Annotated in this window: 40 protein-coding genes; 29 read left to right on the top strand and 11 right to left on the bottom strand. The window is 74.4% G+C overall.

From position 1 onward, the window contains the following. Positions 1-123: 123 nt before the first annotated feature. On the top strand, positions 124-492 hold the full coding sequence (locus tag B5D80_RS25545; RefSeq protein WP_088646492.1) for an STAS domain-containing protein: 369 nt from the start codon (positions 124-126) through the stop codon (positions 490-492). 98 nt (positions 493-590) lie between these two features. On the opposite strand, the gene B5D80_RS25540 is transcribed toward B5D80_RS25545, so the two are convergent. Both B5D80_RS25540 and B5D80_RS25535 read right to left on the bottom strand, forming a co-directional pair. Beyond that, complete coding sequence (locus B5D80_RS25540; protein ID WP_088646491.1) at positions 591-974, bottom strand: FKBP-type peptidyl-prolyl cis-trans isomerase; 384 nt, start codon at positions 972-974, stop codon at positions 591-593. 236 nt (positions 975-1,210) lie between these two features. Then, a complete protein-coding gene (locus B5D80_RS25535; protein ID WP_211291646.1) occupies positions 1,211-1,777 on the bottom strand; it encodes a DoxX family membrane protein in 567 nt (188 codons plus the stop codon). A 226-nt stretch (positions 1,778-2,003) separates the two neighbouring features. On the opposite strand from B5D80_RS25535, the gene B5D80_RS25530 reads away from it, so the two are divergent. After that, positions 2,004-2,693: a CBS domain-containing protein gene (locus B5D80_RS25530; RefSeq protein WP_088646489.1), complete on the top strand. Its 690-nt coding sequence runs from the start codon at positions 2,004-2,006 to the stop codon at positions 2,691-2,693. 33 nt (positions 2,694-2,726) lie between these two features. Here the strand turns inward: B5D80_RS25530 and B5D80_RS25525 are convergent, their stop codons facing one another. Further along, positions 2,727-3,443: a helical backbone metal receptor gene (locus B5D80_RS25525; RefSeq protein WP_088646488.1), complete on the bottom strand. Its 717-nt coding sequence runs from the start codon at positions 3,441-3,443 to the stop codon at positions 2,727-2,729. A 19-nt stretch (positions 3,444-3,462) separates the two neighbouring features. Further along, positions 3,463-4,572: a DICT sensory domain-containing protein gene (locus tag B5D80_RS34910; protein ID WP_281253499.1), complete on the bottom strand. Its 1,110-nt coding sequence runs from the start codon at positions 4,570-4,572 to the stop codon at positions 3,463-3,465. Between the two features lie 142 nt (positions 4,573-4,714). On the opposite strand from B5D80_RS34910, the gene B5D80_RS25515 reads away from it, so the two are divergent. Next, positions 4,715-5,587 carry a hypothetical protein gene (locus B5D80_RS25515; protein ID WP_088646487.1) on the top strand — a complete coding sequence of 291 codons (873 nt, stop codon included), beginning with the start codon at positions 4,715-4,717 and terminating at the stop codon, positions 5,585-5,587. Between the two features lie 305 nt (positions 5,588-5,892). After that, on the top strand, positions 5,893-7,185 hold the full coding sequence (locus tag B5D80_RS25505) for a hypothetical protein (RefSeq protein WP_169733105.1): 1,293 nt from the start codon (positions 5,893-5,895) through the stop codon (positions 7,183-7,185). A gap of 199 nt (positions 7,186-7,384) precedes the next feature. Here the strand turns inward: B5D80_RS25505 and B5D80_RS25500 are convergent, their stop codons facing one another. Continuing rightward, entirely contained in the window at positions 7,385-7,732 is a 348-nt protein-coding gene (locus B5D80_RS25500; protein ID WP_088646496.1) for a histone-like nucleoid-structuring protein Lsr2, read from the bottom strand. Positions 7,733-7,975: 243 nt separating this feature from the next. Here B5D80_RS25500 and lon point away from each other — a divergent pair, with 243 nt between their 5' ends. Together lon and B5D80_RS25490 are read left to right on the top strand one after the other, a co-directional pair. Continuing rightward, positions 7,976-10,312, top strand: a complete 2,337-nt coding sequence (gene lon / locus B5D80_RS25495; RefSeq protein WP_088646485.1) for an endopeptidase La — start codon at positions 7,976-7,978, stop codon at positions 10,310-10,312. Between the two features lie 127 nt (positions 10,313-10,439). Then, entirely contained in the window at positions 10,440-10,811 is a 372-nt protein-coding gene (locus tag B5D80_RS25490) for a DoxX family protein (RefSeq protein ID WP_088646484.1), read from the top strand. A 56-nt stretch (positions 10,812-10,867) separates the two neighbouring features. Here the strand turns inward: B5D80_RS25490 and B5D80_RS25485 are convergent, their stop codons facing one another. Continuing rightward, positions 10,868-12,586: a DEAD/DEAH box helicase gene (locus tag B5D80_RS25485; protein ID WP_088646483.1), complete on the bottom strand. Its 1,719-nt coding sequence runs from the start codon at positions 12,584-12,586 to the stop codon at positions 10,868-10,870. Between the two features lie 99 nt (positions 12,587-12,685). Here B5D80_RS25485 and B5D80_RS25480 point away from each other — a divergent pair, with 99 nt between their 5' ends. From B5D80_RS25480 to B5D80_RS25470, 3 genes are all read left to right on the top strand, one after another. Then, positions 12,686-13,213, top strand: a complete 528-nt coding sequence (locus B5D80_RS25480) for a 2'-5' RNA ligase family protein (protein WP_088646482.1) — start codon at positions 12,686-12,688, stop codon at positions 13,211-13,213. 114 nt (positions 13,214-13,327) lie between these two features. Continuing rightward, positions 13,328-15,586, top strand: a complete 2,259-nt coding sequence (locus B5D80_RS25475; protein ID WP_088646481.1) for a glycoside hydrolase family 9 protein — start codon at positions 13,328-13,330, stop codon at positions 15,584-15,586. Positions 15,587-15,794: 208 nt separating this feature from the next. Next, positions 15,795-16,751: a hypothetical protein gene (locus tag B5D80_RS25470; RefSeq protein WP_088646480.1), complete on the top strand. Its 957-nt coding sequence runs from the start codon at positions 15,795-15,797 to the stop codon at positions 16,749-16,751. 41 nt (positions 16,752-16,792) lie between these two features. Here B5D80_RS25470 and B5D80_RS25465 read toward each other — a convergent pair whose 3' ends face one another. Next, positions 16,793-18,019, bottom strand: coding sequence for an SLC13 family permease (locus B5D80_RS25465; protein ID WP_245854976.1), 1,227 nt, complete (start codon positions 18,017-18,019; stop codon positions 16,793-16,795). A 151-nt stretch (positions 18,020-18,170) separates the two neighbouring features. On the opposite strand from B5D80_RS25465, the gene B5D80_RS25460 reads away from it, so the two are divergent. Further along, positions 18,171-19,205, top strand: a complete 1,035-nt coding sequence (locus tag B5D80_RS25460) for a linear amide C-N hydrolase (RefSeq protein WP_088646478.1) — start codon at positions 18,171-18,173, stop codon at positions 19,203-19,205. Positions 19,206-19,271: 66 nt separating this feature from the next. Here B5D80_RS25460 and B5D80_RS25455 read toward each other — a convergent pair whose 3' ends face one another. Next, entirely contained in the window at positions 19,272-20,726 is a 1,455-nt protein-coding gene (locus B5D80_RS25455) for an LVIVD repeat-containing protein (protein WP_088646477.1), read from the bottom strand. A gap of 139 nt (positions 20,727-20,865) precedes the next feature. Between B5D80_RS25455 and B5D80_RS25450 the strand changes: the two genes are divergently transcribed. From B5D80_RS25450 to B5D80_RS25435, 4 genes are all read left to right on the top strand, one after another. Next, the gene (locus B5D80_RS25450) at positions 20,866-21,546 is read left to right on the top strand and encodes a DUF305 domain-containing protein (protein WP_088646476.1); all 681 of its coding nucleotides are present in this window, start codon (positions 20,866-20,868) and stop codon (positions 21,544-21,546) included. A 57-nt stretch (positions 21,547-21,603) separates the two neighbouring features. Further along, positions 21,604-22,836 (top strand): sensor histidine kinase, encoded by a 1,233-nt coding sequence (locus tag B5D80_RS25445; RefSeq protein WP_088646475.1) that lies wholly within the window; start codon positions 21,604-21,606, stop codon positions 22,834-22,836. Then, positions 22,833-23,498 (top strand): response regulator, encoded by a 666-nt coding sequence (locus tag B5D80_RS25440; RefSeq protein ID WP_088646474.1) that lies wholly within the window; start codon positions 22,833-22,835, stop codon positions 23,496-23,498. The genes B5D80_RS25445 and B5D80_RS25440 overlap by 4 nt, the downstream gene beginning before the upstream one ends. A 254-nt stretch (positions 23,499-23,752) precedes the next feature. After that, positions 23,753-26,230, top strand: coding sequence for an ABC transporter permease (locus B5D80_RS25435; protein ID WP_088646495.1), 2,478 nt, complete (start codon positions 23,753-23,755; stop codon positions 26,228-26,230). Positions 26,231-26,267: 37 nt separating this feature from the next. Here the strand turns inward: B5D80_RS25435 and B5D80_RS25430 are convergent, their stop codons facing one another. Both B5D80_RS25430 and B5D80_RS25425 read right to left on the bottom strand, forming a co-directional pair. After that, positions 26,268-27,530 (bottom strand): nucleotide sugar dehydrogenase, encoded by a 1,263-nt coding sequence (locus B5D80_RS25430; RefSeq protein ID WP_088646473.1) that lies wholly within the window; start codon positions 27,528-27,530, stop codon positions 26,268-26,270. Positions 27,531-27,644: 114 nt separating this feature from the next. Further along, entirely contained in the window at positions 27,645-29,036 is a 1,392-nt protein-coding gene (locus tag B5D80_RS25425; RefSeq protein WP_169733104.1) for a serine/threonine-protein kinase, read from the bottom strand. Between the two features lie 505 nt (positions 29,037-29,541). Here B5D80_RS25425 and B5D80_RS25420 point away from each other — a divergent pair. The 10 genes from B5D80_RS25420 to B5D80_RS25375 all read left to right on the top strand — a co-directional run bounded on the left by B5D80_RS25420 (position 29,542) and on the right by B5D80_RS25375 (position 37,364). Next, positions 29,542-30,165 carry an RNA polymerase sigma factor gene (locus B5D80_RS25420; RefSeq protein ID WP_088646471.1) on the top strand — a complete coding sequence of 208 codons (624 nt, stop codon included), beginning with the start codon at positions 29,542-29,544 and terminating at the stop codon, positions 30,163-30,165. A gap of 16 nt (positions 30,166-30,181) precedes the next feature. Next, entirely contained in the window at positions 30,182-30,964 is a 783-nt protein-coding gene (locus B5D80_RS33480) for a hypothetical protein (protein WP_088646470.1), read from the top strand. A 141-nt stretch (positions 30,965-31,105) separates the two neighbouring features. Beyond that, positions 31,106-32,341 carry an ergothioneine biosynthesis glutamate--cysteine ligase EgtA gene (egtA, locus tag B5D80_RS25410; RefSeq protein WP_088646469.1) on the top strand — a complete coding sequence of 412 codons (1,236 nt, stop codon included), beginning with the start codon at positions 31,106-31,108 and terminating at the stop codon, positions 32,339-32,341. Next, entirely contained in the window at positions 32,338-33,675 is a 1,338-nt protein-coding gene (gene egtB, locus B5D80_RS25405) for an ergothioneine biosynthesis protein EgtB (protein ID WP_211291645.1), read from the top strand. Before egtA ends, egtB begins: the two co-directional genes overlap by 4 nt. A 16-nt stretch (positions 33,676-33,691) precedes the next feature. Beyond that, positions 33,692-34,453 carry an ergothioneine biosynthesis protein EgtC gene (gene egtC / locus B5D80_RS25400; RefSeq protein WP_088646468.1) on the top strand — a complete coding sequence of 254 codons (762 nt, stop codon included), beginning with the start codon at positions 33,692-33,694 and terminating at the stop codon, positions 34,451-34,453. Between the two features lie 40 nt (positions 34,454-34,493). Next, positions 34,494-35,465, top strand: coding sequence for an L-histidine N(alpha)-methyltransferase (gene egtD / locus B5D80_RS25395; RefSeq protein WP_088646467.1), 972 nt, complete (start codon positions 34,494-34,496; stop codon positions 35,463-35,465). A gap of 326 nt (positions 35,466-35,791) precedes the next feature. Further along, the gene (locus tag B5D80_RS25390; protein WP_088646466.1) at positions 35,792-36,379 is read left to right on the top strand and encodes a TMEM165/GDT1 family protein; all 588 of its coding nucleotides are present in this window, start codon (positions 35,792-35,794) and stop codon (positions 36,377-36,379) included. A 38-nt stretch (positions 36,380-36,417) separates the two neighbouring features. Further along, on the top strand, positions 36,418-36,825 hold the full coding sequence (locus tag B5D80_RS25385) for a DUF1622 domain-containing protein (protein ID WP_088646465.1): 408 nt from the start codon (positions 36,418-36,420) through the stop codon (positions 36,823-36,825). Then, positions 36,822-37,145 carry a hypothetical protein gene (locus B5D80_RS25380; protein ID WP_088646464.1) on the top strand — a complete coding sequence of 108 codons (324 nt, stop codon included), beginning with the start codon at positions 36,822-36,824 and terminating at the stop codon, positions 37,143-37,145. The genes B5D80_RS25385 and B5D80_RS25380 overlap by 4 nt, the downstream gene beginning before the upstream one ends. Before the next feature lie 15 nt (positions 37,146-37,160). Next, positions 37,161-37,364: a hypothetical protein gene (locus tag B5D80_RS25375; protein ID WP_088646463.1), complete on the top strand. Its 204-nt coding sequence runs from the start codon at positions 37,161-37,163 to the stop codon at positions 37,362-37,364. 49 nt (positions 37,365-37,413) lie between these two features. Here the strand turns inward: B5D80_RS25375 and B5D80_RS25370 are convergent, their stop codons facing one another. Continuing rightward, the gene (locus B5D80_RS25370) at positions 37,414-39,291 is read right to left on the bottom strand and encodes a nucleoside-diphosphate sugar epimerase/dehydratase (protein ID WP_088646462.1); all 1,878 of its coding nucleotides are present in this window, start codon (positions 39,289-39,291) and stop codon (positions 37,414-37,416) included. 188 nt (positions 39,292-39,479) lie between these two features. Between B5D80_RS25370 and B5D80_RS25365 the strand changes: the two genes are divergently transcribed. The 5 genes from B5D80_RS25365 to B5D80_RS25345 all read left to right on the top strand — a co-directional run bounded on the left by B5D80_RS25365 (position 39,480) and on the right by B5D80_RS25345 (position 45,298). Further along, positions 39,480-40,937, top strand: coding sequence for a tyrosine-protein kinase domain-containing protein (locus B5D80_RS25365; RefSeq protein ID WP_088646461.1), 1,458 nt, complete (start codon positions 39,480-39,482; stop codon positions 40,935-40,937). Between the two features lie 166 nt (positions 40,938-41,103). Next, positions 41,104-42,333: a glycosyltransferase family 4 protein gene (locus tag B5D80_RS25360; protein WP_088646460.1), complete on the top strand. Its 1,230-nt coding sequence runs from the start codon at positions 41,104-41,106 to the stop codon at positions 42,331-42,333. 81 nt (positions 42,334-42,414) lie between these two features. Continuing rightward, complete coding sequence (locus B5D80_RS25355) at positions 42,415-44,217, top strand: DUF4012 domain-containing protein (RefSeq protein ID WP_245854975.1); 1,803 nt, start codon at positions 42,415-42,417, stop codon at positions 44,215-44,217. A 12-nt stretch (positions 44,218-44,229) separates the two neighbouring features. After that, the gene (locus tag B5D80_RS25350; protein WP_088646458.1) at positions 44,230-44,862 is read left to right on the top strand and encodes a hypothetical protein; all 633 of its coding nucleotides are present in this window, start codon (positions 44,230-44,232) and stop codon (positions 44,860-44,862) included. 124 nt (positions 44,863-44,986) lie between these two features. Then, a complete protein-coding gene (locus B5D80_RS25345; RefSeq protein WP_088646493.1) occupies positions 44,987-45,298 on the top strand; it encodes a MazG-like family protein in 312 nt (103 codons plus the stop codon). Positions 45,299-45,490 lie beyond the last annotated feature (192 nt).

Below are 45,490 nucleotides of genomic sequence, written 5' to 3'. Positions count from 1 at the left end.
TCGTCGCCGGTGCGACTCCACCCTGAGAAGGACTCGGGGTCGGCTCCGGGGCGACCCTGGGACTACCCCGAAACCCGCCCTGGGCAGGGCGGAAACGTCAGAGGTGGGGGCTAGATTCGGGGCATGACGCAGGCAGAGGACCGGTTCCACGTGCGGCTGCGGGTGGCCGACGACGTGGTCGAGGTGCGCGCGGTCGGTGAGATCGACATCGCCACCGTGGGCGCGTTCCGGGCCGCCCTCTGGGCCGCACCGGCCCGCCCGCTGCTCCGGCTCGACCTCTCCGGGGTCCAGGTGCTCTCCGCCGCCGGGGTGCGGGCGCTGGTCGCCGCCCACCTGAGGGTCCGGGCCCGGGGCGGTGAGCTGGTGGTGGTCGACCCCGATCCGGTGGTCGCCCGGGTGCTGCGGGTCGGCGGCCTGCACCGCGTCATCGCCGTCCGGCACGGCGACGCCCCGGTCGGGGCCGCGTCGCGCCCGCTGGCCGCCTGCGCCTGACCGCCGGCCGACGACGACGGGGACAGAAGCACCGGCGGCCCGGCGACCGGGGCCGGGCGGTGGGGCCGCCGACGCGGTGCCGGCGACCCCGACCGACGTCAGCGCACGCCGAGCAGGTCGACGACGAAGACCAGGGTCTCGTTCGGCTTGATCACGCCGCCCGCGCCCCGGCTGCCGTAGCCCAGGTGCGGCGGGATGGTGAGCCGACGGCGACCGCCGACCTTCATCCCCACCACGCCCTGGTCCCAGCCGGCGATGACCTGACCGCCGCCGAGCGGGAACTCGAACGCCTCGCCCCGGTTCCAGGACGCGTCGAACTCACGGCCGGTGGAGTGGGACACCCCCACGTAGTGCACGTTGGCGAGCTGGCCGGGACGCGCCTCCGGGCCCTCCCCGACGGTGATGTCCTCGATCACCAGGTCGGCCGGGGCCGCACCCTCGATCGGGCCGATCTCCGGCTTGCCTGCCTGGGGCGTGTTCATCTGCTGTTCTCCTCTGTCGTCACCCGATCGTCCGGACGGTGTCGATCCTGCCCGATCGCGGCACCCCGGCCGCCGCGGGCCCCGCCGACCGGGCCCCGCGCGTCGCGGGACCCGATCCGCCGGAGCCGCCGTACATGCATCCCGCCCGCGCGGGGCCGGACGCAGACGCGGCAGGGGCGCCACCGTGGCGGTGGCGCCCCTGCCGGTCGGTCGACCACCCGGGCGGGTGGGACCGGTCACCTGAGCCAGCCGAACCGGCGGACCAGCGGGAGGGTGGCCCAGACCCGGCCGAGGCCGAGGGTGTTCCCCGCGCCGACCAGGGCGAGGCCGGCCAGCACCGCGGCGTAGATCAGGTGGTCGTCCATGAAGGGGTTGTTCTCGGGAGGCAGGACGGCGGTCCACATCAGCACCATGAGCAGGCCACCGGCGACGGCGGCGATCCGCATCCCGATGCCGAGCAGCAGGGCCACCCCGATCCCGGCCAGACCGATCATGAACAGCCAGTCGGCCCAGGCCGCCCCGGCGATGTCCTGGTAGATCCCCTGGAACGGACCCTTCGCGCCGAAGGCGAGGAACCCCTTGGTCGGGCTGCCGCCGTTGATCCAGGCGTTCTTCGCCGCGGTCTCGTGGCCGAGGCCGAACAGCTTGTCCAGGAACGCCCAGAGGAAGATCCAGCCGAGGGCCAACCGGGTTCCGGCCCAGACGTACCGGGCGGCCCGCTGGCGGGTGGTCTCGGTTCCGGCCACCGGTGCGATGGTCCTGGCGGTGGTGTTCCGCTCGATCGTCGCGGTCATGGTCTCCACGTCCCTTCTCTGCCTGGCACCGCACTTCCCGGTGGCAGTTACATTCCACGCCGGTCGGCGCGGTTCCGGCAGGGCCGACCGGTCCGTGCCGGGCCGGGACCTAAGTCCCCTGGTACGGGCGTCCGGACGGGACCTTCGGCCTCGGGGTGACCGGTCCACCCGCCCCTGCCCCGGCCGGTCGGCGCGGCCCTAGCGTCGGACGGGAGAACCGGGCGAGGAGGTCGTGATGAGGACGTGGCAGGTGGACGACGTGATGACCCGGGAGGTCGCCACGGTGGGGGAGGAGACCCCGTACCGGGTGATCGTCGACATCCTGATCCGCCGGGGCGTCAGCGCGGTGCCGGTGGTGGACGACTTCCGTCGGGTGCTGGGGGTGGTGTCCGAGGCGGACCTGCTGCACAAGGTGGAGCACTCCGGGGCACAGGAGGAACGTCGGGTGTTCACCGGGCGGCGGCGTCGGTTGTCCCGGGAGAAGGCCGGGGCGCTGCTGGCGAAGGACCTGATGACTTCGCCGGCCGTCACGACCTTCCCGGGGGCGTCGCTGCCGGCGGCGGCCCGGCTGATGGACCGGGAGGCGGTCAAGCGGCTGCCCGTCCTGGACGACCTGGGCCGGCTGGTCGGCATCGTCACCCGCAGCGACCTGCTGCGGGTGCACCTGCGCACCGACGCCGAGATCCGCGAGGACGTGGTGCAGGAGGTGCTGCGCCGGGTGCTGGCCGTGCGGGACGGGCTGGTCACCGTGCAGGTCCGCGACGGCGCGGTGCGGTTGGACGGCCGGCTGGACCGGCGGACCGCCGCCGAGCTGGCGGAGAAACTCGCCGGTCAGGTCAGCGGGGTGGTCCAGGTCACCAGCACCATCGGGTACGACGTGGACGACGCCGGCCTGAGCGAGCGGGGGGTCACCCCGGTGGCCTGAGCGCCGTCCCGGTCTGACCGTCCGCCCCGGCGGTCAGACCGGGGTGGCGAGCTGGGCGGCGAGCAGGGCAGGTGCCTCGGCCAGCGACGGGCCGTACCAGGTGAGGTGGCGGCCGGAGACCAGCGCACAGGGGACGCCGGGAAAGGCGTCCGGCCCGTCGTCGGCGGTGAACGCGTACGGCTCGTCGGGGAGGACCACCAGGTCGGGCCGGCGGGCCCGCAGCGCGTCGAGGTCGGGACGCGGATAACGGTCCGGGTCGTCGTCGTACACGTTGACCACGCCGAGCCGACGCAGCACGTCCCCGGCGAAGGTGTCCCCGCCGAGCACCACCCACGGCCGCCGCCACACCGGCACCACGGCCCGCCGGGCGGTGCCCGCGTCAGTGGTCGCGGCCCAGGCCCGGCGGGCGTCGCGCAGCCAGCCCGGCTCCCCGGTCACCCCCAGCGCGGCGAGCACCCCGGCCAGCTCGTCGAGGGCCTGCGGCACGGTCCGGGGATAGGTGACCAGCACCGGCACCCCGGCCGCGGTGAGCGCGTCCGCGTCGGCGCGGCGGTTCTCCTCCACGTTGAGCAGCACCAGGTCCGGCCGCAGCGCCCGGACCCGGTCCAGGTCGGGATACTTGCTGCCGCCGACCCGGGCCACGTCCAACCCCGCCGGGTGCACACACCAGTCGGTCGCGCCGACCAGCAGCTCCGGCACGGTCACCGCCACCGCCTCGGTCAGCGACGGCACCAACGAGACCACCCGCACGTCGTCGTCCCTCCCGTCCTCAGTGGGCGGCGCTGGCGACGGTCTCCCGGGCCACCGTGGCCACCGGGACGCCCTCCCGGGCCGCCCACTCGACGGCGTGCCGCACCTCGGCCACCGGCAACGGCCGCCGGTCGGTCACGGTGACCGCCGTGTGCACCGCGAAGGACACGAACGGGTACGACCGGGCCAACCCGGCCACGCAGTCGTGCACCTGACCGGCCACCGCCAACGCCTCGTCCCGGGTCAACGCCGGCAGCACCAGCAGGTACTCGTCGGGGGTGAGGCGGACGGCCCGGTCGACCGGGCGCAGCGGGGCGGTCAGCGCGGCGATCACGGCCTGCGCCTCGCGGGCGGCGCTGCGTCGCCCGAACCGTTCCGGGGCGCCGGCCGGCTCCCCGACGCGCACGCCGATCAGGGCCACCGGCAGGGTGCCGGCGGCGGTCACCCCGTCCATCCCGGTCCAGCGGCGCAGCGTCGGCTCGTCCACCAGCCCCGGCGGGCCGTCCACCGGCTCGGCGTGCCGGCCCGGTCCGCTGCGGTGGGCGCGCTCGGCCCGGTCGGCCATCAGCCGCAACGCCGCCTCGGCCCGGCTCTCCCCGGGCGTCGCCGGCAGGTCGCGGACCCGGTGCAGCACCTGGTCGATCGCGGTCAGCGCGGCCGGGGGGAGCCGGTCGCCGAGCTGGGTGCGCAGCCGGATCACCTCGTGCAGCGCCTCGTCGCGGCGGAACCCCCAGCGGCCGGCGAAGAGCCGCCCCTGCTCCAACGTGTCGGCCGGCACCGCCTCCCGACGGTCCCGGGCCACCAGGCTCGCCCCGAACCGGGGGGTCAACGCCACCACGCTCCACTCCCGGGCCAGCTCCTCGGTGTCGTCGAGCGTCACCGGGTACGCCCCGGCGGGCAGCTCCGGCGGTGTCTGCCCGACCAGCCCGACGACGGTGACCGCCGCGCCCGCCGCGATCCGGGCGTAGCGTTCCCGCTCCCGCAGGAAGTACGGCATCCGCTGGAACAGGGCGATCACCACCAGCGGGCCGTCCTCGGCGGTGGCCAGCGCCGACCGCTCGATGGCGTGGGAGACCGTGACGAGACTCCGCTTGGTCAACAGTTCCGGGGCCGGTCCGTCGTGCAGCACCCCGTGAGCGTAGAGATCGGGCCCGGGGCGCACCAACCGCCTGGTGCGGCGTCCCTCGCCCGAACCGGCGGGGCGGTGACCGCGGTCGACGTCCTAGACTCGGCCGGTCACCCTCGCCTGCCACGGACGGACCGACCCGACGATGACGCGTACCGCCACCGACGACGATGCCCGGCTGCGGCCGGTCCCGTCCGGTGCCGCGCCGCTGTTCGTCCGGGCCGGCCAGGCCGTGTACGCCGCCCGTCGGCTCGGTGACCTGGTGACGCGCCGGCCGGCCGGGGTCACCGGGCACCAGTGGAGTTCCGCCCTGCGCGAGGAGTTCGACCACGTCGTCTGCGCGGCCGACACCGGTGTGCCGCTGTTCGCCCTGACCGTCGGCCCGACCGCGCCCCCGGGGTCGGCCGGGCAGCGGGCCGGGCGGATGGCCGCCGCTGTGTGCGCCGCCGTGGGCCTGCCGGTGCTGCGGATCGGCTCGCCGACGCTGCGGGCCGCCGGGCACGGCCGGCGCATCGTCACGTACGTCATCGACGCGCGCGCCTACGCCGCCGGGGCCGCCCCGGACGGGTCGGACGACGCCCCGGTGGGCTTCCGGGACATCGTCGGCCGGCTGCCGGACGGGCGTACCGGGCCGGTCAACGACCTCGGCGCGTTGTCCCGGGTGGCGGCCGTCGAGGCGTACGTGTCGCGGCGGCTCAGCGATCCGATCGTGCGGGGGTTGCACGTGCTGTGGCGCGACGGGACGGCCGAGGGGTGGAGCTGGGTCGAGGTGCGTCCCGGCCGGTGCCTGGTGGAGCGGGTCACGGTGCACGAGGCGCGGCTGCGCTGCGGGGTGGACCCGGGCCGGCTGGCCGAGGATCTCGCGGCGGTGGCGGTGGGCGACCGGTTGGCCGGGGTGGAGGACGGGGAACCGGCCCTGCTCGATCGGGACGAGCTGCGCCGGCAGATCCGCGCCCTGCGGGACCGGCGTGACGAGTTGGCCGCCCCGTTCGCGTTCGATCACCTCTGCGTGGACTGACCGCCGCCGGACGACCCGCCGTCATTTTCCGGCGACGGTTGGTGACATCGCGGCCCGGCCGGAAAACGGTCCGGGATTCCTCGATCCGCGTTGAACCTTCGCCGATGCCCGCCCGTACCTAAGCGGGAATGGACAGGATCTTCCCAGCCGCGCCACCCGACGCGGCGGACGGTGCGGAAAGGCATCGTCGGCCATCGACGTGCGACCGGAACGTCGCAGTGTCTCCGGCGGGGGTGACCGACCCGGAAAGGGTCTCCTCGTCGGGGGCGCGAGTCAGGTACCGGATCGAGAAGGAGAGCAATTCGATGCGCAGGTCCACAGGGGCACGCCGGTCATCCGGTAACGCGCGGAGCAAGCGGCTGCTGGCGGCGGTCGGTGCGCTCGTCGTCTTCGGCGGTATCGCCGCCGTCACCCAGATCTCCTCGGCCGGGGACAAGCCGAGGCAGCAGACCCGCAACGTCTCGTCGGCCTGCGTCGCACCGAGCCCCGGTGCCACCTCGCCGAGCGGGCGTGGCAGCACCACCCAGACGTGGCAGAACGGCAGGTGGGTCCGTAACCACTGGGGTGACGGGCAGATGTCCGTCGCCGAGTGCCAGGCCGTCAAGGCCGGCAACGCGCCGGTGACCACCCTCGCCTCGACGGTGGCCTGCCCGGAGGTCACCCCCCGGCTGCCGCAGATCCCGGCCCAGGCCAAGGCCGAGGTGGACAAGGAACTCGCCCTGCTCAGGACCCAGATCGACGACGCCAACAAGCGGTTGGCGGCCGAGGGTCGCAACGGGCAGGCGTTCATCGACAACGCCATCCTCGGCCCGCTGGCCGACAAGCGGCGCTCGGCGCTGAACCGGATAGCCACCGCGATCGGTCGCTTCGCCCAGCGTCCGCAGGGCCTGGAGCAGCTCGCCGGTTGCCAGGTGGCGGCCAACAACGGCGGCAACAACGGTGGTCAGAACGGCAACAACGGTGGCCAGAACGGCAACAACAACGGTGGCCAGAACGGCAACAACGGCGGCCAGAACAACAACGGCGGCAACAACGGCAACAACGGCAACGCCCTGGGCGTGCTGGCGAAGGACTGCGCCAACAGCCGGTTGCAGGCGCACGACGGCTTCCAGAACGGCAACCGGTGCGTCAGCACCGCGTTCGGCGAGGTGGGCGCGGCGGCCAACAACCCGTCGCTGCTGATCACCCAGTTCCCCAACCAGGTCCGGCGCAACCAGGCCTTCACCCTGAAGGTCTCCACCCGCAACCTGGTGCGTGACCGGTTCCTGGCGGCCGGCCAGGGCGGTTACTACCTGGAGAGTTCGGTGCTCAACGGCCAGGGGCTGACCCGTGGTCACTTCCACACCGCCTGCCGGATGCTCCAGAACACCAACCAGGCGCCCTCGAACCCGCAGGACGTGCCGGCGTTCTTCGTCGCCACCGAGGACGGCAAGGGCGGCAACCAGGCCGACGACGTGACCATCCAGATCCCGGGCCTGCCGCAGTCGGGTACGGCGCAGTGCGCGGTCTGGGCCGGCGACGGCTCGCACCGGGTGCCGATGATGGAGCGGGCCAACCAGACCCCCGCCTTCGACGTGGTGCGCATCCGGGTCAACTGACCCGACCGGCGACGACTGCGGGCCATCCCGGGAACCTCCGGGGTGGCCCGCAGTTCCGTGCCCGGCGGGTGGGCAGCCTACCGGCAGATGTTTTCGGTGCGGGGTCGCCGGGTGGAAATCGTGGACACGGCAAAAACGCCGGGGTCACGCTGATATCCCAGCGTGACCCCGGCGTGTCCGTTCGTGGTCCGGCCCGTCGTCAGCGGTTCTTCCACGCCTCCACGACCGAGACCGGGATGCGCCCGCGCTCGGAGATTTCGTGTCCGTTCTTGGTCGCCCATTCCCGGATGGCGCGGTTCTGCTCGCGATCCATTCCCGAGACGCCGGGCCGCGTTGGGCGGCGGGCCGGGCGACCGGCCTCGACGGCACCTCGGCCCATTCGACGGCCAGCGGTGATGTAGGCGTCGAGCGCCTTGCGCAGCACCCCCGCGTTCTCGTCGGAGAGGTCGATGGTGTACGCCGCCCCATCCAGGCTGAACTCGACGGTCCGATCGGCCTTTCCGCCGTCGAGGTCGTCGGTCAAAACGGTGATTACTTTCCTTGCCATCGCCATTACTCCCTGTGGTGATCGGGGTGTGCTAAGAGTTTGACGTATCTGACGGCAAATCCGCAACAATATGCCTCCCTTTCATTTGGCGGGTCGCGCCAATCCTGGGAAATCCGGGTGCGGCCAATGCTGGCCGACGGTGGCGGTGCGGCTGGGATGTGTCCTGAGTCACACCGCGGAACACAGGGCACGGTTTGTGACTTGAGTGAGACACGCTCAACCTCAAGTGATGGCAGGTGTTCGATGGCAACCCTCCCGGTACTTCCCCTGACCGACGTCGTCCTGCTGCCCGGCATGGTCATCCCGGTGACCCTCGACCCGACCACCCAGGCCGCCGTCGACGCCGCGCGGGCCAGCGGCGACAAGACCCTGCTCGCCGTCCCCCGCATCGACGGCGAGTACGGCCCCGTCGGCACGATCGCCACCATCGAGAAGGTGGGCCGCCTTCCCGACGGTGAACCCGCCGCCGTGGTGCGCGGCCTGGCCCGCGCCCGGATCGGTTCCGGCGTCCCCGGACCCGGCGCGGCCCTGTGGGTGGAGGCCACCCGGCTCGACGAACCCGCCCCCGCCGGCCGCGCCCGCGACCTGGCCCGCGAGTACCGCGCCCTGATGACCTCCGTGCTCCAGCAGCGGGGCGCCTGGCAGGTCATCGACGCGATGGAGCGGATGACCGACCTGTCCGAACTCGCCGACGCGGCCGGCTACGCGCCGTGGCTCACCCTGGCGCAGAAGACCGAACTGCTCGCCGCACCGGACGTCACCGCCCGGCTGGAACTGCTCGTCGGCTGGGTGAAGGACCACCTGGCCGAGCAGGAGGTCACCGAGCAGATCAACAGCGACGTCCGGGAGGGGCTGGAGAAGTCCCAGCGGGAGTTCCTGCTCCGCCAGCAGCTCGCCGCGATCCGCAAGGAACTCGGCGAGGACGAGCCGGACGGCTCCGCCGACTACCGCTCCCGGGTGGAGTCCGCCGACCTGCCGGACAAGGTCCGCGAGGCGGCGCTGCGCGAGGTCGGCAAGCTGGAGCGGGCCAGCGACGCCTCACCCGAGGCGGGCTGGATCAGGACCTGGCTGGACACGGTGCTGGAGATGCCGTGGAGCACGCGTACCGAGGACAACACCGACCTGACGGCGGCGCGGGCGGTGCTCGACGCCGACCACGCCGGCCTGGCCGACGTCAAGGACCGCATCCTGGAGTACCTCGCGGTGCGCAACCGGCGCGCCGAGCGCAACCTCGGGGTGGTCGGTGGACGCGGCTCCGGCGCGGTGCTGGCCCTCGCCGGCCCGCCCGGTGTCGGCAAGACCAGCCTCGGCGAGTCGGTGGCCCGGGCGCTGGGCCGCAACTTCGTCCGGGTCTCCCTCGGCGGCGTCCGCGACGAGGCCGAGATCCGCGGCCACCGGCGCACCTACGTCGGCGCGCTGCCCGGCCGGATCGTCCGCGCGCTGCGCGAGGCCGGCTCGATGAACCCGGTGGTGCTCCTCGACGAGGTCGACAAGCTCGCCGTCGGATACGCCGGGGACCCGGCCGCCGCCCTGCTGGAGGTGCTCGACCCGGCCCAGAACCACACCTTCCGCGACCACTACCTCGAAGTCGACCTCGACCTGTCCGACGTGCTCTTCCTGGCCACCGCCAACGTGGTGGAGACCGTCCCCGGCCCGCTGCTGGACCGGATGGAACTGGTCACCCTGGACGGGTACACCGAGGACGAGAAGGTCGCCATCGCCCGCGACCACCTGCTGCCCCGGCAGCTCCAGCGGGCCGGCCTGACCGCCGACGAGGTGACCGTCACCGACGAGGTGCTGGCGCTGATCGCCGGTGAGCACACCCGGGAGGCGGGCGTCCGGCAGCTCGAACGGGCCCTGGCGAAGATCCTGCGCAAGGTCGCCGTGGCCCTGGCCACCGACCCGGCGCCGGTCCGGGTCGACACCGGCACCCTGGCCCGCTACCTGGGCCGGCCGAAGTTCACCCCGGAATCGGCCGAGCGGACGGCGGTGCCCGGCGTGGCCACCGGCCTGGCCGTCACCGGTGCCGGCGGCGACGTGCTGTTCATCGAGGCCACCAGCATGGACGGTGAGCCGGGGCTGACCCTCACCGGGCAGCTCGGTGACGTGATGAAGGAGTCCGCCCACATCGCGCTGTCCTACCTGCGCGCCAACGGGCGGCGGTACGGCCTCGACCCCAACGTCCTGGCCGGACGCCGCATCCACCTGCACGTGCCGGCGGGTGCGGTGCCCAAGGACGGCCCGAGCGCCGGCATCACCATGGTCACCGCGCTGGCTTCGCTGGTGACCGGCCGGCCGGTACGGCCCGAGTTCGGGATGACCGGAGAGGTGACGCTGTCCGGGCGGGTGCTGCCCATCGGCGGGGTGAAGCAGAAGCTGCTCGCCGCGCACCGGGCCGGCCTGACCGAGGTGATCATCCCGGCCCGCAACGAGCCGGACCTCGACGACCTGCCCGCCGAGGTGCGCGCGGCGCTGACCGTGCACACCCTGGCCGACGTGGCCGACGTGCTCGCCCTGGCGTTGCGCCCCGCCGAGATCGACGCGGACACGCTCGGCGGTCGCCCGGTCGGCGCCGCCTGACCGGAATCCACCGCACGGCCCCCGACGTCCCACCCGGCGTCGGGGGCCGGTCCGGCCCCGTAATCTGAACCCCTCCCGTTTCCCGCATCCGCCACCGTCCGGTGGCACCCCTCGGAGGCGACCACCCGTGAACGTGTTCCTCTGGATCCTGCAGATCCTGCTCGCCGCGCTCTTCGCCGGCGCGGGACTGACCAAGCTCACCCAACCCAAGGAGAAGCTGATCGACCGGATGGGGTGGGTGCGCGACGTCGCGCCCCTCCAGGTCAAGGCGCTCGGCACGGCCGAGCTGCTGGCCGCGCTGGGGCTGATCCTGCCCGGCCTCACCGGCATCGCCACGGTGCTCACTCCGCTGGCCGCCGTCGGGCTGGTCATCGTGATGGCCGGCGCGGTCGTCGTGCACGTCCGGGCCAAGGAGTACCCGGGCGCCGCGACGACCGCGGTGCTGCTGGTCCTGGCGGCGATCGTCGCCTGGGGCCGGTTCGGGCCGTACCCGCTCTGAGTCGCCGCGACCGGCCCGCACCCCGCACGGGGAGGCGGGCCGGTGTCGCGTACGGGTCAGCGCCCGTCGACGCCGCGGTCGCGCCGTACGGTCGCCTTGCGGCCCTTGATGGTGCTGTTGCGCAGCCCGGCGATCACCTCGTCGGCGACGCCCTGCGGCACCTCCACCAGCGAGAACCGGTCGGCGATCTCGATCGAGCCGATGTCCCGGCCACTCACCCGGGTCTCCCCGGTGATCGCGCCGACCAGGTCCTGCGGGCGGACCCCGGCCCGGCGGCCCAGGCCGATGAAGACCTGCGCGGTGCCGCCCGTGCGGGGCCGGCCACCGCCACGCCGCTCCCCACCCCGGCCGTCGAACCCGGCCCGGGGCTCCCGGGGCGGACGGACCGACACCTGCGGGATCTCCTCCTCGTCGTCGGAGCCCGGCAGGGCCGCCTCGTGGGCCAGCTTGACCGCCGCCAGCGCCACCTCCATCAGGTCGAACTCGTCCGACAGCGACTCGACGATCACCCGGAACGGGTCCAGGTCGTCCTCCAGCAGGCTCTCCCGCAGCGCCGCCTGGGTCAGCGCCAGCCGCCGGGTGCGCAGGTCGGCCACCGTCGGGATCTTGTCGATGGTGATCCGCTGGCCGGTGACCCGCTCGATGGTCTTGAGCATCCGGTGCTCCCGGGGCTCGGCCAGGGTGATCGCCACCCCCTCCCGGCCGGCCCGGCCCACCCGGCCGATGCGGTGCACGTACGACTCCGGTGCGGACGGCACGTCGTAGTTGACGACGTGGGTGAGCTGCTCGACGTCCAGCCCCCGGGCCGCCACGTCGGTGGCCACCAGCAGGTCGGCGGTGCCGGCGCGCAGCCGCCCCATCACCCGGTCCCGCTGCTCCTGGCTCATCCCGCCGTGCAGCGCCTCGGCCCGGTAGCCCCGCCCGTTCATCGTCTCGGTGAGCCGGTCGACCTCCTCCCGGCTGCGGCAGAAGACGATCGCCGCCGTCGGGGACTCCACGTCCAGCACCCGGCCCAGCAGCGCCGGCTTGTGCGCCCGGGTGACGATGTAGGCGCTCTGCCGTACCCGGGGGGTCTCGCCGGCAACCGGCTGCTCCCGCCCGATCTGGATGCGCTCCGGGTCGGTCAGGTGCTGGCGGGCCAGCCCGTCGATCCGGGCCGGCATGGTGGCCGAGAAGAGCACCGTCTGGCGCTGCGCGGGGGCGTGCTCCAGGATCGCCTCGATGTCCTCGGCGAAGCCCATGTCGAGCATTTCGTCGGCCTCGTCCAGCACCACCGTGGCCAGCGAACCCAGCCGCAGGGTGCCCCGGGCGATGTGGTCCAGCGCCCGGCCCGGGGTCGCCACCACCACGTCCACGCCCAGGTCCAGGGCGCGTAGCTGGCGGCCGATCGGCTGGCCACCGTAGATCGGCAGCACCCGGGCGCCCAGGTCCTTGCCGTACCTGTGGAACGCCTCGGAGACCTGCACGGCCAGTTCCCGGGTGGGCACCAGCACCAGCGACACCGGGTCGCCGCCCTGACGGTCCTGCGGCATCCGCTGCAACAGGGGCAGGGCGAACGCGGCGGTCTTGCCCGTACCGGTGGCCGCCTGCCCGAGCAGGTCCCGTCCCGACAGCAGCAGGGGGATCGCCTCCCGCTGGATCGGGGTCGGCTCCTCGTAGCCGAGCGCGGCGAGGGCGCCCAGCAGCTCGGCGCGCAGCCCGAGATCGACGAAGGCGGGTACGCCGTCGGAGTCGTCGGGCGCGGAGAGGTCGGTCGGTGTAGGTGCGGAACTCATGGGCAAAGTTTTCCATCATCCCCGTCGGGCCGCGCCGCCGACCGGCCCCACCGTGCCGACCGGCACAGCCGGAGCCGTCCGCCGGTTAGCCTGACCGGCGTGCGTACGGTGGAACTGCTCTGCTGCCCGGCGCTGGAGCGGACGGTGCGGGCCGCGTGGGACCGGCTGGCCGGGGCGGGGCTGCCCAGCCTGGCCCGGCACGGCCACCCGACGAACCGGCCGCACCTGACGCTGGCCGCCGTCGAGGCGTTCCCGCCCGGCGCGGTCGACCGGCTCGCCGGGCTCTTCGACGCCGCGCTGCCCCTGCCGGTCCGGCTGGAGCGGGTGACGGTGCTCGACGGCAGCGCGCCGCTGGTCTGGTTGGTCCGGCCCACGGCGGAGCTGACCGCCCTGCACCGGGCTGTCTGGTCGGCGCTCGACGGCGCGCAGGGGCAGCGGGCCTGGCACGCCCCGGGCCGCTGGGTCCCGCACCTGAGCCTCGCGCTGCGCTTCCGCGACCACGACCGGCGGCGGGCCCGCGCGCTGGTCGGTGGCGACCGGCCGGAGGGCCGGTTCGTGGCGGCACGCAGTTACGACGGCGAGACCCGGGCGGTCCACCCGCTGGGTGGTGGCTTCCCCGGAGACTGATGCTGTTCTATGGTGGGCGGAGCGCTCCCGTCGACGGTCCACCGACCGCCCGGCGGGTCAGTGCTGCGCCGGCCCGGTCGGATGGTCACTGCCATCCCCACCGGAAGAGGCCCCATGCCCCACCATGTCCGACGGCGTCCGGTCGCGCTCGCGGCTGCCGCCCTGCTCGCCCTCGGCGGGCTCGCGGCCGTGCCGCAGCTCGCCTCCGCCGCTCCCGACCCCGGCTCACCGGTCAAGGTCAACCAGGTCGCCTACGTGCCGGGACTGCCCAAGCAGGCCACCGTCGTGAACTCCGCGAACTCCCCGCTCGGCTGGACGCTGCGCAACGCCGGCGGCGCCACGGTCGCCTCCGGGCAGACCACGGTACGGGGCACCGACGCGCTCTCCGGCGACCCGGTGCACATCGCGGACTTCTCCGCCTACGACACCCCGGGCACCGGCTACGTGCTGTCGGTCGGCGGGAGCAACAGCTACCCGTTCGACATCTCCGCCGACCCGGTACGCCGGCTGCGCGGCGACTCGCTGGCGTTCTTCTACCACCAGCGCAGCGGCACCCCGATCGACGCCCAGTACGTCGGGTCCCGCTACGCCCGCCCGGCCGGGCACGTCAACGTCGCCCCCAACCGGGGGGACAACAACGTGCCGTGCCGCACCTCCTGCGGTTACACCCTGGACGTGCGCGGCGGCTGGTACGACGCCGGTGACCAGGGCAAGTACGTGGTCAACGGCGGCCTGGCCACCTGGCAGCTGCAGAACATCTACGAGCGCACGCTGTACGTGAACGGGGCGGACAAGTCCGCCGTCGCCGACGGCACGCTGGCCATCCCCGAGCGGTCCAACGGGGTGCCGGACGTGCTCGACGAGGCCCGCTGGGAGTTGGAGTTCCTGCTCAAGATGCAGGTGCCGGACGGCCGGACCAACGCCGGCATGGTCCACCACAAGATCCACGACCAGAACTGGACCGCCCTGCCCACCCGTCCCGAGCTGGACAGCGAGCCCCGGCTGCTCTCCCCGGTGAGCACCGCCGCCACCCTCAACATGGCGGCGGTGGCCGCCCAGGCGTCGCGGCTGTGGAAGCCGTTCGACGCCGCCTTCGCCTCCCGGGCCCTGGCCGCCGCCGAGAAGGCGTACGCCGCGGCGAAGGCCAACCCGAACCGGCTCGCCCCCGCCACCGACAACACCGGCGGCGGCGCGTACGAGGACAACACCGTCAGCGACGAGTTCTACTGGGCGGCAGCCGAGCTGTACGCCACCACCGGCGCGACCGGCTACCGCAACGACCTGAGCGGTTCCCCGCACGCCCGCGGCGCGGGCTTCACCCGGGGCGCGTACGACTGGAGCTGGACGGCCGGGCTGGGCGACACCACCCTGGTGCTGGTGCCGACCGGCCTGCCCAGCGGCGACGTGAGCGCGATCCGCTCGGCGATCGTCGGCTTCGCCGACCGGATGCTCGCCCAGATCGCCAACCAGGGCTACCCGGCCCCGGGCAGCGGCAACGGCACGTACTACTGGGGTTCCAACGGCGCGGTCGCCAACAACGCCAACGTGCTGGCCCTGGCCTACGACCTGACCCGCACGACGAAGTACCGCAACGGGGCCTTCGCCGCCTACGACTACCTGCTCGGCCGTAACCCGCTCAACCAGTCCTACGTGGCCGGGTACGGCGACAAGCCGGTGCGTAACCTGCACCACCGGTTCTGGGCCAACCAGAACGACGGCTCGCTGCCCACCGCGCCGCCCGGCTCGCTGTCCGGCGGCCCGAACAGCGAGTTGCAGGACCCGGTCGTGCAGGCCCAGCTCGGTGGCTGCAAGCCGCAGAAGTGCTTCATCGACGACATCGGGGCGTACTCGGTCAACGAGGTGGCGATCAACTGGAACTCGGCGTTCGCCTGGCTGGTGCACTGGGCGGCCGAGCAGGCCGGCGCCGGCAGCGGCCCGGACCCGACGCCGACCCCGACGGTGACGCCGACCACCACGCCGACGACCACCCCGACGCCGACCCTGCCGCCGCCGACCACCACGCCTCCGCCGCCGACGACCACGCCGCCGCCGGCCGGCGGGTGCGCGGTGACGTACTCGGCGAACAGCTGGAGCACCGGCTTCACCGGCAGCGTCACGCTGGCCAACACCAGCGCGGCGGCCTGGTCGTCGTGGCGGTTGACCTTCCGGTTCACCGGCGACCAGCAGATCAGCCAGGGCTGGTCGGGCCGGTTCAGCCAGAGCGGCAGCGAGGTCACGGTGACCAACGAGAGCTACAACGGCGCGGTCCCGCCGAACGGCTCGGTCAACCTCGGCTTCAACGCCACCTACAGCGGCACCAACGCGACCCCGACCGGGTTCGCGGTGAACGGGACGGCCTGCACCCTGCGCTGACCCACCCGCACCGGGCCACCCGTCGCGCGTCGACGGGTGGCCCGGTCGCGGTCCCGTACCGGCCCGGCCGGTGCGGGACCGGGCGGCACCGGCGGCCGCGTGTCGCCCTTCGGGGGTCGTGGGAGGAATGCTCGGTCTCCACCGGTTCACCACGGTTACGGTGCCCTCAGGTTCATCCGCACCGTGTCGTACCGGGAGAGGACCGACCATGCGCGTGCCCAGCCGAAGCCCCGGCCCCCAGCCCGGCGTCACCCCGCCCGCCCCGGCCCGGCGGACGCCCGCCCCGACCCGTCCCGTCCGGCGGGCCGCCCCCGACCTCGACGCCTACCGGCAGGCGGTCGCCGAGCTGCTGGTCGAGGTGGACGCGCTCGCCGGGACCGCCGGCACCGCCGCCCGTCAGGTGCTGCTCGACCAGCGGCTGCGCGAGCCGGCGATCGCCGACGTGCTCGACGCCACCGGGCAGGGGGTGCTGGGCGCCCGGGAGACCCTGCTGCTGGAACTGGCCCGCCACCAGCCCGACCGGCCCGCCCCGGGCCCCGACCTGACCGCCCTGGTCCGGATCTACCTGCTGTCCCGCATCGACCTGATGTGGTGGCGGGACACGACGGTCCTGGCGACCGACGATCAGGTCGACACGCACCCCGACCTGATCGACCTGGAATGGCTGCGTCGCCGTGGTCTGCTCGGCTTCCGCTACCGGGAACAGCCGGCCGGCGTCCTGGCCCGGGGGATGCGCGCCGTCCGGGGCCGGCTGCTGCCCGAGGCCGCCCCGCCCACCGCCGGGGTGCCGTTCCGCCGGACCCGCCGGGAGGTCGTCGCGCTCCTCAACGACCTGGCCCGGGAGTTCGCCCGGTCCGCCCCGCCCGGCACCCCGCCGCTGTGGGTGACCAGCCTGGCCCACAGCACCGAACACCAGTACCGGCTGCGCCGGCTCGGCCAGCCGGCCATGCTGCCCAGCGGCCACTGCCTCGGCTGGGCGGTGGACGTGGAACTGGCCTGGTACGCCCGGTTCGGCGCGCGGGACGTGCTGGCCGAGATCCTGCTGGCCCGGCAGGCCGCCGGTGAACTGAACGTCATCGACGAGGGGCCCGCCTGGCACGTCTGTCTCGCCCCGGCCGCCCGCGCCCGGCTGCGCTCGGCGTACGAGGCCGAGATGGGGATCTGAGCGCCGACCGTGCCGCGCGGGTGGGGACCCGTGCCGCCGGGTCAGCCGACGACCAGCAGGGCGAGCACCGCGGCGAGGGTGCCGAGCACCGCGACCACGGCGCTGGTCGCCACGAACCGGCGCAACGGCACGGTCACCCCGGCGGCCCGGCACCGCTCGTACCACAGCAGGGTCGCCAGGGACGCCCACGGCACCGCCAGCGGGCCCACGTTGGTGCCGATCAGCAGCGCCAGCAGCCGGGTTTCGTCACCGGGTGGGAGCACCGCCTCGCCGGCCAGGTAGGCGGGCAGGTTGTTGACCAGGTTGGCCAGCAGCGCCCCGGTGCCCCCGGCGCGCAGCGCCCCCGCCGTGCCGCCGGCGTCCCCGAGCAGCACGGACACCAGGTCGTCCAGCCCGTGCCGGCCGAGGGTCTGCACCACCAGGAACAGGCCGGTCACGAAGACCAGCAGCCGCCAGGGCAGCAGCGCCGGGCGCAGGGTCCGCCGGGACCGGACCGCGAAGCCGGCCACCACCAGCCCGGCGGCGACGGCGGCGGCCACGCCGATCTCCACCCCGGCCAGGATGCCGGCGACGAGCAGCAGGCACCCGGCGACCGCCGTACCGAACAGCAGCCGGTCGGCCGGCCGGTGCGGTGGGGGAGGGGTGAACCGGTCGACGTCGCGCCGGCCCCGCCGCCAGTACCACAGCCACAACCCCGCCATGGTCACCCCGATCGCCGCGAGCTGCGGCAACGCCATCCGGGCCGCGTACGCCGCCGGGGCCAGCGCGATCCGGTCGGCGGCGAGCAGGTTGGTCAGGTTCGACACGGGTAGCAGCAGGCTGGCGGTGTTGGCCAGCCAGACGGTGGTCATCGCCAGCGGCCCCGGGGCGACGCCCAGCTTGCGGGCCAGCGCGATCATCACCGGGGTGAGCAGGACCGCGGTGGTGTCCAGGTTGAGGGCGACGGTGGTGAGCGAGGCGAACCCGACGCAGAGCAGGAACAGCCCGGCGAAGCTGCCCCGGGCGGTGATCGCCAGCCGGGTGGCCAGCACGTCGAACACCCCGGCGACGGCGGTCAGTTCGGCGAGCACCACCACCGCGCCGAGGAAGAGCAACAGCGGCAGGATGCGGTGCAGGGTCGCCCCGGCGTCGGCCCGGGGGAGCAGGCCGGTGACCACCGCGCCGAGACCCAGCAGGGCCAGCCCGATCGCCACCCGGTCCAGCGGGTGCAGCCGCGGCCTACGGGGCCGCTCGGTCGGTACGGGCGGTGTCCCGCCGGCAGGTGTCACGGCGCACGATCCTCGCACAGCCGGCCCGGCTCCGACGCCGGATGGCCGTAACCGCCCGCCCGGCCACCCCGTACCGGCCGGCCCGACATCGACGTCCGCGGGTACGGCCACGGTGGACATCCCGGCACGGCTGCCCTAGCGTTCAGGAGATATGCGCAGGATGCTGCTGGGGGCCGGACTGGCCCTGTCGCTCGTCGCCACCGGCTGTGCCCAGGCCACCCCGACGGATCGGGCCACCCCGACGGAGTCGACCCGCACCGGCCCGGCGTCGGCGTCCGCGAGCCCGCCGCTCGCCTCCCGGCAGGACCCGGAGCAGGCCCGGCGTACGCTGGACAGCCTGCGCAAGGTCGACGACCTGCCGCTCTACGAGATGACCTACGTCGGTGGCTACGACCCGACGGTGGGCACCGACGCCCGGCCGGACACCGGACCGTTCGGCTGCTCCCTGTTCGCCGCCTCCGGCGACCCGGCCCGGCCGCTGTTCGCCCGCAACTTCGACTGGGACGCCAACCCGGCGATGGTGCTGCGCACCGATCCCCCCGAGGGGTACGCCTCGGTCTCCCTGGTCGACCTGTCCTACCTGGGGGTGGGTCCGGACCCGACCGGGGACCGTCGGCTGCTCGACGCGCCGCTGCTGCCCTTCGACGGGATGAACGAGCGGGGGCTGGCCGTCGGCCTGGCCGCCGACGACACCGCGACGGCGAAGCCGGTGCCGGGCCGGCCCACGGTCGGGTCGGTGCGCATCCTGCGGCTGGTGCTGGACCGGGCGGCCACGGTGGACGAGGCGGTGGCGATGTTCGGCAGGCACAACCTCGACTTCGACGGCGGGCCGCCGCTGCACTACCTGCTCGCCGACGCGGGCGGCCGGTCGGCGGTGGTCGAGTTCGTCGACGGGACGATGCGGGTGCAGCGGGCCCAGGGGCGGTGGCAGGCGCTGACCAACGTGCCGGTGGTCGACGTACCCGAGCAGCAGCGTCGCCGGGACCACCGCTACGGCGTCCTCGCGGCGGCGCTGGACGCGGCCGACGGCCGGGTCGACCCGACGGCGGCGCTGCGGCTGCTGGGTCAGGTCCGGCAGGGCCACACCCGCTGGTCGGTGACGTACGGGCTGCGTGACGGCGAGGTCCGGCTGGTCACCGTGGCCGGTGGGGGGCAGGAGCGCCGCTACCGGCTGCCGATCCGCTGACCCCGCGCACGACGGACGGCCCGGCCCCCCACGCGCATGGGGGGCCGGGCCGTCGCCGGTCGGGGGCTACCAGCTCAGGTAGCCGGCCTGGGTCTGCGCGTTCAACTCGGGCACCCGGACCAGGTCGGCCGTCCAGGTCCGCCAGTCGTTGAGCTTCAGCACGTCCAGGCCCTTCTGGATGTCGCTGGAGTAGATGTGCCCGTTGTAGTAGTACGTCGACCAGGCGCCGCCGGTGGTGAGCTGGGTGTCCGACAGCGGCCCCCGCTCCCAGAAGCCGATCTCCTTCGGCCGGGTCGAGTCGGTGAAGTCCCAGACCGAGACCCCGCCCTGGTACCAGGCCTGCACCATGACGTCCTTGCCGATCACCGGGATCAGCGAGCCGTTGTGGGCCACGCAGTTCTCGGTGTCGGCGTTGGTCCGGGGGATCTTGTAGTAGCTGCGGAAGACCATCGTCCGGGCGTCGCCCCGGCCGGTGATGTCGTAGACGGCGTCCGCGCCCCGGTTCGGCCCGACGATCTCGTTGCAGGTGGCCGCGCCGCCGCCGCCGAGTTCGTCGGTGAACACCACCTTGGTTCCGGCGTTGTTGAACGTCGCCGAGTGCCAGAACGCGAAGTTGACCGTGTCCCGCACCCGGTTGATCACCCGGGGCGCCTCCCGGTTGCGGATGTCCAGCAGGATGCCGTCACCCATGCAGGCGCCGGCGGCCAGGTCCTTGGCCGGGTAGGCGGTGATGTCGTGGCATCCGGTGGTGGCCGAGGTCTGCCCGGGGATGCCCTCGTAGCCGCCGTCGGGGAAGAGGTTCGGGGTGGCCACCACGGCCGCCTCGGTGGGCTTGTGCACCGGGACCTTGACGATCGAGATCGAGTCGTGCGGCGGTTGGCAGTCGGGGAAGTCGGCCCGTGGGCTGTACGACGACACGTACAGGTAGACCGTCCTGCGGTCCTTGCCGGGGACGAGGGTGTGGGTGTGCGAGCCGCAGGCGGTCTCCACCGACTTGATGTAGCGCGGGTTGGCCTTGTCGCTGATGTCGAAGACCTTGATGCCCTCCCAGGACTCCTTCACCGTCGCCGGCTGGGTCGCGCTGGCGCACGAGTCGTCGGTGCGGGACGAGTCGGTGGAGAGGAAGAGCAGGTCGCCGTAGACCGAGATGTCGTTCTGCGAGCCGGGGCAGAGCACCTGCGACACGATCGTCGGGGCGCTGGGCCGGGCGATGTCGTAGACGACGAAGCCGTTGTAGTTGCCGACGAAGGCGTACCGGCCCTGGAAGGCCATGTCGGTGCCGAGCGCGCTGGTGGTGTCGAACGGCGCCTGCTTGGGCAGGTTGGCGACCTGACGCAGGTTGGGGCTGCTGGAGATCTCGTCGACGGCGAGGCCGGGGGCCGCCGGCGTCCCGCCCTGGGTCGCGGTGGCCGGTGCGGCGACGCCCGCCGGGCTGGTGGCGACGCTCGCCACCAGCAGGCCGGCGGCGACCACGCTGACGATCTTCAACTGCCGTGGTCGGGGCAGGGGAAACCTGATCATCGGCGGAACCCTTCGAAAGGGGACGATGCGTATCAGACACCTTACCGGTCAGTGATGAGAGTTGATGTGATAAGCATCACATCTATCGGTGGCAGTGAATGGATACGATCGCGGCGACCTCGACCGGAGGGGGAGTCGCATGACCGGCCGACGTGGGCGCATCCTGCTCGCCGTCACAGTCGCCGCCGCCGTCGCGGTGCCGGTCGGGCTGGCCCTGCGCCCCGACCGGCCGTCGACCCCGACGGCGTCCGCCCCCACGACGACGCCGACCACGACCGGCCCGCCCGACGCCCCCGGGGTGATCGTGCCCGGCCGGCCCGGGGAGCCCGCCGCGACCCGGCCCGCGCAGGAGGTCCGCGCCCCCGGCACGCCCCGGTACAACACCCCCGACGTCTGGTTCGTCCGGATGATGATCCCGCACCACCAACAGGCCCTCCAGATGGCCGAGCTGGCCCCCGACCGGGCCGCCAGCGCCCAGGTCAAGGCGATCGCCGCCCGGATCAGGGGCACCCAGGGGCCGGAACTCGGCCTGCTGCGCGGCTGGCTCGACGCCCGGGGCCTGGCCGCCGACGAACCCGGCCACGACCACGGCCGGATGCCGGGCATGCAGTCCCCCGAGGCGCTCCGGCAGCTCGACGCCGCCCGGGGGGCCGCCTTCGACCGGCTCTTCGTCCAGCTCATGACCGCCCACCACACCGGCGCGGTGACCATGGCCACCCAGCTCCTCTCCGCCGGTGCCGACCAGCAGCTCAACGAGTTCGCCAACGCGGTGGCGACCGAACAGACCGTCGAGATCGCCCGGCTCCGCGCGCTGGTCTGAACCCGGTCGGCAGACGGGCCCGCCACCACCCCGCGCGGGGCACTACGCTCGGTCACCGTGAGCCGTACCCTCTTCGGTCGCCCGTTGCGCGGCGTCGCCTTCGACGTCTGCGTCAGCCTCTTGGTGGTGCTCTTCACCCTGGTCACGGCGGCGGCCCAGCCCGGCCTGTCGGCCCAACCAGGTGGCTGGCCGTCCGCGCTGGTCGGCCTGGGCATGGCGGTGGCCCTGCTGTTCCGGCGCGGCCACCCCTCACTGGTCGCGGCGGTCGTCGCCGCACTGGCGTTGGTCCAGGTGGTCGCGGGCTGGGGGCCGCTGGCCTACGACATCGCCGTGCTCATCGCCCTCTACAGCGTGGTCAAGTACGCCGACCGGCTGCGCGACGGCGTGCTGGCCGGTGCCGTCGCCGCCGTCGGGGTGCTGCTGGCCGCCTCGCAGGCCCGGACCGCCGTCGCCTGGTGGGGCCCGGCGATCTACTTCGGCCTGATCACCGGCGGGGTGTGGCTGGCCGCGCTGAACGTCCGCACCCGTCGTCTCTACGTGCTCAGCCTCGAGGAGCGGGCCGCCACCCTGGAACGGGAACGGGAGGCCGAGGCGCGCGCCGCGGTGGTCGGGGAACGCGCCCGGATCGCCCGCGAGCTGCACGACGTGGTGGCACACAGCATGGCGGTGATGATCGTCCAGGCCGACGGGGCCCGGCTGATGTTCGACCGGGACCCGGACACCGCCCGGCACGCGGTCAAGGTGGTGGCCGACACCGGCCGGCAGGCCCTGGAGGAGATGCGCCGGCTCGTCGACGTGCTGCGCGAGCCCGAGCCGCCGGAGACGACGACCGGCCCCGGCGCGGACACCGCCGGTGCCGAACCGGAACGCCGCCGCGCCACCGTCGCCGAACTGCCCGCCCTGGTGGGCCGGTTCCGCGACGCCGGCCTGCGGGTCGGGTACCGGGCCGGGGACGTGCCAGCCGCCCTGCCACCCGGGCTCGACCTGACCGTCTACCGGGTGGTGCAGGAGGCCCTGACCAACACCCTCAAGCACGCCGGGGTCGGCGCGCACGCCACGGTCGTGCTCGGCGTCGACGACGGGCTGGTGGTCAAGGTGACCGACGACGGGCGCGGCCGGCCACCGGCCCGACCGGCCCCCTCCGGCGGGCACGGCCTGGTCGGGATGCGCGAGCGGGTCGGCGTGTACGACGGCCGCCTCACCGCCGGCCCCCGCACCGGTGGCGGGTGGCAGGTCGAGGTACGGCTGCCGCTACCGTCGACCCCGGAGGCGGAGGTGATCGCGGCATGACCGTACGAGTGGTGATCGTGGACGACCAGGCGCTGGTCCGGGCCGGCTTCCGGATGGTGCTCGACTCCCAACCCGACCTGACCGTGGTCGGCGAGGCGATCGACGGGGCGGACGCGCTGCGGGTGCTGGCCGGGGTCGAGGCCGACGTGGTGGTGATGGACCTGCGGATGCCGACCATGGACGGGGTCGAGGCGACCCGCCGCATCTGCGCCGCCTCCACCGACGGCCGGCCCCGGGTGCTGGTGCTCACCACGTTCGACACCGAGGCGGACGCGTTCGCCGCGCTGCGCGCCGGGGCCAGCGGGTTCCTGCTCAAGAACGTGCCGCCGGAGGAACTGCTGGCGGCCATCCGGGTGGTCGCCGAGGGAGACTCGGTGGTCGCCCCGTCGATCACCCGTCGGCTGCTCGACCGGTTCGCCGACCGGCTCGGCCCGGCACCCGCGCAGGACCCGCGGCTGGCCCAGCTCACCGACCGGGAACGGGAGATCCTGCTGCTCGTCGCGCAGGGGCTGGCCAACGCCGAGATCGCCGCCCGGGTGCACGTCGCCGAGGCGACCGTGAAGACCCACGTCGGGCGGATCCTGGCCAAGCTCCAGCTCCGCGACCGGGTCCAGGTGGTGGTCCTGGCGTACGAGAGCGGCCTGGTCACCCCGGGCGGCTGAACCCGGGTACGACCTGGGTCGTACGGGTCACCCCGGTCGGGGTCGACCTGTGGCGCAGCCGGGTCGCGCGTGCGGGTGGACGCGGGCCGCCGGGGTGCTGCCTAGCGTCGGAGGGGACCACTGCCCCGCCGACCGGGAGTCCCCATGTCCGTCCCTGCCGCCGTCCGTCCCGCGCCCCGCCCACCCGCCGGAGGCGGCCGACCCGCAGTTCCCGGGGCCGGCTCCGGCCGTCGCCGGTGCGGGCGGTGACCGGCATGTGGCGGTTGACCCTGCGTACGCTGCGCGCCGACGCGCTGCGCCTGCTGCTGTCCTCGGTGGCGATCGTGCTCGGCGTCGCCTTCGTCGCCGGCACACTGATGCTCACCGACGGTATGCAGGCCGGGGCGTACGAGCGGGCCGGCGCCTTCGACCGGCACACCGACCTCGGTGTCTACGCCGACCGGACCACCCTGCCGCCGTCCCTGGTCGACCGGGTCCGCACGGTCGACGGGGTCACCGCGGCGGCCGGGGAGCTGACCGCCCTCGCCGGGGTGGTCGGCGTCGACGGCCGGCCGGTGCTCGGCGTCGGGTTGCTCGCCGCGATCCCCACCGAACCCGCGCTGCGCTCCTACGACGTGGTCGCCGGCCGGCTGCCCGACCGTCCCGGCGAGGTGGTCCTCGACGTGCCCACGGTCGCCGCGCAGGGGTTCACCCTCGGCGGCCCGGTCGGTGTCGGCGGCGCGACCGGCGCGGCCCGCCCGTACACCCTGGTCGGCACGGTCGACGTGGCCGACACCACGCGTGACGTCGGCGGCCCGTTCGTCGGGCTGGTCGGCGCGGACGCGCTGGCCGTGAGCGGGAAACCGGGCTACGACCGGATCATGGTGGCCGCCGCACCGGGGACGGCCGGACCTGCCCTGGCCGACCGGGTGACCGCCGTGGTCGGCGGGGACGCCACGGTGAAGTCACGGCAGCGCATCCTCGACGAGGCCGTCGAGGACGGGGTGCGCGACCTCGACCAGTTCCGCCTGGTGCTGCTCATCTTCGCCGGCGTGGCCGTGGTGGTGGCCGGGTTCGTCATCGCCAACACCTTCGCCATCGTGCTCGCCCAGCGGGCCCGGCGGACCGCGCTGCTGCGGCTGGTGGGGGCCCGTCGGGGGCAGGTCTTCCGGGCCGCCGTGCTGGAGGCGGCGGTGCTCGGGCTGGTCGGCTCGGCCCTCGGGGTGGCGCTCGGGACCGGGTTGGCCGCCGGGGCGGCGGCCCTGGTTCCCCGGCTCGACCTGCCGCTCTCCGTCGCCGGCCTGACGGTGACCGCCCGGACGGTCGGGCTCAGCCTGCTGCTCGGCACCCTGGTCACCGTCGGGTCCGCGCTGCTGCCCGCCTGGCAGGGCACCCGGGTGCCGCCGGTGGCCGCGCTCACCGCCGCCGCCGGGCACCAGGCCCGGGGCGCCGGGCGGGTCCGGCTGACCCTCGGCGCGCTGGTCGGCGTCGCCGGCATCGGCGCGCTGGCCGGGGCCGCCGCCGTCGGGCAGATCGTCCTGGTCGCCGTGGGCGGGGTGCTGTCCTTCTTCGGGATCGTCCTGTTCGGTCCGCTGCTGGTGCCGGTGCTGGTCCGGCTGTTCGGCCGGCCGTTGCGGCAGGTGTTCGGGGCCACCGCCGCGCTCGCCGTGGCCAACGCCGCCCGCAACCCGCGCCGGGCGTCGGCGACCGCCACCGCCCTGGTGATCGGCATCGGGTTGGTCTCGGCGTTCGTGGTCGGCGCCGGCAGCGTCAAGCTGGGCGTCGAGCGTGGGGTCGACGCCCGCATCGGCGTCGACTTCGTGGTCACCGGCATCGGTGTCGAACTGCCCGCCCCGCTCGCCGGTGAGCTGGCCGCCCGACCCGAGGTGGGGGTGGTGCACGAACACCGCGACCGGGTCGTCGACGGCGTCGAACTGCGCTCGGCGCACCCGGCGCTGGTCCGGCGTACCCTCGACGCGGTCGACGCCGGGGACGTCGCGGACCTGGGGCCGGGGTCGGTGCTGGTGCACCGCGAACTGGCCGCCGCCCGGGGCTGGCGGGTGGGTTCGACCGTCACCGTCGCCGGGCGTCCGTTCCGGGTGGCCGCCGTGGTCACCGCCGACGGCCCGACGTCGCAGGGGGTGCCCGCCGGGCACGTGGTCGACCTGGCCGACGCCGACTTCACCGCGCTCTACCCCGACGAACGCGGCCAACTGGCCGAGGTCGAACCGGCCGACGGGGTGCCCGCCGAACGGGCCCGCGCCGCGATCGAGGCGGTGGTCGCCCGGTACCCGACGGTGAACCTGCTGGACCAGGCGGCCTACAAGAAGATGCTCACCGGCACGGTGGACATGCTGCTCGCCTTCGTCACCGCGCTGCTCGGCCTGGCCGTGGTGATCGCCCTGGTCGGCGTCGCGAACACGCTCAGCCTCTCGGTGGTGGAACGGACCCGGGAGAACGCGGTGCTGCGCGCCGTGGGGCTGTCCCGGGGGCGGATGCGGCTGCTGCTGGCCCTCGAGGCGGTGCTGACCGCCCTGGTCGGCGCGGTGCTCGGCACCGCGCTGGGGGTCGCGGTCAGCGCCGGCGCGGTGGCCTTCGTGGCCCGGCTGGGTGGCGGCTTCACGCTGGTGCTGCCCTGGGACCGGCTCGGGTTGATCCTCGCCGTGGCGGTGCTCGCCGCGCTGGCCGCCTCGGTGCTGCCGGCCCGGCGCGCACTGGCCCGCCCGGTGGTCGAGGCGCTCGGCGCGGAGTGACCCCGGCCGTCACCCCGCCGGCCCGGCGGGGTGACGGTCAGAGCCGTTCCACTATCGCGCCCCGGCACCGGTCCCGGGTGTCGAAGACGTACCGGGCGTGCCGGGTGACCAGGTCGTAGTCGAAGCTGTCGTGGTCGGTCACCAGGACCACCGCGTCGGCCGCCGCGACCTCCCGCGCGGTCAGGTCGACCACCACCACCCCGCCCGGGATGTGCTGCGGCTCGGCGTACGGCTCCACCGCGTGCACGTCCGCGCCGAGCGCCTGCAACCGGCGGGCCACGTCGACCGCCGGCGAGTCGCGCATGTCACCGGTGTTCTTCTTGTACGCCAACCCGAGCAGCAGCAGCCGTGCCCCGTTGACCGGCCGGCCGATCCGGTTCAACCCGGCCATCACCCGCTGGGCCACGTGCTCGGGCATCTGGTGGTTGATGTCGTCGGCCAGCTCGATGAACCGGAAGGGCCGGCCCAGGGTGCGCTTGACCTGCCAGGACAGGTAGCACGGGTCGATCGGCAGGCAGTGCCCGCCGACCCCCGGGCCGGGCCGGAACGGCATGAACCCGAACGGCTTGGACGAGGCGGCCTCGATCGCCTGCCAGGCGTCGATGCCGAGCTGGTGGGAGGCCATCGCCAGCTCGTTGATCAGCGCGATGTTGACCTGCCGGAAGGTGTTCTCGATCAGCTTGGTCAGCTCGGCGACCCGGGTGGAGTCCACCGGCACGGTCCGCTCGACCAGCCGCCGGTAGAAGCCGTCCACCCGGGCCAGCGACGCCGCGTCCACCCCGGACACCACCTTCGGCGTGTTCTCCAGCCGCCACGTCGGGTTGCCCGGGTCGATCCGCTCCGGGCTGTAACCGAGGTGGAAGTCACCGGGGCTGCGCAGCCCGCTCGCCGCCTCCAGCAGCGGCCGGAGCAGGTCCTCGGTGGTCCCCGGGTAGGTGGTCGACTCCAGCACCACCGTGCAGCCGCGCCTGACGTACGGGCCGACGGCGGTGCCGGCCTGCTCGACGAAGCTCAGGTCGGGGACCCCGTCGCGCAGCGGGGTGGGCACGGTGATCACGCAGATGTCGAAGCCCTCGGCGTCCGGGTACTCGGTGCTCGGCCGGTACCGTCCGCTGGCCAGGGCCCGGCCCAGCCGGTCGGCCGGAATGTCCTCGACGAAGGACTCGCCGGAGGCGAGCCGCTTGACCCGGTCGGCGTCGACATCCAACCCGACCACGTCCAGCCCGGCCTCGACGGCGCGCATGGCCAGCGGCAGTCCGACGTATCCCTGACCGATGACGACCAGCTTCTGTGCGTTCACCCGGGGCTCCCTGCAAGCGTGTCCTTGCAGGGAGCCTAGATGGCGATATGGCGATCTACGTCCGTTTTGGTATTCCTGGGGTCGGCGGTGTTCCCGGTGCCCGGCGACGACCGCTCAGCTGCCCGGGGGCGCCTGGTTGGTGCCGCCCCCGCCGCCCGCCTCGGTCGCGGTCGGCGTCGGCTCGCCCTGGGTCGGCCCGGTGGTGGGCGTCTCCGTCGGGGCGGGCCCGGTGGTGGCCGGCTCCGACGGGGTGGGCGGCGCGGACTTCGTCGGCAGTGGTACGGACGAGCCGTTCGGCAGCGGCGTCGGGCTGACCGACGCCGACGGCGACGGCTTCTCGGACTGGTTGGTCGGGCGGGGCGGACGCTGCGACTCGTCGGAGCCGGTCTCCTCGACCACCGCCGGCACCTCCGTCCGGTCGGTGGGCGCCACGGCCGGTCCGGTGCTGCGGATGTTCGGCACCCCGCTGTCGAGCGACTTCGAGGCGCCCAGCGCGGCACCGAGCGCGGTCAGCGCCACCAGCACCGCGGCCAGCGCACCGACCAGGGAGCCCCGGCGGCCCCGCCGCGACCCCGAGCCGACCACCGTCGTCGACGTCGCCGACGGGCCGACGCGGACGCCGTCGGCCCCGGACGGGTCGCGCAGCGGCGGCGTCACCAGCGCGGTGGCGGCGGTGTCGTCGCCGGCGGCGGCACGGGCGGCGGTGGCCATCTCGGCGCCGGTGGCGAAGCGGTCCGCCGGGTCCTTCTCCAGCGCCCGCGCCACCAGGGCCCGGACCGCCGCCGGGATGTCCGCGGGCAGCTCCGGCGGCTCGTCGTCCAGGTGGCGCACGGCCACCTGGAGCGGATTGTCCCCGGTGAACGGCGGCTGCCCGGTCAGGCAGCAGTACGCCACCGCGCCGAGGGCGTAGATGTCGGTGGCGGCCGAGACGGGCCGGCCGGACGCCTGCTCGGGCGCCATGTAGAGGGCGGTGCCCGGCACCGCGTTCGTGCTGGTGATGCTCGTCATGTTGGTGGAGCGGGCGACGCCGAAGTCGACCAGCACCACCGTGCCGTCCTCCTGCACCAGCAGGTTGCTCGGCTTGACGTCGCGGTGCACGATGCCGCCGGCGTGCGCGGCGTGCAGGGCCTGGGCGGCCTGCGCCACGACCGACATCGTCTCGGCCACGTCCAGGTGGCCGGCGGACTCGATCCGCCGCGACAGCGGTTCGCCCTCGACGAACTCCATGACCAGGTAGTCGGCCCGGCCGCCGTCGGCGAGCCGGTCCTCGCCGCAGTCGAAGACCTGCACGATGCCGGGGTGCCGCAGCGCCGCCATGATCCGTGCCTCGGCGCGGAACCGGGCGATGAAGTCGGGGTCCGAGACGAGCGCCGGCAGCAGCACCTTCACCGCGACCTGGCGACCCAGAACCAGGTCGGTGGCCCGCCACACGTCGCCCATGCCGCCGGTGGCGACACGTTCGTCCAGGCGGTAGCGACCGCTGAGCACGACCTCGGATGACAACACCCCCATACCGTACCCAGGGTCCTCCCGTCCGGCAGACGCCGATATCCCTTCCGGCTTTTTCTGGGACGACCTGTCCAGTTCCCGGCGGGGATCGACCTGACCGCCGGTCACCGGTGCCTGACGTGCGGTCACCGGCGGTGCGTCGTGACCTCGGGGCCGGGGCGACCGGCGTCGCGGGTGGGCGTCCGGCGGGTGATCGGTGTTACTCCGACGCGCCGCCAGCGGGATTGATCTATCTCACTCTTTCCGCCCCGTCGACCGCTTGCCTACGCCCCACTCCGGCTCCTAGTGTTGCCCCCTCTGGCCCGTCCCGGTGCCGGTACCGCGCCCAGACCCGACGCCGTACTCTCCCCGGCGGCGACCAGACGGGTCACCCGGCCTCCGGCGTCGGGTGCGAGCGGGGCAGCGGGGGGCTGAAGGTGCGCGAAGGGGTCCGCTGGTCGGGCCGGGGCGGCGGCGTGTCCGCCGGCCGCCGGCCCGGGTCGGTCGACGGGGCGGTCCGGCCGTGACCGACGACCTGACCGGGGCGGTCGCGGCGGCGCAGGCCGGCGACGAGGAGTCGTTCCGGATCCTCTACCGCAGCCTCCAACCGGGCCTGCTGCGCTACCTCACCGCGCTCGTCGGCCCCGATGCCGAGGACGTGGCCTCCGAGACCTGGTTGCAGATCGCCCGGGACCTGTCCCGGTTCACCGGCGGCGAGTTCCGCGCCTGGGCGGTGACCATCGCCCGGAACCGGGCCATGGACCACCTCCGCCGGCAGCGTCGCCGCCCGTCCCTGCCGGTGCCCGTCCAGGCCCTCACCGACCTCGCCGGCGACGCCGACACCGCCGAACGGGCCGGCGAGACGATCGGCACCGAGTCCGCGCTGGCGTTGATCGCCACCCTGCCGCCCCGGGAGGCCGAGGCGGTGCTGCTGCGGGCGGTCATCGGGCTCGACGCCGAGACCGCCGGCCGGGTGCTCGGCCGCCGGCCGGGTGCCGTCCGTACGGCCGCTCACCGGGGGCTGCGCCGGCTGGCCGCGATGCTGGAACGCGGCGACGCCCCCCGGTCGTCCGACGACGGGCGGGTCACCCCGCCCCGCCCCCGGCCGACGCCGCACGCGTCGCGGGCCGAGCCGGCGGACGGCTGACATGAGGGGAGACTGGATGAACCTCCGCCGGTCGGCCCGCTCCGGCCGGCCGGTCAGCCGGGCCGAGGCCGAGCGGCTGCTCGGTCCGACCGGGCCCGGGGCCCCGCCGTCCACCGACGACCCGCTCACCCGGTTGCTGGCCGCAGCCGCCGCGCCGGCCCGACCCGACGAACTCGCCGGCGAGCAGGCGGCGCTGGCGGCGTTCCGGGCCGCCCGGGGCGCGGCGGCACCCGGGCCCGCCCCGGCCGGCCGGCGGCGTCCCCGGCTCACTACCGGCGTGGTGGCCTGGATCGCCGCGCTGGCCGCCACCGCCACCGCCGGGGTGGCCTTCGCCGCGGTGACCCTTGACCGTCCCGCCGAGCGGGTGCCCGGACCCGTCCCGTCCGTCACCGGGACCGGATCGACCCCACCGTCCCCGCACCGGTCCGACCCGTCCCGGCAGAGCCCGTCGCGTCGCCCCGGCGGCACCGCGCCCGGTGGCGGCCCCTCGGCACCCCCCGCACCGCCCGGCCACAGCGGGCCGGCGAGCGCCGGCAAGCTGGTCGGGCAGTGCCGGGCGTACCTGGCCAAGCCGCCCCCGCAGCGGGCCAAGGCGCTGACCAAGCCCGGCTACGCCGACCTGGTGGCCGCCGCGGGCGGGACCGACCGGGTGGAGGCGTACTGCCGCACCCTGGTCCCGGAGCACCCACCGGCCGGTCCGGCCGGCGGCACTGGCGGGCCACCCTCAGCCACCGGCGGGCCCGCCGCCAGCACCGGCGGTCCGGCCGGCCCCGGCGGCGGGCCCGGCCACAAGAACTAGTCGAAAAGGCTTCACAAATATTTCTTCCCGTCGGGTCTGCGGGATCGGTCCCCGAGACAGAAGATGGAGGACGGGCCGGCCCACGGCGGCCCTGCCTACCGGCCGGCACGGCCGTACCCTGCGTCGGGAGGGGACCGTCTCGTGGTGACGTCGCCGGGGCTGGACCGGTCGACCGTGCTCGGCGAGGTCGCCGGGGCGGCCGGGCATCTGGCCCGCATCTGCTTCAAGACCGGGCCACCCACCCTCACCGGCGTCGAACTGGAATGGACCGTCCACGACGCCGCCGACCCCGCCCGGCCACTGGACCGGGCGCGGCTACGAGCGGCACTCGGGCCACACAGCCCACCCACCCTGGACGACACCGGCCCGGCCCGCCCCCTGCGGCACGGCAGCACCGTGACCGTCGAGCCGGGCGGCCAGGTGGAGGTGTCCACCGCGCCGCGATCCTCGGTCGCCGCGCTGGTCTCGGCCACCCAGGCCGACATCGACGAACTTGACGCCCTGCTCGCCCGTGCCGGACTGGTGCGCGGGCGGACCGGCATCGACCCGTGGCGGGCCCCCCGCCCGGTGGTCGACACCCCGCGCTACCGCGCCATGCGCTGCGTCTTCGACCGGCGCGGCCCGGCCGGGCAGACCATGATGTACAGCACCGCCGGCCTCCAGGTCTGCCTCGACGTCGGCCCGGCCGCCGGCCTCGCCGAGCGTTGGGCGGCGGTGCACGCCATCGGGCCACCGCTGGTGGCGGCCTTCGCCACCGCCGACCGGCACGCCGGCCGGCCCACCGGCTGGGCGTCCGCCCGGATGGCCGCCTGGCTGGACATCGACCCGGCCCGCACCGGCCCGGTCTGGTCGGCGCAGCAGCCGGACCGGGACCCGGTCGCCGCCTGGACGGAGTACGTCCTCGCCGCACCGTTGCTGTGCCTGCGCCACGACGGCCCGGACTGGACGCCCCCGCCCGGGGTCACGTTCGCCGACTGGATAGCCGGGGCACTGCCCGACCCGCCCACCACCGACGACCTGGAATACCACGTCAGCACCCTCTTCCCACCGGTACGCCCGCGCGGCTACCTGGAGGTCCGCTACCTCGACGCCCAACCCGGCCGGGACTGGACGCTCCCGCTGGCCGTGCTGACCGCGCTGCTGGGCGACGACCGGACGGTCCGGGCGACCCGGACGATCGCCACGCCGGTGGCCGACCGCTGGCGCACCGCCGCCCGGCGTGGGCTGGCCGACCCGGCCCTGGCGAGGGCCGCCGCGGCCCTGCTCGACCTGGCCCGGGAGACGCTACCGACGCTCGACCTGCCGACCGACATCCACCACGAGATCGACCGCGGGCTCCGCCGACGGATCGCCGCGGCGCAGAGGGGAGACCGGTGACCACCACCGAACAGCCGGGCGCGCAGCCCGAGCCGCTGCGCAGCCGGATCGCCGCCGAACTCGCCCGGACCCGGGCCCGTACCGACGCGTTGACCGGCGCGGTCGACGACGACGACCTGGTCCGGCAGCACTCGACGCTGATGTCCCCCCTGGTCTGGGATCTCGCCCACGTGGGCAACCAGGAGGAACTGTGGCTGGTCCGCGACGTCGGCGGGCGGGAGCCGGTGCGGCGCGACATCGACGACCTGTACGACGCGTTCAAACAGCCCCGCAGGGACCGCCCCTCCCTGCCGCTGCTGCCCCCGGCCGAGGCACGGGCCTACGTGGCGACCGTGCGGGACAAGGTGCACGACCTGCTCGACGGGGTCCGGTTCACCGAGCGGCCGCTGGTCACCGACGGCTTCGTCTTCGGCATGATCGTGCAGCACGAGCAGCAGCACGACGAGACCATGCTCGCCACCCACCAGCTGCGCTCCGGGCCGCCGGTGCTCGACGCGCCCCCGCCCCCCGAACCCCGGGCCCGGGTTGCCGCCGAGGTGCTGGTGCCGGCGGGGCCGTTCACCATGGGCACCTCGACCGACCCGTGGGCGCTGGACAACGAACGTCCGGCGCACACCGTCGACCTGCCCGCGTACGTCATCGACGCCGCGCCGGTCAGCAACGGCGCGTACCGGGAGTTCCTCGCCGACGGCGGGTACGACGACCCGCGCTGGTGGAGCGCGGCCGGCTGGCGGCACCGCACCGAGGCCGGGCTGACCGCGCCGATGCACTGGCGACGCGACGGCGACGGCTGGGCGTACCAGCGGTTCGGCCGGTGGGCCCCGGTACGCGACGACGAGCCGGTGGTGCACGTCTGCTGGCACGAGGCGCAGGCGTACGCGAGGTGGGCCGGCAAACGGCTGCCGACCGAGGCGGAGTGGGAGAAGGCGGCCCGCTGGGACCCGGTGACCGGCCGGTCCCGGCGCTGGCCGTGGGGCGACGACGAGCCGACCGCCGAGCACGCCAACCTGGGGCAGCGGCACCTGTGGCCGGCGCCGGTCGGGGCCTACCCGGCGGGCGCCTCGCCGCTCGGCGTGCACCAGCTCATCGGCGACGTCTGGGAGTGGACGGCGAGCCCCTTCCACGGCCATCCCGGCTTCGCCGTCTTCCCCTACCGGGAGTATTCGGAGGTGTTCTTCGGCGGTGACTACCGGGTGCTGCGCGGCGGCTCGTTCGGCACCGACCGGGCGGCCTGCCGGGGCACCTTCCGCAACTGGGACCACCCGATCCGGCGGCAGATCTTCAGCGGTTTCCGCTGCGCCCGTGACGCCCGGCCCGAGGAGGCCCACGGGTGAGAGGCGGCGTCGCCTGATGTGCCGGCACCTGGCGTACCTCGGCCCCCCGGTGACCCTGCGGTCGCTGCTGTACGACCCGCCGCACTCGCTGGTCCGGCAGTCCTGGGCCCCCCGGGACATGCGCGGCGGCGGCACGGTCAACGCCGACGGCTTCGGCGTCGGCTGGTACCCCGGCACCGGCGGGGACGACGGTCGCGGCGGGGCCCCGGTGCGGTACCGCCGGGCCGGCCCGATCTGGTCCGACCCGACGCTGCCCGAACTGGCCGCGGTGACCACCTCCGGCGCGGTGCTGGCGGCGGTGCGCTCCGGCACGGTCGGCATGCCGGTGCAGGAGAGCGCCGCCGCGCCGTTCGCCGAGGGACGGTGGCTGTTCAGCCACAACGGGGTGGTGCGCGGCTGGCCGGACTCGGTGGTCGGGCCGGCCGGCGACCTGCCGGTGCGGGACCTGCTCACCCTCGACGCGCCGACCGACTCGGCGCTGCTGTGGGCGCTGGTCCGGCACCGGCTGCGGGCCGGCGCGTCGCCGACCGGGGCGGTCGTCGCGACCGTCCGGGAGGTGGCCGCCGCGGCCCCGGGATCACGGCTGAACCTGCTGCTCACCGACGGCGTGTCGGTGGTGGCGAGCGTGTGGGGCCACGCGTTGTCGGTGCGCGCCGACGACGGCACGGCGCTGCTGGCCTCCGAGCCGGTGGACGACGCGCCCGGCTGGCGGGAGGTGCCCGACCGGCGGTGGGTCCGGGCGGGACCGGACGGCGTGCACGTCGGCGAACTGGATTGACCGGACGGGACAGCACCTTCTCGGTGCGGGAGAGGACGACATGAGCGCGGAACCGCTGGAGATCTACCTGGAGGAACGGGACCTCGACCGGGCGTTGCGGTCCGACGTGCGGACCGGGCTGGCCGCCGACCCCAAGTGGCTGCCCCCGAAGTGGTTCTACGACGCCCGGGGCAGCGAGTTGTTCGAGGAGATCACCCGGCTGCCGGAGTACTACCCGACCCGGGCGGAACGGGCCGTGCTGGCCGTCCGGGCGCCCGACATCGCGGCGGCGACCGGGGCGAAGACCCTGATCGAGCTGGGCTCCGGTTCCTCGGAGAAGACCCGGCTGCTGCTGGACGCGTTCACCCGGCACGGCGGGCTGGGCACCTTCGTGCCGCTGGACGTGTCGGTGAGCGCGCTGCGGCAGTCCACCGCGCAGATCGCCACCGACTATCCGGCGCTGCGGGTACGCGGCATCGTCGGCGACTTCACCAGGCAACTCGACCGGCTGCCGACCGGCGGTCGCCGGTTGGTGGTCTTCCTGGGCGGCACCATCGGCAACCTGGTGCCGGCCGAGCGGGCCGACTTCCTGGCCGCCATGCGCGCCGCCCTGGAGCCGGGCGACCACCTGCTCGTCGGCACCGACCTGGTCAAGGACCCGGCGGTGATCGTGCCGGCGTACGACGACGCGGCCGGGGTCACCGCCGAGTTCAACCGCAACGTGCTGCGGGTGATCAACCGGGAGCTGGCCGCCGACTTCGACCCGGACGCGTTCGCCCACGTCGCCCACTGGGACCCGGCGCGGGAGTGGATCGAGATGCGGCTGCGGGCCCGACGCCCGATGCGGGTCCGCGTCGACGCCCTCGACCTGACCGTCGACTTCGCCGCCGACGAGGAGCTGCGCACGGAGGTGTCGGCGAAGTTCCGGCCGGCGGGGATCGGCGCGGAGCTGACGGCGGCCGGGTTCCTGCCGACGGAGTTCTGGACCGACCCGGACGGCCTGTTCGGGGTCACCCTGGCCCGCGCCGCCTGACCGCCGGCGGTCAGGCCGGCCGGTCCGCCGCCGACCGGGCCCGACCGTCGGTGACGACACCGCCGGCCCGGTGCGTCGGGGCGTCGACGGGCACCCTGCGGGGTGACGTGGCGCACCCGGCGCACCGGCCGGTCGGGCCGGTCGGTTAGGCTGGCGGGGCGAAGGGGAGTAGCCCCCAATGTCGTGGTCGACACACTGGTGCGTTCCGCACCCGGCCACGCGGCCCCACCAGCGGTGGGGCGGGCGAGACCTTCGACTCAGGCTGTCACACAGCCGGGTCGAGGTCGCCCCGTCACCTCCTCCCGGCCTGATCGGGAAGGTTCCTCATGGACGGTTTCCTCGTCGCGCTGGTTGTCAGCTTCGGCGTCATCTTCGTCGCCGAGCTGGGGGACAAGTCCCAGCTCATGGCGCTCACGTTCGCCACCCGGTTCAAGACGGTCCCGGTGCTGATCGGCATCACCGTCGCCACCGCGATCGTGCACCTGGCCTCGGTGGCGATCGGCGTCGGCCTGAACGCGGCGCTGCCCACCGGGTGGATCTCGCTGGCCGCCGGCCTGGCGTTCCTCGGCTTCGGCGTGTGGACGCTGCGTGGCGACAAGCTCACCGAGGAGGAGAAGCGCAAGGCGGAGAAGACCGGCAAGTCCGCCATCTTCGCCGTCGGTGTCGCGTTCTTCCTGGCCGAGCTGGGCGACAAGACGATGCTCGCCACCATCACCCTGGCCACCAAGTACGGCTGGTTCGGCACCTGGCTCGGCTCGACGCTGGGCATGGTGGCCGCCGACGCGTTGGCGATCCTGGTCGGCCGGCTGCTCGGCCGGCACCTGCCGGAGCGGACCATCCGCTACGGCGCGGCGGTGCTCTTCGCCATCTGCGGCCTGTGGCTGATCCTGGAGGCGGTACGGGAGCTGTCCTGACTCCGACTAGCCGGGGTGCGGGCGGGTAACGCCACCCGGTGAGGCTGGACGAGCTGCTGCGCCACGGCGACGCGGTCGTGGTGGGGGTCGTGGAGACCATCGGCGCGACAGTCATCGTCGTCGGTGCGCTCTGGGCGGCGCTGCGGATCGTGGTCGAGGGACTGCGGCACCGCAGCGCCGCCGTGTTCACCCCGATCCGGCTCTCCCTCGGCCGGTTCCTCACCCTCGGCCTGGAGTTCCAACTGGCGGCGGACATCCTGCGGACCGCGGTGTCGCCGACCTTCGCCCAGCTCGGTCAGCTGGCGGCGATCGCCACCATCCGGACCGCGTTGAACGTCGTGCTGCGCCGGGAGATCGCCCAGGAGAAACGGCAGGTGGACGCCGGTGACGGGCCGAGCCGCGACCCGCGGCCGGCCCCGGGCGGCAGCGGTGGGACCCCCGGATGACCGACCTCGCGGTGCCGCTCGCCACCGTGGTGAGCACGCTCGCCCTCGGTGTCGGCGGCGCGGTGCTGCTGACCGTCGGGTCCTGGCGGACCGCCCTGCGGGTCCTGCTGGACCTGCTGGTCGCGGCGGGCCTGCTGCGGCTGGCCGGCGGGCCGGGCTGGCCGGCGCTGGCGTCGGCGGTCGCGGTCGTCGTGCTGCGCCGCATGCTCTGGTCCGGCCTCGCCCCGGCGTCGCCGGCCGCGCCGCCGACTACCGACCCCCCGGCGTGGGTAAGCCGAGCACATCCCCACCGGGGGCAGCAGGGCACGAACCGGATGTGACGGAAGGATTCCCCTATGAGCCGGCACGACGAGCCGAACGAGTACGGCTTCGCGGGCGGGGCCACCGCCCCGCAGCCCCCACCGGGCGGCCGCTCCGACGAGCAGGACCGCGCCGAGGCGGTCGCGGTGCCGGGCGACGACCTGACCGGGTCGGTCACCGAGGCGCTGGAGGAGACCGAACCGGACGAGCGGGACGACGCGGCCCGGCGACGCCGTTGAGCGGCCGGCCACCGTCCGCCCGGCGGCACACACCGGGCGGACGGTGGGTTCAGCGTGGTGAGGGCAGGGTGGACAACCGGGGGGTGTCGTCGACCCGGGCGTGGTGGTCGTCGCAGCACGCCGCCAGCCGTTTGACCAGCTCCTCCGGGTCGCCGTACGGGTCGAGACCGGCCAGTTCCGCCGGGTCCAGTGCGGGGACCCGGACGTGGGAGATGAGCGGGTGCAGCGGCCGGCTGTCGATCTCGTCTACACCGAACAGGTCCTCGTGCAGCTTCTCCCCGGGGCGCAGGCCGGTGTAGACGATCTCGGGGGGCTGGGCCGCCTCGGCCGCCAGCCGCTGGGCCACCTCGGCGATGCGTACCGGCTCGCCCATGTCCAGCACCAGCGCCTCCCCGCCCCGGCCGACGACGGCGGCCTGGAGCACCAGGTGCACCGCCTCCTGCACGGTCATGAAGTACCGGGTCACGTCCGGGTGGGTCACGGTGATCGGCAGCCCGGCCCGGACCTGGGCCTGGAAGGCGGTGAGCACCGAACCCCGGCTGCTGAGCACGTTGCCGAAGCGGACGCTGAGGAACGCCCCGCCGTACCGGTCGGCGTAGTGCGCCGTCAGCCGCTCGGTGATCCGCTTGGAGTAGCCGAGGACGCTGATCGGATTGGCCGCCTTGTCGGTGGAGATGTTGACGAACTCGGCGACGTCGCGGCACGCCTCCAGCAGGTTCAGCGTGCCCTGGACGTTGGTCTTGACCGCCTCGCCCGGGTGTCGCTGCAACAGGGTGAGGTGTTTGAGGGCGGCGGCGTGGAAGACGATGTCGGGCCGCCGTTCGGCGATGATCCGGGCGATCCCGTCGGCGTCGCGGAGGTCGGCGAGGATCAGCTCCGGCCCGTCCAGCAGCGCCCGCCCGTGCAGGGACATCTGGAGCGCGTGCAGCGCCGACTCGTCCCGGTCGAGCATCATCAGCTCGCCGGGGTCGCAGCGGGCGATCTGCCGGCACAGCTCGGAGCCGATCGAGCCGCCCGCCCCGGTGACCAGCACCCGGCGTCCGGCGAGCCCGTTGCGCTCCACGGGTAGTTCGGCCACCCGCTGGGCCCGCCCGAGCAGGTCGGTGAGTTGCAGGTCGCGGACGGCGTGCGCGGTGACCGGGCGGTCCAGCAGTTCGCGTACGGGCGGCAGCACCTTGAACGCGGCGCCGGCCTGCAGGGTGCGGCTGCGCACGTCGCGCATCAGCTCGGCGTCCGAGCCGTTGATCGAGAAGATCACCGTGCCGGCCCGGGTGGCGCGGACGGCCTGGATCAGTTGCTCCCGGCCGCCGAGCACCCGTAGCCCGGCCACCCGCAGCCCCTGCCGCTCGGGGTCGTCGTCGAGCAGCCCCACCGGCAGGTATCCGCTGGTCGGGTCGCCGAGCAGCACCCGGACGAGGCGTTCGCTGGCCGCGTCGACCCCGTAGATCAGGGTCCGGTCGGCCGAGCGGGCGGGCCGGGTGTCGCGGTCGCGTCGCCACCGGTAGGTGACCCGGCCGGCCCCCATCAGCAGCAGCGCCACGGCGGCGCCGAGGATCGGCACGCTGGCCGGGACGGGGCGTTCGGCCATCGGCAGCAGCGCGGCCAGCGCCACGGCGGCGGCCAGCGCGACCGTCCCGCCCAGGTCGCGGGCCTCGCCGACGCTGCCGACCGGGTGCCGGCCCCGGGCGGTGAACCGGACCTGTTCGAGCGCCGCGTGGATGACCGCGCACACGCCGGCGGCGCCGAGGGCGAGGGCGCACTGCCGGGGGGTGATGCCGAACTCGTACCGGGCCCAGGAGGCGACCAGGAAACCCGCGCACCAGGAGGCGGTGTCGAGCGTTAGCAAGGACAGGGCCTTCGCGCGTCGCGTGACCCAGTCGCGCCGCTGGCTGGGGTCGTCGTCGGGCCGGGGGGCTACGTGGTTCATTGGCGTCCTCTGCGTTTTGTTCCGTGATTGCGAGGATTCGGCACTGACAAGCGGTTTGCATCGTATACGTTGTTTTTGCAACTTAAAGGGCTACTCGCTGCGTTTAGATACTCTCACGGCGTTATGGGAACCTAGGGAGACTTCGTGCTTTTTCACCAGCTGGCCGTTCCGCCGGAACGGAGGGCGTGATGGACGTCCGCACCTGCCTGCGCCTGGTCCGCCGACACTGGTGGATCGTCCTGGTCACGCTGATGCTGACGGTCGGCTCGGCGGCGCTGGTCACGGTCCGCACGGCGCCCCGTTACGTGGCCTCGGTGACCTTCTTCGTCACCGCCCCCAACCAGGGCGTGAGCAACGCCTACCAGGGCGAACTCTTCCTCCAGCAGCGGGTGAAGTCGTATGCCGACCTGCTGCGCAGCGACCGCCTGGCGCAGGCCGTGGTCGCCGACTCCGGCCTCGGCCTCACCGCCGACGACATCCAGCGCCGGGTCGCCACCTCGACCGAACCGGGCACCGTGCTGCTGCGGGCGAGCGTCACCGACACCGACCAGACCCGGGCCATGAGGGTCACCGAGGCCCTGTCGGCCAAGTTCGTCGAGCTGGTCAAGAAGATCGAGACCACGTCGGACGGCAAGGCCGGGCCGACCCGGATCGAGGTGGTGGGCGGCCCCCGGGTCAGCGCCAGCCCGGTCTCCCCGCAGCCCAACCGCAACCTCGCCCTCGGCGTGCTGGTCGGGCTCCTGCTCGGCGTGGCGCTCGCCGTGCTGCGCGGCATGGTCGACGTACGGCTGCGGGACGCCGCCGGCCTGCAACGCGCCACCGGCAGCCCACTGCTCGGCGACATCCCGTTCGACCAGGGGGCCAAGGCGGCGCCGCTGATCGTCGGCGAGGCGGCGACGTCGGCCCGCGCGGAGGCGGTCCGCAAGCTGCGGACCAACCTGCGCTTCGTGGACGTGCACGAGCCGGCCCGGGTGATCGCGGTGACCAGCGCGTTGCAGGGGGAGGGGAAGACCACCCTGTCCTGCAACCTGGCGATCGCGCTGGCCGAGGCGGGCTGGCGGGTGCTGCTGGTCGACGCCGACCTGCGCCGCCCCAAGGTCGCCGACTACCTCGGTGTCGACGGCGGCGTCGGGCTCACCGACGTGCTCGTCGGCGACGTCCAAGTCGGTGACGTGGTGCAGCGCTGGGGCGACAAGTCCCTGCTGGTGCTGCCCAGCGGCTCGACCCCGCCGAACCCGAGCGAGCTGCTGGGGTCCAAGGCGATGGCCGACCTGCTCCTCGCGCTGCGCGAGTCCGCCGACATCGTGGTGATCGACACCGCGCCGCTGCTGGCCGTCACCGACGGCGTGGTGGTGGCCGTGCAGGCCGACGGCGCGTTGCTCGTCACCCAGCAGGGGCGTACCTCGCGCGCCCAGGCCGCCGCCGCGGCCCGGTCCCTGCACTCGGTGTCGGTGCGGCTGCTCGGGTGTGTGCTCAACATGGCCAAGGTGGCCCGCGCGGACGCCTACCAGTACGAGGCGTACCGGATCGCCACCACGTCGCCGGCGTCGGTGCCGGCCGACCGTGCCACCGCCGCCCACCGCGACGACCAGGGGCTGCACCCGGCCGGCGACCGGACGCAGGAACTCACCCGGCTGCCGCGATGAGTGCCGCCGCGGGCCCGTCCGCCCGTCCCGCCCCGCCCGCCAGAGGCGGGGCGGCGACGGCGGCCCGCGGGCCGGGCGCGTCGGGGGCGGCGGCACGCCGCCGCCCCCCGGCACCGGACCGCGCCGGTCGACGACCCGTCGGCGGTACGCGGGAGGGAGCGCGGCGATGAGGGTCGGAATCCTGTCGTACCACTTCCCGCCGGAGCCGGCGTTCATCCCCGGCAGCCTCGCCGAGGAGATGGCCCGGCGCGGACACGAGGTGCGGGTGCTGACCGGTTTCCCGGACTATCCCGGCGGCCACGTCTATCCCGGGTGGCGGCAGCGCTGGCGGCACGTGACCCACAGCGAGCGGCTGACCGTTCGCCGGGTGCCCCGCTACGCGGGCGGCGACGCCTCGCCCACCGCCCGGATGGCCGGCTACCTCTCCTTCGCCGGCAGCGCGGCGCTCGCCGGACGGCGGTACCTGGCCGGCGTCGACGTGCTCTACGTCTCCCAGTTCCCTGCGACCAGCTTCGCCGCCGCCGGGCTGCTGCGGCTGCTCGGCCGGGTGCCCACCGTGCTGCACGTGCAGGACCTCTGGACCGGGGAGGCCGCGCCCGGTTCGCAGCGACCCGGGCGGATCACCACGACCATGCGCCGGGTGCTGCGGGCGGCCGACGCGGTCGCGGTCACCGCCCCCTCGATGCGGGATCTGGTGCTCGCCGACGGGGTCGCCGGTGACCGGGTGCGTACCGTACCCAACTGGACCGACGAGCGTATCTTCCAGCCGGTGCGTGCCGGCCGGGCCGCCCAGGCGCTGGTCCGCGGGGACGCGCGCTGCGTCGTCATGCACGCCGGCACGATCGGCGAACGGCAGGGTCTGGAGACCGCGGTACGGGCGGCCGCGGCGCTGCACGACCGGATGGACCTGGTGCTGGTCGGCTCCGGGGCGCAGGAGCGCCGGGTGCGGGGCCTGGCCGGCGACCTCGGGGCCGGCAACGTGCGGTTCCTCGACCGGCGGTCGCCGTGGGAGATGCCCGAGCTGTACGCCGCCGCCGACTACCAGCTGGTGACCCTGCGGGATCTGCCGGAGCTGAACGGGACGGTGCCGAGCAAGGTGCAGTCCGCGCTGGCCTGTGCCGCCCCGCTGGTGGCCTCGGCCGGGGGCGACACCGCGGCGCTGGTGGAGCGGGCCCGCGCCGGGTTGTCCTGCCCGCCCGAGGACTGGGCCGCGCTGGCCGACCGGTTCTGGCTGGCCAGCACGATCCCACCGCCCGCGCGGGCGGAGATGGGGCGGCGGGGGCGGGAGACCTACCTGCGGGAGATGTCGCTGCGGGCCGGGGTGGACCGGATCGAGTCGCTGCTGCGGGACGTGGCGTCCCCCCGGGTGCCCGCCGGGCAATCCCGGGCACGCTGATCCATATCCGAAAATTCGGTAACAGCCTGACAGCGACATACTTCGTGCTACAAAGCTCATGAATGGTCATATCGCCCGAAAGTGAGAGCGGAGCAACGGGTGGCGGAGAGCGGTAGATCGCACAGCGGCCGACGGAGACTGCGGCGGCGGACCCGGCGAAGGGTCCGCCGGGCCCTGCTGGTCTGCCTGGTCGTCGGGTCGGTGCTGCTCGGTGCCGCCGGCTGGGTGGGGTTCCGCGGCTGGCAGGCGCGCGCCCACCTGGTCAACGCGGCCGGGCTCGCCCGGGAGCTGAGCACCCAGGTGCTCGGCGGCGACCTCGACCGGGCCCAGCGCACGCTGGCGGCGTTGCAGGAGCAGGCCGGGGCGGCCCGGACCGCCACCGGCGACCCCGGTTGGGCGCTGGCCCGGCACGTCCCGTACGCCGGGGACGACGTGGCGGCCGTCCGGACCATCGCGGTGGCCATCGACGACCTGGCCCGGGAGGCGTTCCCGGCGCTGCTGCGCACCGACCTGACCACGCTGGTGCCGACCGAGGGACGGCTGGACCTGGCCCGGCTGCGGGCCGCCTCGGCCGACCTGACCGCCGCCGACGCCGCCGTGCGCAGGTCCCGGGCCGGCCTCGACGCGGTACCCGCCGAGGACCTGGTCAGCCAGCTCGGCACGGCGCTGACCGAGCTGCGGGGGGAGATCGACCGGCTGGCCGGACTGACCGGAGCGGCGGACCGGGGCGCCCGGGTGCTGCCCGCCCTGCTCGGCGCGGACGGGCCGCGCAGCTACCTGCTGCTCTCGCAGAACCTCGCCGAGCTGCGCGCCACCGGCGGCATGTTCGGCGCGTACGCGGTGATCCACGCCGACGACGGGCGGATCCGGATGCGCGAGCAGGGCACCAGCGCCCAGTTCGGGCGGTTCACCCCCGCGCTGCGGGTGGACGAGGAGGTGCGCCGGCTCTACACCGACCTGCCCGGCATCTACCCGGCCGACGTCAACCTGAGCCCGAACTTCCCCGCCGCGGCGAAGCTGTACCGGGAGATGTACCGGCGGCACAGCGGCGTGACCGTCGACGGGGTGCTGACCGTCGACCCGGTGATGCTGTCCTACCTGCTCCAGGCCACTGGCCCGGTGCAGGTGCCCGGCGACGCCACCCTGGTCAGCAACCAGGTGGTGCGCACCCTGCTCAGCGACGCCTACCAGGGCCGCGATGACACCGGGCAGGACGCCTTCTTCGCCGCCTCGGCCTCCGCCGTCTTCGACGCCTTCCTCACGAAGAAGGTCAACCCAAGAGTGCTTTTGTCGGCTTTGGACCGCTCCATCACGGAAAGACGGATACTGTTCTGGAGTGCCCGATCCACGGAACAGCGGACGTTCGCCGACACCCGGCTCGCCGGTGCGCTCCCCGAACAGGAGAGCACCCCGACCGTCGGGGTCTTCCTCAACGACGGCAGCGGCGCGAAACTCGGCTACTACCTACGGCCGACGGCGATCCTCACCACCGGTGACTGTGCCGACGAGGGACGCCGGCAGCTCAAGCTGCGTTTCACCCTGCACTCCTCGGCCCCCGACTCGGGTCTGGCCAAGTCGGTGCTCGGCCTCGGCATGGCCGGCGACCCCTACACGGCCCGGACCCTGATCTCCGTCTACAGCCCGGCGGGCGGCACGGTGCTCAGCGCCCGGGTCGACGGAAAGCCGACCCCGCTGGGCAGCGGGATCGAACGTCGCCGGCAGGTGGTCATCGCCACCGTCGACGTCGCTCCCGGCGCCACCCGGACCCTCGACGTGGACCTGCTGACCGGCAGGAACACCACGGGCACCGCCGAACTGTGGCACACACCGACCGCCACCCCATGGACCACCCAAGTAGTTCCCGCACCTAGCTGCAAACAGTAGGAGGAGACCATCATGCGGCTATCCCGCATTCTCATGGCGCTGACGGTCGGTCTGGCCATCGTGGCCGTGCCGACCGCCGCGGGGGCTGCTCAGCCGCAGCCACCCGCCGACAGCACGCCGCAGCCGCCACCGTACCCACCCGTCACGCCCTCGCTGACGGCCAACCCGACGACCATCTTCCTCGGCGAGACGGTGGTGCTCACCGGCACCGGCTTCGGGCCGAACGAGATCGTCGACATCGACGTCACCGTGGCGCCCCTCGCCGCGGCCGTGCCTGGGCAGGCGCCGGCCCGACGCAGCGACGGCACCACCGTCGCCATGGTCAAGGTTGACTATTCGCAGCCGCAGCCCGCGCCGCGGCACTTCACGGCGCAGACCGACGCGAACGGGAACTTCACCGTGAGCTACCGGCCGAGCGACGTCGGGCGGATCACCTTCACGGCGACCGGGCGTACCTCGGGCCGTACGGCCAGCACGACGATCACGGTGCTGCCGAAGAAGAAGCCGCACCCGCACCTGCCGGTCACCGGTGACAACCTGAGCACACCGCTCAAGGTCGGCGGCGGGCTCGTCGGCGCCGGTGTGGTGCTGATGCTCACCGCGTTCGGCTGGCGGCGTCGCCACCGGTTCGGCATGACCCGCTGACCCGGAACCACTGCGGTACCCGGTGCCCGTCGGACCTTGCGGTCCGGCGGGCACCGACCGTGCCGGCCGCGCCGCCGACCGCCCCCGGCCGCGGACCGTCACCGCCGTCCGGTTCACTGGACGGGTGGACGAGGTGATCTGGAACGCGGCCCGCGCCGCCCGCGCCTGGCTCGACGCCGCGAACGGCACCGACCAGACCGAGCTGACCTGCCGCATCCTCAAGCTCAGCGAGGAGGCCGGGGAGGCGGCCGGCGCCTGGATCGGCGTGCTCGGCCAGAACCCCCGCAAGGGGGTCACCCACAGCCGTGCGGAGGTGGCCGCCGAGTTGGCAGACGTGGTCTTCACCGCCCTGGTCGCCATCGAGAGCCTGGGCCTGGACGCCCGGTCGGTGGTGACCGCCTGCGCCGCGAAGGTCGAGTCCCGGATCACCCCGTGACTCCCGTGCCGGCCCGAATGGGCGGTACGACCCGCGGTGTCGGTGCGAGGGTTGTCCGGTGTCGTCCGGTCCGACCCCGGTCGCCGTGACCGGCGGCACCCTCCGGCCGGAATCCCGACCCCGCCCCCGGCGTTACACCCCCCGTACGACCGCAGCAGCACGGCCGCCCGGCGGCCGGCGGAATGACCCGAC

Source organism: Micromonospora wenchangensis, from assembly GCF_002210435.1.
Taxonomy (GTDB): Bacteria; Actinomycetota; Actinomycetes; order Mycobacteriales; family Micromonosporaceae; genus Micromonospora; species Micromonospora wenchangensis.
This window is presented reverse-complemented; position numbering and strand designations above follow the sequence as displayed.

Bases quoted from the DNA above. Each gene is read 5' to 3' on its own strand.
- B5D80_RS25360 (WP_088646460.1), top strand. From the start codon at position 41,104: ATGAGGGTCGGAATCCTGTCGTACCACTTCCCGCCGGAGCCGGCGTTC.
- B5D80_RS25470 (WP_088646480.1), top strand. From the start codon at position 15,795: ATGCGCGTGCCCAGCCGAAGCCCCGGCCCCCAGCCCGGCGTCACCCCG.
- egtC (WP_088646468.1), top strand. From the start codon at position 33,692: ATGTGCCGGCACCTGGCGTACCTCGGCCCCCCGGTGACCCTGCGGTCG.
- B5D80_RS25365 (WP_088646461.1), top strand. From the start codon at position 39,480: ATGGACGTCCGCACCTGCCTGCGCCTGGTCCGCCGACACTGGTGGATC.
- lon (WP_088646485.1), top strand. From the start codon at position 7,976: ATGGCAACCCTCCCGGTACTTCCCCTGACCGACGTCGTCCTGCTGCCC.
- B5D80_RS25370 (WP_088646462.1), bottom strand. From the start codon at position 39,291: ATGAACCACGTAGCCCCCCGGCCCGACGACGACCCCAGCCAGCGGCGC.
- B5D80_RS25475 (WP_088646481.1), top strand. From the start codon at position 13,328: ATGCCCCACCATGTCCGACGGCGTCCGGTCGCGCTCGCGGCTGCCGCC.
- B5D80_RS25450 (WP_088646476.1), top strand. From the start codon at position 20,866: ATGACCGGCCGACGTGGGCGCATCCTGCTCGCCGTCACAGTCGCCGCC.
- B5D80_RS25530 (WP_088646489.1), top strand. From the start codon at position 2,004: ATGAGGACGTGGCAGGTGGACGACGTGATGACCCGGGAGGTCGCCACG.
- B5D80_RS25460 (WP_088646478.1), top strand. From the start codon at position 18,171: ATGCGCAGGATGCTGCTGGGGGCCGGACTGGCCCTGTCGCTCGTCGCC.
- B5D80_RS25500 (WP_088646496.1), bottom strand. From the start codon at position 7,732: ATGGCAAGGAAAGTAATCACCGTTTTGACCGACGACCTCGACGGCGGA.
- B5D80_RS25515 (WP_088646487.1), top strand. From the start codon at position 4,715: ATGACGCGTACCGCCACCGACGACGATGCCCGGCTGCGGCCGGTCCCG.
- B5D80_RS33480 (WP_088646470.1), top strand. From the start codon at position 30,182: ATGAACCTCCGCCGGTCGGCCCGCTCCGGCCGGCCGGTCAGCCGGGCC.
- B5D80_RS25505 (WP_169733105.1), top strand. From the start codon at position 5,893: ATGCGCAGGTCCACAGGGGCACGCCGGTCATCCGGTAACGCGCGGAGC.
- B5D80_RS25350 (WP_088646458.1), top strand. From the start codon at position 44,230: ATGCGGCTATCCCGCATTCTCATGGCGCTGACGGTCGGTCTGGCCATC.
- B5D80_RS25380 (WP_088646464.1), top strand. From the start codon at position 36,822: ATGACCGACCTCGCGGTGCCGCTCGCCACCGTGGTGAGCACGCTCGCC.
- B5D80_RS25390 (WP_088646466.1), top strand. From the start codon at position 35,792: ATGGACGGTTTCCTCGTCGCGCTGGTTGTCAGCTTCGGCGTCATCTTC.
- B5D80_RS25455 (WP_088646477.1), bottom strand. From the start codon at position 20,726: ATGATCAGGTTTCCCCTGCCCCGACCACGGCAGTTGAAGATCGTCAGC.
- B5D80_RS25375 (WP_088646463.1), top strand. From the start codon at position 37,161: ATGAGCCGGCACGACGAGCCGAACGAGTACGGCTTCGCGGGCGGGGCC.
- B5D80_RS25435 (WP_088646495.1), top strand. From the start codon at position 23,753: ATGTGGCGGTTGACCCTGCGTACGCTGCGCGCCGACGCGCTGCGCCTG.
- egtD (WP_088646467.1), top strand. From the start codon at position 34,494: ATGAGCGCGGAACCGCTGGAGATCTACCTGGAGGAACGGGACCTCGAC.
- B5D80_RS25540 (WP_088646491.1), bottom strand. From the start codon at position 974: ATGAACACGCCCCAGGCAGGCAAGCCGGAGATCGGCCCGATCGAGGGT.
- B5D80_RS25485 (WP_088646483.1), bottom strand. From the start codon at position 12,586: ATGAGTTCCGCACCTACACCGACCGACCTCTCCGCGCCCGACGACTCC.
- B5D80_RS25440 (WP_088646474.1), top strand. From the start codon at position 22,833: ATGACCGTACGAGTGGTGATCGTGGACGACCAGGCGCTGGTCCGGGCC.
- B5D80_RS25545 (WP_088646492.1), top strand. From the start codon at position 124: ATGACGCAGGCAGAGGACCGGTTCCACGTGCGGCTGCGGGTGGCCGAC.